This window comes from Lachnospira pectinoschiza, assembly GCF_900103815.1.
GTDB classification, from domain to species: domain Bacteria; phylum Bacillota; class Clostridia; order Lachnospirales; family Lachnospiraceae; genus Lachnospira; species Lachnospira pectinoschiza_B.
Genome location: NZ_FNHZ01000003.1, coordinates 1 through 57671, shown reverse-complemented (window position 1 = coordinate 57671; position 57671 = coordinate 1). Strand labels below are relative to the sequence as shown.

The following is a 57671-nucleotide window of genomic DNA, read 5'->3' as shown; positions in this document are numbered from 1 at the left end:
CCATTGGACAGTTTAGATATTATCTTGAGAATTCAACTTATAGTTTAAGTCTTCAAGCTACAGAAAATGCTAGTGAGGAGGAAAATACAAAGACTCCTGATGAAAAACCAAGCACTGAGCCTGAGACTGAGCCTGAAACTCCAGAGCAGCCAGCAGATGAGGATTTAGTAGTTAATGAAAATGTACTTACTAGTCTAGATTCTAGTCTTGAATGGGTGGCTGGATCTTTTGATGAAAAGGGACAAGTTAAAGATATTAATGATTATATTCGACTTGATAGTTATTATTTAGTAAATCAGGAATCTATAAAAATAACAATGCCAAACAATTTCCTACGTCTGATTATTAATGAATATGATGAGAATAAGAACTTCATAAAGTCGGTGGACTTAGGTAATTGTGACATTTTCACAGCAGATGAATCTGCAAAATATGTAACTTACAGTCTTTACGAATACTCTTGTGAGGAAGTTTTAGAGCTTGAGACTAGCGAGTTAATTAGTCATATTGATACAGCAATTGATTTTACAGTGATTGAGGACCTTGAAGCTATTAGAGAGGATGCTGAGAGCCTAACAAGTGAGGTTCACAAGGGCACTTTAAGTAATGCCTCAAATTACAGATACGGTCACTACTATTCTTGGGGCGGCTATTATGAGCAGGCTTCAGGGGTTTACTGTACTAGAAATAAATATGCTATTCAGGCAGACAAAACTTATTATTTAAATGTTAACGATTCCCGCATGCAGCTTGCCCTAGTGGAATACGATTCTGAGGGTAATACTATTAGATATGTGGATCATTTAACTAATGGTAGTAAGTATGAGCCTTCCCAAAATGCTTGCTATGTAGCCTTTAACCTATCTTCTAGCGTTTGGGGCGTGGATGTTTTAGGACTTCTTGATGCAGGACTTACAATTGATTTAAATACAGAGTATTACTGTACGGGTCTTGAAAGCGTTGATATTGACGATTTTGATTTTGCAGATTTTACAAATTACCAGATGGGAAGTTTTTCAAGCACTGGTTTTAATGTAAGTGCCGATAGCCTTGCAACTAGCTGTTATCTTGATCTTTCAAAGGCAGCAGATACTTATAGAGTTAATTTAGATAACCATTATTTACGAATGACAATTGTGGAATATACAGAGGATGGAACTTATGTAAAGACAACAACATTCCAGTCAGGGGAAATGTTTACACCAGATGATACAACAGCTTACATAGGAGTTTATATTAAGAGAAACACTTCTTCTTATAGTGAAAGTGATTACAGAACATTTTTCAATGACAAACAAACTGTTAGTTTAACAGAATTTACAAGCTATAAACACAACACAACAATGAATGCTATTTCAGCTACAGAATTTATGAACACTATGAATGTGGGCTGGAACCTAGGTAATTCCCTTGATTCTCACTACGGTGACAGAACTGGCACTGGGGTTTTAAATCAGGAGACAACTTGGGGAAATATCGTAATAACTGAGGACTTAATTGAATATGTTAAGGCTCAGGGCTTTAACACAATTAGAATTCCAGTAACTTGGTATTACAATACTTATACTGATGAAAATGGAAATCTTAAGGTAGTTGATGACTGGTTTGAAAGAGTTCAAACTGTTGTAGATTACGCAATTAAAAATGACATGTATGTAATTTTAAATACTCACCACGAGCAACCAATTATTTATGCTGGTACTTCAGAGGACAGCTTTAATCAGGTTTTATCAGACGCCGAGGATCTTTGGACAGAGATTGCAACTTACTTTGCAGACTATGATGAGCATTTGATTTTTGAGAGTTACAACGAGGTTGATAATGTGGCTCTTAGCTGGAATTATAGTGATACAGCAGCTGATCAGATGAACCAGTTAAATCAGCTTTTTGTTGATACAGTTAGAGCAACTGGTGGAAATAATTCAGAAAGACTTTTAATCGTTCCTACCCTACTGGATGGTTACGAAAGTAGCTTTAGAGATGCATTTTCATTACCAACAGATAGCGCTACGGATAAGTTAATCGTGGAGGTTCACGACTACTCTACTGCCTTTGACCAGGATATTGATTCTTTATTTGAACCAATTTCAAACTGGTCTGCAGAAATTGGCGCACCAGTGATTATTGGCGAATTTGGTACTAAGCCTAACTACTCCCCTAGCGAATACAGAGCTGAGGCCGCAAGTAATTACGTAGCTCGTGCAGCGGCTTATGGCATAAAATGTGTATACTGGGATGATGGTAACTTAAATAATTACGGCCTTGTAAACCGTGTGGATTACAGTCAGTCAAATACAGAGGTTTTATCAGCTATTGTAAATGCAGCAGCTTATGAGACTTCAAATAAAACAACTTACAATTCAATGGATAGCTTTGTTTGGATGAGCTTGAATCAGTCAACCGGCGCCCTAAAGGAAGATAAATACTGGGGCACTATTGTTACTGATATTGATGGAAAGGGCGTTGAGATTCCAGAGGGCGCCGAATATTTAACAGTGCTTTTATCAGTAACTGGCGAGTTCTATCAGGCAAGAGTACACTACGTTCACTTCTACGATGAGAACATGAACGTCCTTCAAACAAACAACTCTTCTTCAGGAAATCTAATGGCAACCTACACAATTCCTGAGGGTGCAAAGTATGTCCGTGTGGGAATTAACAATAGCTACATGGCTTGTAAGGAGCAAATGTATGCAAGCTACTTTAATTCAGGACTACTCTCTCTCACACTTGGTTTTGTGGATTTAGATGATAGCGGCAGCTACGTGAAGGTGGAGTAGACGGCGGGCCACCGGTGCGTTGGCTTGCTTCGATATTATAATGAAAAAAAGAGACCTAATATCAGGATTTTATCTTGATGTTAGGTCTCCTTTTGCATTATACTTTTAAGGATTAATTATAGCAGACATTTAAGAAAGGACTAGATTTAGACTAGATTATAGATATGGCAAGTAAGGTTATTAATAAGATTAAAGATAGAATGCTTTTAGGTTCGATTTATGATAACATAATGTTAAAGACAAAATATAAGGGGGAGCATCTTTCCTTTAATTACAATGTTATGATGGGGCAAAAGCACAGAATGCTTTATTATAAAAGACTTAAGAAGGAATATTTGGCAAAGGTTAGCGCTAATAGACCTTGGGAAAATTTGGAAAAAAGAGACAACAATGATCAGGTTTGGATTTGTTGGTTTCAGGGCTTAGAGGCAGCGCCAGAGCTAGTTAAGATTTGTGTTGATTCGGTAAAGAAACATTTGCCAGGTAAAAAAATTACAATTATTACTGAGGAAAATTATGGCGATTACGTTGAGATGCCAAGACACATTTTAGAAAAGAAGAAAGCGGGAATTATAAGCTATACTTACTTTTCTGACCTTGTAAGACTTGAGCTTTTGACAAAATACGGCGGATACTGGATTGATTCTACTGTTTTATTGACGGGTTCAAAGTTTGTGGAATTTACAGATAAGATGGATTTCTTTGCCTACTCTTTTTATTATTTTGGCTTTAATCCGGAGATTATGACAATTAATAACTGGTTTATGAAAAGTAAGACAAACAACAATATTTTAAATCTCACAAAGGAGCTTTTATACGCTTATTGGAAGGATTATGATAGGGATTTAAACTACTTTATTAACATGCTTTTTATGACTATGGCGGTGGATTTCTATAAAGAAGAATTTGAGAAAATGCCAATCGTTAGTCAGGTAAATGCTCACGTTCTTGCAAGCTACATGGGCGAGGAATTTGACGAGCTTAAGTGGGAGCTTTTAAAGAGCATGACAGATGTTCATAAGCTTAGTAATAAGTTTTCCCAGAAGGAAACTAGCGGGGAGAATACATTTTATAAGAGATTGATGGCTAGAGAGTTGGATTAATAGGGAGGAATTATGCCAAAGAACGTTTTTACACAACCAGAGATTTCCCAGGTTAAGGATTTGACTTTGAAGTTGGCGAAGGCAAACAAGCAGCTCTCTAATGAGCATAAGATTAGAAATCAGATGCTTGCAAACATTTCCCATGATTTAAGGGCGCCAATGACTGCAATTAGAAATGCGGTTGATTACCTTAACACCTTTGAGGGTGAGGAAATGCCAAGTTCTGAGGAATTTCATTCTATTATTGCCATGCTTGATAGACGTAGCACAGTTTTGGAAAATTTAATTCAGGACTTGTTCTACCTCACTTCACTAGATAATCCTTCTCACAGATATAGTTTTGAGAGGGTCAACATGAAGAATTTTCTCAAGGAATATTACATTTATCTCTTGGAGGATAGCCGTTTTAAGACTAGAAAGCTAGAGTATTTAATTGGCTATGACCTTGAAGCCTTCTGTAGCATTGATATAGACACTTTTACCCGTACATTGGACAATTTATTCATAAATGCATTTAAGTACTCAAATGAGGGCGACAGTATTAAATTAGATGCATATATAAAAAGGAGAAAGCTTGTTATTTGTATTGAAGATACAGGGATTGGCATTGCTAAGGAAGATGTAGCAAAGATTTTTGATAGATCTTACACAGTTTCAAATGCAAGAACTCCAGAGTCGGTTACAGGTAGCGGACTTGGCCTTGCCATTGTGAAATCCATTATTGAACATCACAAGGGAAAGGTTTACTGCGAAAGTGAATTAGGGGTTGGAAGTAAGTTTTTTATAGAGCTTCCTCTAATTAAGTAGATTTGTGAAATAAAACATATAAGCTTTAGATTTGTAAAAATGGGACATGAAAATTTCTATAAGGATAAAAATAAGACCTCTGCAAAATTGCAGGGGTCTTATTTTTATCCTTATCTTATTTAGCTTCAATAAAGCCTAATTTTTTAAGATTTTCTAAGAAACTAATTGTTGCACCTAAGCACTCGTCTTCTGAGACATCGTACTGTGCTCTTAGATTTAATACTATATCTTCAACCTTTGTATCTTCTTGGATTATATCCCAAATTTCATTAGCTGCTCCTTTTAAAAGGAAGTATTTTCCAGTTTCAAAATCAATCATTGCCTTGTCGCCATCAAGTTCGGCAACCTCAAGCTTTTTTGTCAAATGGATTCTAGTGCTTTTATCCATAAGTTCCTCCTCAAATAAATATGTGAGATCAAAAAAACATAAAATTTTTTCTTATTATATAATACTTTATTTTAAAAAAATGTCAATTTAAAATTGATAAAAAATTTTCATTATAAGTAAATAAAACTAATATTGATATTTCCTGACTCTCTTTGAAAATTTGTAAAATTTTTAGATGTATTTTCCAGACATATATGGTAAAATTTTTACACATTATTATATTTTAATGAGGTTTTGATAATGAGAAAGATTAAACGATTATTTGAGCTATGTTTTAACTTTATTTTTAAGAATCATGAGAAGTTAATGACTATTCAGGCAGTTATAGTTTCTGCTTATTATTTTAAATGTATCTATAAGATTCCGGCTAAAAAGCTAGAGGAAAGATTTGGGACGAGAGGTGTGGAATCCCCTGAAAAAGAGGATCTTGAAAATCTTAAACTTGCAATGCATGTGGGAGATAGAGTTGCTAGAGTTACAACTAAAGCTCCTTGGGAGACTAAGTGCTTGTGCAGAGCTTGGACAGCCCAGTATCTTCTAAAGAAGAGACATGTTCACTCTACAATGTATCTTGGCATTGGCAAGGATGAAACTGGCAAGATGGTGGCTCACGCATGGTTACGATGCGGCCAGGTCTTTGTTACTGGGGGAGATGGTAGCGACTATACTACTGTTGCTAAGTTCTATGTTTAGAAATGAAGTGACGAAACGAATTGAAAAAATGAGACATAAAAAGACAGTCAAGGCAAGGTAATGCTTTGGCTGTCTTCTTATATATCTTAAATTGTATGTTTATTCTCAATCTTAATTTCTCTATCACAGTATTTTAGGACGCTTGGTCTATGGGTGATGAGAAGGCAAGTTGGTCTTGGGTTAAGTTTTTTGATGCCTTCTAAGACTTTGATTTCAGTCTTTTCATCAAGGGATGAAGTGGCTTCATCTAAAACTAGGAAAGGTGCCTTACGAACTAAGGCTCTTGCGATGGCTACTCGCTGTGCCTGTCCTTCTGAGATACCATGACCTCTTTCCCCAATAACTGTATCAATGCCCTTTGGAAGCTCGCTTATAAAGCTATCTGCAGCGGCCATTTTAATGGCCTCAAGGATTTCTTCTTCTGTGGCATTATAATTGCCCATTTGGATATTTTCGCGGATTGTGCCGCTAAAAAGTGTGTTACCCTGTGGGACATAGGAAATGAACTCTCTTGTAGAAGCGTTGGCGGGCTCTGATTCATTTTCCTTATTATAAAAAGAAATCAGGCCGCTTGCTTGGTTCATAAAACTCATAATAAGTCTTACAAGAGTTGTTTTACCAATACCTGATTCACCAACGATGGCAACGAATTCGCCAGGCTTGATGTCTAAATTCACCTCTTCAAGGACTAAGTCTTTTTCAGTGTAACCAAAGTTTACATTATCAAGCTTTACACCAACATTTGTTGAGTCAATCTTGTTTGGTAAACGGTCTTCTGTCTTAATGTCCTCAAGCTCAATGATTCGGCCAGCAGAAGTAAAGATAGAAACAATTTTAGGTAGCTGCTGTGCAAGGTTAATGATTGGAGCCTGAACTCTATTGACAAGAGTAAGGAAAATCGACATTGTACCGTATGTAATTGAGTTATTTGATAACTGAATGGCACCAAAGGCAAAAGCTGCGATATAGCCAAACTGGAAGGCAAAATTAAGGGCTGATGAGCTGGCAATACCAACCTCGGCACGCTTTAATACCCACTTAAATCTGTTATCACGTAAATTTGTAAGTCTATCTACTGCTTCATCTTCGATTGTGAAGGCCTTTACAATAAGTAAGTTAGCAAGGCTTTCCTGAACAAAGGAACGATAAGCAGATTCTGATTCTTGCACTTTCTTCTGGTATTTGTGCATTTTCCTAGCAAAAGCATAGCTAATTAAAGCTGAGAGAGGCGCTAGAATAATGGCAAATATTGCAAGAAGTGGCTCATAATAAAAGAGAGTAAAGAAGGTTGCACAAAGTTCAAAGAAAAGTTCGATGATTGTTGGTATTGTATTGACGATACCGTCTGCAACATTTCCTGCATCACTTGTAAAACGGGTCATTAAATCCCCTGTGTGATACTCTTTTATGTCCATCCAATGAGCATGAATAATCTTCTCATAGACTTGCTTTCTTATGCCAAATGAAAAGCGCTCGTTAAGCATTATTGAAACGAGACTATTAGCCACCGTAAAGGCGATGTTTACAAAGATCATAATAAAGTAAATGCCAATAGCCCAGGCAATAATGTTGCCACCTGTTGCTGAATCTATAATGGTCTTTGATAAAAGTGCCATAAGTATAGAAAAGACTGTGGCCATAATATTAAAAAACATAACCAAGATGATTCTTGGAATGTAAGGTTTCGAGTATGAAAATAACCAGCTGATGTATTCTTTCTTAGATTTTATCTTTGCCAGTTTTGAAAAAAATTTATTCACTAGTTCCTCCAAGTTAAATGATTTTTAGAAAAAAATAGAAGGGCTTAATTAAAGCCCTTCCAATTATAGTTTCCACTAAGTAAAAAGTCTATAAAAATTTCATAGAAAATTACCAAATCCAACCCTTACCGAAGAAACCATAAATATTGAAACCAGAACAGTTATCTCCACTAACTTCTTCTGCCCAACCTGAAATATCTACTGTATATCCAGGAGTAGTGCAGCTAGTTGTTGGTTGTTCATAGCCGTATCCACGGTCACATGCTGTATCCTTAATTTCAAATTCTTCGATTGCAGGTGTCTTCCAATTCTTCATAATTGAATCTCCTTTACTACGAAGTTAATAACGATTATGTAAGTTATTAATTAGTCTTCTGCACCTGATGGGAAGCTAACCCAAAGGTTACCATTTTCATCTGTTCTAATAGCATCGAAAGAAGCCTTAATAACCTTACCCTGTGCTGTTTCTGTAATTTCTAATACTTCTAATTCTGGTGTTGTCCAAGTTCTCATTTTAAAATCCTCCAATTTAAATCTTCTTCATTTTAATTTCATTAAATCATTAATCTAATAATTAGCTAAATCTTATTCTTCAGCTCCTGATGGGAAGCTAGCCCAAAGATTGCCATTTTCATCTGTTCTAACAGAGTCAAATGAAGGCTTAATAACCTTACCCTGTGCTGTTTCTTCAATAGCTAATACTTCTAATTCTGGCTTTGTCCATGTCTTCATAATGAAGTCCCTCCTTTTATTTCTTAATTCTTTTTTATTATATTATGAAATTGAGGTTTGTAAAGCAATCTAACAACTTTGTAAGAATTAAATCTTTGTGAAATAAAAAACGAGTTTCGCACAAATGCCCTATTTATGCGGTCGGAAACTCTGTTAATTTACAAGGTTTCCAAATTCGGATAGACTAACCAAGCATAGAGTTTCCTGTATTTGGTCACTGTTTATCTGCTCTTTCGCTTCTAGTTCTTTTTTAAAGTTTTCTATTTTTTTCTTATCAAAGTACTCTAAAAGGAAAGGGTTTCCTAAGCTAGATAAAACCTTGCTTTTTAGCTCATGCTTCCAAACCTGATTTACTCTGTAAGCATAATCAGAACTTTGTAAGCCACGTCGATTTACAATATCAAGAATTTCATCTGGCACGATGCCCCTCATATAGTCTCTAACCATGCGACGCTCCACACCATTTTTAACAAAGCAAGAAGGATCTGCCCTAAAGCAAAAATCAATTATTCGCTTATCCTTTGCGGGGTCCCTTATAACAAGGCCATAAATAAGGCTAAGACGAGTGTCAAAGAGGCCTAGATGCTGTAGGATTCTAGTGTCGTAAACGTAGCGCTCAAACTGCTTTCTAGAGTCCATGTAGCTACCGCCCTCTCTAGTGAAATTCTCCTTTATAAGCTGCTTTATCTTGTACTTTTCAATTAAGTCTGCCCTTAGAAAATGTTCATCTATAGCAGAGATATCTAGGAAGAATTTATTCATAAATGTCTTTAAAAAGGTCTTAAGGAAGTATTTTTTAGAGACCTTACGGTAGTTGCAAAAAGCCTTGGCTTCTTTTAGTGCTGTGGCAAATTTACATTTTCTTAAATCCTGATAAACCCTTGATAAAATCTTGCCGTTAGAGATTGTGGAATTGCCGTACTGACCCTTTAACATGACCTTACAGTCATTGGCACTTGCAAGCTCGTAAATCTCGCTAATCCAAGTGTAGTTAACTAGGGATTTGTGAGGGAGCTCTGTTAGCTTAATGGTATTTTCTAAATCTGAGAAGGCAGTTTTTCCTTTACAATCTACAAAGTTTGGTTCAAGATTATCGTAGTATTTTTTGATTATCTTTGGGCCAAAGGATTCGTCATCAATGGCGTATTTGTCACTATCTGTGCTGGCTAGATAGTCCTTTAGAGGTACAGAGGTGTAGGAATAAAGCTTCTTATCCTCTTTTTTAAGTTCCTTTAAGGCAAGGCAGGCAACAGAGCTAGAATCAAGGCCGGAACTTAAGGTACAGCCTGTATTTTTCTCAGATCTAAGTACTGATTTCACGCAGCTATTTAGGGTGCTTACAAAGGCCTCTCTCCAGTCTTTATCACTTTTATACTTTAATTTGTTTTCCTTGGCTTCCTTTGCAGGATTGTAGTAGCTGTGGGACTTGATTTTACCATTTTTTATGAAAATGTAATGGCCAGCCTCAACGGTATATATGCCCTCATAGGCAGACAAATCCACCTTGTAGATCATGTCTGGATTTGCAAGGGCGGAAGCTAGGCTAATCCACTCTTCGTTTAGCTTATAGCTTTTTTTAGTAGTTTCCTTTGTGGCCTCCTTAATACTATTAAGTAGGGTTCCAAAGTAGATATAATCCCCATCTAGGGCATAATGTATAGTTCTAGTTGAGGTGTGGTCTGTGTATAGATAGAATTCCTTGCTATCTAGATGGTAAACTGCAAAGCTAAATATACCTAAAACTTTTTTTGGAAAATCTGGACCAAAGCTTAGGTATGCGGCATAGATAAGTTCCTGGTCAGAAATCTTCTCACATGCTTTTTTGAAAGAATCAGACATTGAATCAGCCTCATCTTCTTTGAAAAATTCGGACATATCAGTTACAAGATTTTCCTTTACTAGAGGAATTAATTCTTCCCTATTATCAATCATACAATCTGTGGCAAAGACGATTTGTCTTTTTTCATCATAGTATGGGGAGATGCTGTAGTGATCTTCTTTTGTGAAGTATTGCTCGCCGGAAACAAATACGAATTCTGGATTTGTTTGGACGTTAATTTTATCGATTTTATAGCCCTGCAGACTTTTAGTCATTGCGCTTTTAATGGCCTCTAGGTTTTCTAGGCCACCTGTTGTTTTAATTACGCCGGATATTGCTGCCATAATTTTTCCCTTCCTTTATATCTAATTTTAGCCTAAATCCAGCGCTACTAGATTTAGGCTATTAGGTAAATTTATAATTCTATCTTAAAGAAATCCTTTACAATCTCTAACTGCTCTTTTGTACTATCTATATTTTCTGGGCGAGTCATGTGGAGGATATCTAGTTTAGAGGCGATTTTAAGGCATCTTGAGAAGTCCTTAATATCTGTCTTTAGCTCGCGCATGGCTGGGAATAGGAACCAGTTTGTATAAATAGCTGCTACTTTATCATTACCCTTAATGGCTTCATACTGGACTTTATCAACATCTGCTGAATGGTCAAGGACAATCATGCCAAGGCACTGGGCAGGTTCGGTTGAAAAACCTTCAGTTCTTGAAAGGGCAAATTTATCCTTAGTTTCATCGATGTAACGTAAATCTTCTTCCTTTAGGCCGTTACGCTCAAGGGCATCCCTACAAAGCTTTTGCTGTGGGAAGGCTGGGTAAGCAAGAAGCTTATCCTCTTCTATATTTACAACCACTACGTCGTCTGAGATGAGGCTCGCATTAGTTGTATCAAGGATACGAGTTGTTAGAGTGGATTTTCCACTACCACTAACTCCTGAAATTAAGAGAGCCTTGCCATTAATTCTTACGCAGCTGCAGTGAATTGAGTGCATATCTCTTTGCCAGAATAAAAAGGCAATACAGTAGCCAAGAATAAAAGGGTGAAGATTTTCTTCACTGGCATTTTCTCTTTTATAGGCTGTGATATATTTTCCCTCTCTAATTCCAAAGAAGCCCCAGCTATTAGTAAAGTAGCTAAAGTGTCTATCAATCTTTGAATCTAGCTCTGTGTCTGTAGGCAACTCCTTTAAAATTTCTTCTGGTAACTGCTCATTAGTAATAATAATATCGGCGTCGTCTTTGCTAATTTCATCAATGCTAACACACTGATAAAGCTCAAATTCAGACATTACCTTCTTTCCATAGAGTTTGTAGTAGTACATTTTCCTTTAGCTCCTTTTCTTTATAAAACTCTTAACCTTGTTAGAAATCATCTTAAAGCCGTCAGTATTGTGATAAAAAATTATGTAAATAAGGGACACAACAAGTCCAACGAAAATGATTTCCACAATTAACTTTGGCCATGAATCAATAGTAAATCTATCTAGTAATAGCTTAAGTAAAACACAGCTAGCTAGGGCAATAAGCGCATTTTTAGCAATTGATGTGTAGTAACCTGTAGCACTTTTATCAAAGAAATCCTTAAATAAAACTATTGGTTCATATAAGAAGTAAGATGAAAGTCTTGATATAACTGTTGCAAGTAAAATTCCTGCAAGACCAAGCCAGAGGCCTAAAATTACTGATAAAACAATATTTAGGATGGAACCTGCAAGGGAAACATATTTTGTCTTCATGTAAAGACCTGTGGCATCTCTGTAAACCCAGAAAGGCTGTAGGATACATGAAAGGTATGTATTTAGTGTAATTGCCACTACTGTTAAGAAGTCGAGGGTATAGTTAGCGCCTAACCAAACTGTGATAAAGTCGTTAATTACAAGGAAGAATCCACAAGTAATAACGCCGCTCATAATAAAGGATAGGGACTGAATACTTACAAAGACTTCGTATCTTTTCTGGCTATTTTCCTTGGCAATAACATTACCGATACTAGCTGTTAATGCGGAGAAAATGATTTGCAAAACGAGAAGTAGCTTCTGACTTATCATAAGATAGTTAGAGTAAAGTCCTGCAATTCCAATACCAACAATCATGGAAATAATAATGTTATCCGTTCCTGTAAATAAGGTGTTACTTAATTTGTAAATTACAACTGATCGCAAATTTTTATAAATACTTTCCCTGTCCTCTTTTGAAAGCTTTTCCTTGTTCTTGATGTAAGGATAGTATTTCTCGGCTTTCCTTGTGGCAATTAGATTTCTAATAAACTGAAGCACAACGCCTATTGCAAGATAGACAATGTAGTTTTGCCATAAAACAAGGGCTAGAATCTGTAAAAATGTTTTTCCAAAAGAAATGTAAATATTAATGGAAGTTAACTCATAATTCTTTTGGTCTGCTGTAAGAATAGTTGTTTTATATACAAAAAGATATGAAATAATTACTCCAGCAAGAGAGAATAGATAGTAAACTTCAAGAAGTGGTATATCTGTTTCTGTCTTTACAATTACACGTAGGAAAGGCACTAAAATAAGGCCAATTACTGTAATTGAAATTGCTATAATTCTATAGACGTTACTATAGAAGGTTACAAGTGCGGCTAATTTTTTCTCATCCTTCATAGCAAGAGGCTTGTAAAAAGAATAAGCCATTGCTGTATTAAAGCCTAAATCTGCCATGGATAAAAGGTTTAATACATCCGAAAAAACACTGTTAATACCTAGATATTCTGCACCTAAATATCTAATAAATACGGTTCTTGATACAAAGCTAAGGACCATAGCCACAAATTGAGAAGCAAAACCCCAAGTCATATTTTTAGCAGTTTGTTTTGTTCTACTTTCTTTACTCATAAATCCTCCAAATTACTCATCAGTTCTAGTAAAGTCTAAGCCCATATTCTTATATAGGTCTACGATTGTCTTAGCTTTTGTAGTATCTACGCGAGTTAATTCAATTCTTCTCTTTCGACTTTCCTTATGTGTAAGGCCTTTTGCCCCTCTAACAAGCCAGTAGTAAGGCAAAAGTTCAGGGTGCTTGTTAAGCTTTGGATAGAATTCCTTCATGTAGGAAATTGGTGGGAAGAAGAACCATTTTCCCTTAACCACTTTTTCAATATCCTGGTTTTCTTCCTGCTTAGCAAACTGGCTAAAGAAGCCGTTTTCACCCTTACCATATACACCACAATCAAGCATAAAGTAGAATAAACTTTTTTCTAGACTGTCTAATTCCTTCTTTTCTAACCAGTCATAGGCAAGGCGTCTTGACTGGAATTCGAAGCTTGATAGACCACAAACTTCTAGCTCAGTTTCTAGCTTTTCGTAGTCTAATTTATTCTTAAAATGTTCTAAGTAGACATAGATATCTACTAAATTTCTAATGCCACATCCATTTTCATAAAAATGTTTCGCCATATGAGCAATCATGTAAACATAGAAGTCTTCAATACTAAGTTGGTAACAAGCCTTTGTGCCTTCCTTAAGAGTTGCTCTTTTAACCTGATAATAATCATAGATTTTCTTGTCTACATTTTTATCAAATAAAGCCCAATGAGCCTCAACAATCCAGTGAGGTTCTTTTCTATAAACGTCGTGAATCTTGACAGAATCAATAAGCTCATAGCCCATGAACTTAAATAATTCTCTAGATCTATTCATGGTCTGGTCATAGATCATAAGGTCAATGTCCCCCATTTGGCGAAGTACAGACTTTGGATAGATTTCCTTTAAAATTGAACCCTTCATTAGCATATAGTCGACGCCGTAGTTTTCAAGGTTATTGGAAATGTTTTTTACCTGCTGTCTTTGACCTAGGTCAATGAAGGTATCTGTTGCTAGTCTTGCCTTAATTAACTTCTTGTATTTTTCATCAATGTCTAGCTTAGTTAAGGGCTCTAGTAAAATGTATTCCATCTGATGTAGACTAGCTAGCCTGCACAAATCCTCAATATTTACGCCTTCATAAACACTTTTAATTTCTTCTTTTTCTAGTGATGATAAAATTAAGTCTCTTAAGAAATCAATGTTGATTGTGTTATTCATGATTAAAGCTCCCCCTCTATTTTTAAATTTCGTTTGTGTACTTTAAGATATAGTCTTTTCTAGTTTCAAAGAATTCTCTGATTGTATCTAGTTCACTAGAATATGCAGAGGATAAAGATCCACTAGAGATAAATCTCTTGTAACTATATTCAGTACCTTTTTCAAGCATGTCTGTGACTGCTGTTATGGCTTCGTTAACATTTTCCTCACTAAAAGTATTATTAGCGAAGTCTTCCATTGTCTGGATAAGCTTAGCTCTAAACTCTTCGTTGTCAATTAAAGACATAAACATCTTATCGTCGTGGAAAGCGTCGAAAAGATAAGAGTTAATAGTTGCGGAAGCAAGTCCGTTTGCGCTTGTATTTTCCATAGTTCCATCTAATGGTGTATAGATATAGCGCCACTTTCCATCACTATATTCTGTCTCGCCGTCCTTGGAAACTGTTCTCCAAACATATTTTGTATCTGAATCAAGGTAGGCATTAGATAAATATAGATTTGCTGCCATAAACTGAATGTAGCTATCCATATCAATTCTTGCCTCTGCGTAGTCGTAGTTATCTTCATCAGCCATGTCATGCTTTGCAATCCAGCTAACAAGGTCTGCGTATTCTTCACCGTATTCTGAGTGATTGCTATTAGAAACCTCTCCTGTAGTTGTTGAAACTACTACGTCACTTTCATCTAGAGAATAAGTATCAGCAATATAGCCCTCATCAATAGTTGCTCGTAGGCAGTAAAGTCCCCAGTATTCGCCGTTAATAAAGACGGAAACTGGTGTTAGGCTTAAGCTTGCTACCTTAGTGTCCTCTAAAAGATTGGCAGCTAAGTATTCTCTTATCTTATATGTGTTATCTGTAAGATTTGTTGTAAGTGTTAGGCTATTATTAGTGCCACCAAAGAACTTATTAAGGCTTGAGCCCTCCCAGTTTAAATCTGAATCTGAGCTTAAAAGTAAACTCTTTTGAGATGTGGAAACGGAGTAGTCATTAATTACGCTAAGCTTAAGATTTCCCTCATAAGTCTTATCCTTACTCTTTTCATAATATTCAACTGTTACGTCCTTTTCATCAGCTGTTAAGAAGTTAGAGTAATCAGAAGCCTGAAGACCTCTAGCAAGAGCTGATTCATAGCCAGTACCCTTTACATAAATACCATTAAAATAATCTGCAAAATCCTCTGGATTTATTGTAATTGAAAGGCAAGCGTAGTTTTTAACATCAGAGCTTGATTTCTGGCCGATGTAATAAGTCTGAGTATAGACATTAGATACATTTCCATCAGCATCCACAGCAATAGCTCTAATTACTGTTCCCTTACTTGAGCTTGTAGTAACATAAGAATCGTTATTCTGCTCTGCTACTTCGTTAGTAAGAGTAAGGTCTGTTCCACTAGCATTGCTAATCTTAATTTCATCTGTATAAAGATTTGACTCTGTAGTTGGAGTCTCACCATTAGTTGTATAGTAAATTGTCTTACCCTCAGCTGCTTCAAGGCTTAGAGAGATGTCGTTATCATAGTAACCACCATAGACACTAAAGCTTACATCATCAGTGTTTTTAACAATTGTAGCCTTTGAGTTGTTGCCATTTTTTGTCTGGCTCATAATGGCTGTAGATGTAAAGCTTGTATCTGTGTAGCCAAAGCTTTGATCTGCTGTAAGAGTTGGAACTGTTAAATAGCGGCCTCTAGTTCCAAGATAGTTTTCCATTGTATCATCCCCAAGGCTTACAATGTCATGCTCGCCGCTTCCAAGTGCTAGACCTGTTTCTACTACTAAATATTCCTTAGAATCAAGACTTGTATTATCCTCAAAACTATAAATCTTTTCTCCGTTAAGATATAGAGAAAGATTTGAAAGGTCTGCCTCTGTCTGGTCGTTATTGTAGAGCTCTACATAACCACTAGCACTAACTTCATTTATATATACATTTTCTAAATTCACATTAGAATTAAGGGAAATGTCTGTTGCTGTTTCTAAATTCTCTAGAGTTTTTTCTTCATCCTTTTGGGCCATCTTATCACTGACGATGATAATGGCAAGAATTATGATGATTACAACACTTATTGCAATTATTATCTTATCTCTAGTTTTAAACTTATTCTTTGAAGCCATAATTTCCTCCATTTTTATTTCTAGCTTTTTTGATTAGTCTTATAATTAGCATTACTAAACAAGCAAGTATTGCGCCTATGAGCCCACCAGTTATATTAGTGATAATATCTTCCACTTCAAAATAACCACGACCTGTGATTAACTGCACGGTTTCGATAGTTCCACTAGTTATAACGCTGTATAGGAAGGGCAATAATAATTTTCCAATTAAGCCTTCTTTATAATGAGCCACACTAAGAATAAAGCCCCAAGGCATAAAGAGCGCTATATTTAAAATGTAATAAATAGACGCTGTTATAGCACCGACTTCTCCTAAATTTTTTAATAGTAACTTAGTTAATGGGAGCCTTGTTGGGTGACAGATAAATTCAAAAAATGTTTTAATCACCGTCTGGGTAACTCTAGTATCTAAATTTATTGTGCCCCTTGAGCCCTCTTCTCTATTAAAGAAGGTAATGCTAAGCAATACGCAGGCGTAAGCAAGTATTGCAATTATTATTGTTTCATCTAATGCCTTAACCTTTCTAATTTCTCTTTTTGAAAGAAAAAGACATATAGAATGTGTTATCAATGCAAGCCCAAAGACTGCTAAAATTAATAGTCCATATGAAACGCTTTGTGTTTGTTGATCAAATATTAATTTAAATAGCTCGTTATAGCTAATCTGTGTGTAACCATCCATAGATATCCTCCATTTTTAACAAACAGGATTATTTATAGCTTATAAATTTGGTAATTCTGTGTTATTTCTCTGGGCTAGATAGTAAGAATAGAAAGGAATATTTTTCTTTAATTCCTTATATCTTTTCTTTCTAACTAGTATTTGTACTTTATCATAGATTGCTGGATTTTTCTTTAAAAATCCTTTAATCTTTGCTTTTAATCCCTGACCTTCGTTGTCAGACTTAGTTCTCCACTCTCCTGCATTTAGGTGAATTGCATAGTGTCTACCTGTTAGAGTACCGATTTCAAAATACTCCTTAGGGAAGATTACAAAGTCGCCTAAATCCTGGAACTTGTTGTTTAACTTAAAGTCTTTATAGGTCTTTAAAATGTGGTAAGTGTGATAATAATTACTTGTTGGATAACCGTAGGCAATATATTTTCCATCTACAAAATCTAGCTGCTTGCCATTAGGAGTCTTTCCAAAAACAGTGTTATCATACATATCAAGTAAATCTTTAATATACTTATTGCCTGGCTTTGCACCAATGATGGCGGTTCCTACTGAATCATCAAAGATGAAGTTAATAAAGCAAGGGTAATCAAGCAAGTTATCAAAGCTTTTGTTTACTTTAACATCTGTATCAAGATAAATTCCGCCGTATTCATATACAGCCTTTAATCTATAGTAATCTCCAATGAAGCCTAACTTTCTTTCTTTAAAGGTCTTTCTTACAAAATCATTTTCATCAAAAGAACAATTAGATTCATCCCAACGCATTATCTTATAGCCCTTTAGTTTTTCCCAAGTGTCAAGGCATTCTTTTAGGTCCTTTGGAAGTGGCTTACCGCCAAACCAGCAATAATGTAGAATCTTAGGAATTTTGTTTGTATTATTAGTCATTTGATCCTCCTAAATCTTAGCAGCTGCTTTTAACTAATTAAAAGCAAGTTAATATAAAACTGACTTCTTAATGTATTTTGAATTTGTCTTTAATTTACTATCCTCTTTTGGAATTTCCTTAAGGGGATGTGAATAGCAATCTCTACATATGAAAAGTGCAAATAAAATGTATATGTACTTTAAGTTCATAAGGGAGTCAATCCAAAATAAATTAGCATAGGCACTTACTACACCAACGAAAAGTACGATGCAATAAGGGTCTTTGTAGCGGTAAATTTTTTTCACAAAGTCTTTTAGGAAGCTAAAGATTATTAAAATGTAGCTAAAAAGACCAGGATAAGCGTAACGGATATATTCGCAAATGTAGTAATTATCTACACTGTAAACGTAGGAACCGTTAATCTCGGCACCAAAGGAACGCTTTCTACCAATACCTACAAGTGGGTTTAACCATTTTAATTTAAAAATGTCATAGAGCTGGGCTCTGTAGTTTGAAGACTCTGCCAAGGCTGAATCAGCACCGTAGTTTACAGAAAAGTTTGTTCCAAAGCCTTCATCTATAATACTTGTAATCTGAAGCATAACGTATCTACCAAAGGCCATGTTCTGTGTTAGGAATACCACCACAATCATAATAAGTATGAAAGGCACAAACACTGCCCCGAATCTTCTTTTATGTTCCTTGCTTGAAAAAATAAATAAAGCAAGAAGCTCAAAGAAGAGAATTGAAAGGGTTGAACGTGAGCCGCATAAAAATACATTTACAATAAGAAGAATCAAAAGACCTTTTCTTAAAAGGAAATCAATTCTGTTATTTTTGTAGTCAAAGACTACGAAAGGTGTCATGGTAACAAGCATAAGTCCGTATCCTAGGGAATGGATAGCAGGTCCCATGATTCTGTAACTTCCTGATCTAACAAAGGCACCAGTGTATAGGCCCTTAATGGTTTCAAGCTTTGCAAATAAACTCTCCCCAAGTAGGTATTCTATAACGCCCATAATTAGTAGGAAATATATAAATCTTATAATCCATTTGAAAACGTAATCAGCGCCATATTCTGTCTTTATTAAATAAATCAATGTAAATAAAATCAAAAATTCAATAAAGGGATTAAGAAAGGCACTAATATCTGCACGTAATACCAAAGTATATAAAGTTACGAAAATGTAGAGCCCAATGAAAATGCTATGCTTAAGTTCCATTATCATTCCTGTAAATCTCTTTACTTCCACTTGTGAGGTGAAAATGATAAATAAGACGATAATAAGCATAATACGTTGGGCAGTAAAATCGATGGCTAGGTGGAAGCCAAAGTACTGTGGAAGTACATAAATGGCAAATAAAAAGAGCCAGGCAATTTTACTATAGAAGTTCTTTTCGTACTTATCTTTTATATATTTACTTTTCATATATTCTCCAATCTAGAAAGTAAATTATTAGTTCTTAATTGCCATCATAAGCTCCACAGGAATTGACTTTCTGCTGTGATAACAATTGTTATATTTAAAGATTAGTGGGATGGTGTTAAAAATTTTCTTATCCCTTAAAATTTCAATTCGTAAATCAGTAGCCTTTATATTTTTCTTTAAAAGGTCGATTTTTTTCAAATCTTTGTCACTGGCCTCAACATAAGTTAAAGTCTGTGCATGGCTTTTCTTTAAATCCTCAAGGAAGTTAATTCTCTTTTTTAAGTCACGCATCTTATGCATGGTGACGTTGTTAGAATGAAGTCGTCTATGAAGAGTTATGCCATGATAGAAGTAGAGGCCGCCGCGAACGAGAGCCATTTTCCAAAAGAACTCATCATGAGCCCAGCCCTTATACCAGAAGTCCTTGATATCATCGTAAAAGCTTCTTCTAACAAGCATGCAGCAACCTTCACAGCCAATAAAGATGTTAGTAGAATTAAAGTCTAGCTTTACTAGCTCTTTATTGTTTGTAAAAGTCTTAGTTGCCTCTTTTGATGGTCTAGGGGCATCTTTAGAAGATACAAAGCTATCAAACTCGGAGCAGAGAAGGTCGATATTAGTGTTTGCCTCCATAAGGCTAGTCATTTTTTCCACCTTATCTTCCACCCATAAATCATCCTGATCACAAAAGAAAATGTAGTCGCCAGTTGTAAGGCTTACAGCTTTTAGAAAGTTTGAGGCATAGCCAAGATTTTCTTCATTCTTAACTAGCTTAATTAGATTTTCTAACTTCTTTTCCTTGATGTAATTAGTCACGATTTCAAAAGTCTTATCCTTTGAACCATCATCGCAAATAATGATTTCGTCTACCTTTTTAGTCTGATTAATTACTGATTCTAACTGTTCAATTATAAAGTCGGCTCCGTTATAGGAAGCCATTGCTACTGAAATTTTCATTTTACTAACCTCTCATAAGTCTAGCTAAAACTAAACTTATTAATCCTGCATTATAAGGGCTAATGAAGTTAATGTAGGTCTTTAACTTGCCCTGATAATAAGGATTCTTTTTATATTCTGGAAACCAATTCTCAAGATTATAAAAACTATCTCTAATTAGTTTCTTCTTTAATTTCTTATCTGTAACTCGTCCGATTCTGCTTATGTTGCTGCATAGCAAAATCTTAGAGATAAAGTATTCAAGTTCCTTTTTGTATTCTTCATAGAAACCCTTATCTTTATAAAAATCAATAATGTCCTTTAAAACTAGAATTATGTCCCCAGTCTTTTGCTGTGCCTTTAAGGATTTAGAGTTCATGGTAGAACCCACTCTTAAAAAGTAGTGAACAAAAGGGTCTGAGACGTAGTTACTAGTCTTAATAAAAGGAATGGTTTTTATAAAAAATGCAGTGTCCTCGTAAATTAAGCCTTCTGGGAATTTAATGTTATTCTCCTTAAGGATTGAAGCCTTGTAGAGCTTATTCCAAGGGGAAACCTGAGGATTTATAAACATATCCTTATTGTCCTTATGGGCTCTAACTTCACCTCTAGTTTTAAGCTCCTTATAGTCCCCATTCTTATCTTCTATAAAGTGAAAATAACATTCCACATAATCTGCATCATTCTTTATTGCTGACTCATACATGGTTTTAAACATATCCTCTTCCACGAAATCGTCAGAGTCTGCAAAAGCAATGTAATCTCCTGTGGCAAGAGTTATACCTAAGTTTCTTGCAGTGGCTTGACCGCCGTTTTTCTTAGATACAACTTTTACCTTGTCAGGATAGGCCCTCTTATATTCCTCTAGAATTTCTAGGGAATCATCTGTTGAGCCATCATTTATGAAAATGATTTCTATGTCCGTAAGGCTTTGACCTACAAGATGATCGGCACATCGCCTTAGATATTTTGATGTGTTATAAACTGGAACTATGATACTAACCTGCATGTCTTACCTCACTTTTGAATTTAATTTACTTGCTTGCGCTATATTTTAAACCGTAGCCGTATTCCTTACCGTACTTCTTTGTGTTGTACTTGTATTCTCTAGAGTTTACGGCGATGCCATTATAGATAAATCCGCAAATGTCAGCTCCAAGTGGCTCGATAGTTCTAATTACATTTTCTTCCTTATCAAACTTAGTGTGGTTCTCGCGAACAACTAAGACGAAGCTTGTAACGCTATCAGCAAGGGCAAGAGCATCTGCTACTTCGCCAACAGGTGGGAAGTCAATAAAGATAACATCGTAAGTTTCTTTTAAGCTCTCAAGTAAGTTTTTACATTTTTCACTAGATAATAATTCCATAGGGTTTGGAGGAATCTCACCAGCAAATAAAATGTCTAAGTTGTTATTATAGTTAAATAGTTCATAGTCCTTATTAATACCTGCAAGGTACTGGCTTAAGCCCTGACGAGAAGTAGTCTTTAATACTCTTGAGATACCGCTCTTTCTTAAGTCACCATCAATAAGTAAAACCTTCTTACCAAGGAAAGAATAGCTAATGGCAAGGTTCATAGAGTTAAGGGACTTACCCTCACCGGAATCTGCACTAGTAATGCCATAAATTGGGCATTTCTGATCCTTAGCTGTATATAAAAGCTTAGTTCTAATTGAGTTATAGGCCTCAGTAATTGTGAAAGTGCTATCCTCATTTAAAACCTTAGGGTTGTAAGAAGAATTCTTAATAACCCCCTTAGCCTCTTCAGTTTCGATTTCAGGTACATCACCAAGGATTGGAATTGTAAACATATCCTCGATTTCGTACTTCTTTCTAATGGTTGTGTTTAGTAAGCCCTTTAAGATAAAGAAGATAAAGGCAAGGATTGCACCAAAGAAGAATCCAAGGATGGCTGTAAATGGTACATTTGTCTGCTGATATGGGCTTGTTGGAAGCTCTGCAGAATCAAGCACCTGTACACCACCGGCCTTAACTAAAGTTACAATCATATCTGGTGCTAATTCACCAATTGCGTTGGCGATTTTCTGTGCATTAAGTGGGTTTGAGTCTACAACGTAAACATAGAATACGGCTGTATCTTCAACGGCACTTGTAGAGATAATATTTTTAAAAGTAGATGTTGAGTAATTAAGTCCTGTCTCCTCCTTTAAGGCTTCAAGGAATGTGTTACTCTTTAAAATCTGTGTATAGCTAGAAATGAGGTTCTTTGCCTGATTTACTTCGCTATAAGTGATATTTACAGAAGTATCTGAAGCGTAGTCTGGATCTGAGTATGCGTAAAATGAAATCTTAGCCTGATATACAGAACTACGAGTTGCATAAGCATATCCTCCAAATAAAAGTGCAGCAACTAGGCCACAAAATACCATGTAAGTGAGATTCTTCTTAATAATCCAAAGAATCTTTTCTAAATGAAAGTTAGCTACAATAATCTTAAACATAAATCTTTCCTTTCTTAATAGTTTCCTTTCCTATAGACTTTCTTCTAATCTAGCTAGGTAATCTTCTAATCTTGCAATTACTTTATCTTTACTTGAAACGTATTTGTCAAACTTGTGTGTCTTTGCTTTATTTATGAGTGAGACAAGGTCGTCCCCCTCTTCATAGATGAAGCAGAAATTCTTTTTTGAAAATGCTTTCGCAATCTCTATCTGGTGATCATCCACATGTTCCTTAAACTTCGCTAGTCTAGGGGCTACAATTATAGGCTTGTCCTTATTAAGGGCCTTTAAAATTGTTCCTACCCCGCTGTGACTAATTATCAAGGAAGCCTCCTCCATCTTTTTAGTAAATTCTTCATTTGAAAGAAAGTCTAAATACTGGTAATTTCTTGGCTTATAATCGCTGTTTCCAACTTGAGCAAATATTTCCTCTTTTATAAGGCCTTCTTCTTTTAAGTCATCTACAAGTTTTAATAGTCTGTTAAATTGGAACTTCTGAGTTCCTAGTGAAATAAATATCATAAAAGTCTCCTAAAAGATTCCACCAATATATTCAGCCTCTGGGAAAAATTCTTTGCATTCCTCCCACTGCACACAGAATAAATCAGCTTTCTTTTTCATTAACTTTCCTGTAAGAGAGGCAGAATCAACTCTTGCAAAGGATTCAATATAGATTACCTTTGCTCCAAGTCTCTTTGCCACCACACAAAAAGGATAGGTCATTAGGGCACCGGTTGAAATTACAACGTCGGGTCTTTCCTTTTTTAGGATTTTCCTTGCCTTTAAAAATAGTTTTATAAAGGCAGGGATAAAATCCTTTTGTTTTCTATTTATCTGTGGCACTTTTATGCATTTGTTTCCCCAAAGGGTCTTCTCCTGGCCACCTTCTTCAGTTACTAAAAAAGAGTCATACTTTTTTGCAATTGGATACAGGCAGGATATTTCTTCTAAATGTCCTCCTGAAGAGGCTAAAAAAGCAATCTTCATAATGTCTCCTTTAATATGCATCATTTCTACCAATTACTGACACAAAGGTCTTTAATAAAATCTTTAGGTCTAGTGATGGTGTCCAATTGTCAATGTATTCCACATCTAAGTCAACTACTTCTTCAAAGTCTGTGATTTTACTACGGCCATTTACCTGCCAATTTCCCGTAATACCTGGCCAAATAACAAGTCGCTTCCAGTGTCTTTGAGTGTAGTTGCTTACTTCATCCACTGTGGGAGGCCTGGTACCCACCAAACTCATATCACCCTTTAAAACATTAAATAACTGTGGTAGCTCATCAATACTTGTCTTTCTTATAAAACGTCCAACCTTTGTGATTCGTGGATCATCACTCATTTTAAACATAAGGTTGTTGTTCATTTGATTATTTTTTAACAAATCTTTCTTCTTTGCTTCGGCATCGTTACACATGCTTCGAAGTTTATACATATCAAAGATTCGTCCATTTTTACCAACTCTTCTTTGTTTAAAGAAAACTGGTCCCTTTGAATCAAGCTTTATTGCAATAGCTGTAACTAAAACAATTGGGGAAGTTACAACGATAAGAATCGAACTAACTATAATATCAAATAATCTTTTAAAGAATTTTGTAGACATACTAAGAGGTACTGCGTGATATGTCATAACAGGATACTTTCCGATACTACTTACGTAGCGCTGAACACTGTTAGATTTATATACATTAAGGATAAGTCTTGTAGTAACTCCCATTACATTACATATATCCATAATGTTCTGAATTGTAGCAATATCTTTCTCATGCTTACTCATTATAAAAATTTGGTCAATATTGTTATTCTGAATGATTTCAACTAAATCATCTATGTTTCCAAGATAGTTGGCATCTTTTCCCTGCTCCCTGTCAAAGGAAAGAAAGCCTACGATTTCAGCATTGAAATTACTTCTATGCATACAATGGATGAAATCCTTATAATCTCTCTTGTTTCCAATCATGATAGAACGTTGTGATAGCAAATGAGTCTTTGTAACTAAGTATCTATTAAACATTGCATTAATTAAGAGCAATATAAAATAAATAATGACAAAGAAGAATAGCTGGAATGCATTTTCATAAATTCTTCTATCATGTGTAAGGTAAGGTAGCAATACATTTACAGCTAAACTTAAAAGATAGGATCTTGTAACAAATAATACGAATCTATCTCTGTAAAAGAAGGTTGTAACATTATATGCCCTTGTGTCCTTGTTGGTCATTATATAAATAATGACGATACCTAAACAAACTGCCCATAGATCTGAAAATAGACTTGCTTCATCTAGGTAATAATGGTTAATTATTGCAGCAATATAGTAGGAAAAAATCCCTAGCAATATGTCTGTCAACATGTAAACAAAGTTGGTGTTAGCTCCACCGTTTCGTCGGTACATGCTTTTACCGACTATTTTCCCTAATTTAGCACCCATAGAGTCTCCCGTCCTCACTATTTTAAAATAAATTGATTTTAGAAAAAATCAGATATGATTTTAACACTATATTGCAATTCTTTTCAATAGTTTCCAATGAGGTTTTATATATAAATTTTAGTATTTTATTGACATTATACTGTCACTGCTTTCTGTATCTATAAAAGATATAGTAAGGCTTAACTTTCCCGAATTAAATGCATTGGAATATTCTTCTTTAGTTATGGCCTGATAGCTATCATTTATACCTACTCTTATGTACTTTGCTCCCTCTGGTACTTCAAAGGTGTTGTTCTTGTAACCGTAGTCACTATTGTTTGTTTCTATGACATTCATATTTTCATCGTAAAAATGTACATAGTGTATCTTTGTTGTTGCATATTCTTCAGTGGAATTAAGATTTAAACTGATATAGTTAACATTTTCAGAAATCTCAATTCCTGTAGCTTGATTTCCTGTAACAATGGTGCCCCAGTACTTATCTTCCACTAGTTCACCCGTAGTTTGATTTAGTCGCATCCAGAGGAAATTCTCCATGCTATCAAGACAGTAGCTATTAGTTGCCATGTAAACGCTAGGATTTATTAGGGCTTTTATAATGTCTGTCCTTGAACTTTCTAAATCTTTTCTATTAATAATTGCATAGTCATTAATGGAACCATTGTCCCAGTAAATGCACTTAATACCGTGATTGGCGGCATTGGCTACATAGTTTGAGGCATGAATATCTCTATATTCCACAGGCTTAAAGCTTTTATTAGAGCTTCCAAACTCTCCAATAATTATTGGAAGCTCATACTTTTTAGAGTATTCTTCTAAGTTAGCAAAGAAGCTATCAATCTCATCTGTGTAAACCGTTGAGTAATCATGAACCGTAAGGATTAATCTATCCTCTGCACTATCCTCTGGCACAACAAAGCTTTCAAGGTAATTAGTTTCCGCTCCATCAAGAAGGGTTGGAATCATAAGAAGTCTGTTGGTGTTATTGCCACCAGTCTCTCTTACTGTGTCTACAAAAATCTGATTTAGCTTATTAACCTGTTGTGCAGCCTTGGCACTATAATTCCAGCTTTGCTCTAAATTGTCCACTTCGTTGTAGCTCTCAAAAATCAAGCGTTCATCGTAATCTTTAAAGTAGTTTGCAATTTCACTCCAAAGCATGGCAGCGTTTGCGTATACATTTTCCATCTCCTCATCACTGACACCGGTATAGATAAGCTCCTGCTCGTGGTGAGTATCAAGAATCACATAAAGACCGTCCTCAAGGGCGTAGTCCACAACTGTTTGCACGCGGTCAAGCCACTCTTCATAAACTTTCAAGTTTCCATTAGAATCCACATAGGTGTTGTAATACCAGGTCACGGGAATTCTTATGGTGTTAAAGCCGGATTCCTTCACATAGTCAATTAGGTCCTTTGAAACTGTAGGGTTTCCCCAAGAAGTTTCCTGCTCTAGATTAGCGCTCTCGCCTCTATCTCCGTAGTGGGAATCAAGGGAATTACCAAGATTCCAGCCTACATTCATTGAGGCAACAAAGTCTGTTGCAGATAAATCTGACATGTTAGTGTTGTGCTCATATTTTGTAAAGAGGCTTAAGTCTATGGTCACATTTTCCTTAAAGAGTTTTTCAAAAATTAAGTAGCCCTCCGTGTCGTTTGCGCTAACACTTACAGCAATATAGTTTGTAGACTCGCTAGGAGTAAAAAACTCACCGTTCTCAAAGGAATTGCTTTGTAAATAGTTGCCTTCGCTGTCAAACTCGCTAATCTGCATTGTAAGATAGTGGTTTGAAAGGCTGATGAGGTATTTGCTGTTGCTGGCCTCTAGATTTAGGTAGTATTTAACTCTTAAAGAGCTTGATTCTACCGCGATTCCTTCTTTATAAAAACGACCGGATTCGTAATTGTCAAAGTCTGTGAAGTCAAAGTCTGATAGAGATACATTTTCAAGGGTCTCATATCTAAAGCTATCACTAAAATCAATGACTAGGCCGTCCTTTAGTAAATCAAGACAGTCACTGCCCCAATCGCTGGATCTTAAAATTATGCCAATATAGGCGCATTCTGGGCTCTTTGCCTTGTAACTACTAAGGTTTTTATAGCTTCCTGCGTAATCAAGCCATTTGCCGTTTTCGTCGTATTCGCTGATTTCTATGTTAACCCTGTAGTCGTTAACATTTACGCAATAGGTCTTGTCTGTATCGATTCTGTAAAAATCTCTAGTGCAATAGCTACCGCTATCAGAAGAATAGGAACCGCCCCAAGATAGGTAATAGCCGACTCTATAGTTACTATAATTTGAAAGGGAACCAGAACTTATATATGTGGAAAGTTTGGAATCATCCTCTGAAATGTCATCTAGATTGTTGATTTGTTCTAAATTGATGGAGGAAGTAAGTTGCTCCTCTAGGCTTTCTTTAGTGTTTGTAACTAGCTCTCCACTTTCGTATTCATAAAGGGAGAAGCTAACTTTATCTGTGTCCTCGTTTAAGGAAAATATATCGTGATCCCCTAAATCTGTGGACTTGATAAACAAATTATCTTCTGTATATTCATTAATAATTAGGCGCAGGGCACTGTTAATACTGATTCGATAAGAACTTGAATCAATACGGTAAAGGGCCTTAATGCATAGGTAATTATTATCTTTATTAAAATGTATCTGATCATCAACGATACCAGAACTAAAATCAGATTTAGAAAGGCTTATAGTGCTTTCGCCTCTGCAATCTTTAACCTCTAGTTTGCTATCTTTATTTGTAAATATTAATGTCCTAATAACTATTAATAGTAAAATGACTGCAATTGCTGCAATCCCTATTATTAGAGTTGGTTTTTTAAGTCTCATTTAACTAGCTCCTCTAAAAGATTTCGCTAATTATTTTACTGTATATAGCTATAAAATAAAAGAATTTTTTTAATAAAGAAAATTTATATTTAGCTACAAAAATAAACATTATAATCTAATTGATACATTTTTTAAAAGATGATAAAATTTTTAATTGTAAAGACAAAATAAAATTGGAGGATTTTATGGGAGAGTATGTTTTAAGTTGCTGTTCTACAGCGGACGTTAATAATGAGTGGTATAAAAATCGCGACATAAATAAAATTTACTTTCACTTAAGTGTAGGTGGAGATGAATATGATGACAACATTGGTGTAACTATTACTCAGGAAGATTTGTTTAAGAGAATGTTAAAGGGCGAGGAAGCTCATTCTTCTCAGGTTAATGTTTCAGAATATACAGAGTATTTCGAAAAATTCTTAAAGGAAGGCAAGGACATTTTACATGTTACTTTAACTTCTGGTATCTCAGGTACAATTAACTCGGCTAGAATTGCTGCAGATGAATTATCTGAGAGTTACCCTGATAGAAAGATTTACATTGTGGATTCTTTCGGAGCTTCAGCAGGTTATGGCTTACTTATGGATAAACTTGCTGACCTTAGAGATGAGGGTAAGACTATTGATGAAGTTAAGGATTTTGCCCTCGCTAATAGACTTAAGCTTCAGAGCTGGTTCTTCTCAAACGACCTTACTTTCTTTATTAAGGGTGGAAGAATTTCTAAGGCTTCAGGTACTATTGGAAATATGCTTAACATTTGTCCTTTCATGGAAGTTGCAAAGGATGGTACACTTCAGGTTAGAGAGAAGATCAGAACTAAGAAAAAGGTTATTAAGAGAATGGTTTCTAAGATTGAAGAGACTGCCGAAAATGGCCTTGATTATTCAGGTAAAATCTGGATTAGTACAAGTGATATGCAGTCAGCTCTTGAAACAAAGGCTGCAATCGAGGAGAAGTTTACTAAAGTAAGTGAAATTCAGATTAGTTTAATTGGTGGAACAATCGGCGTTCACACAGGCCCTGGTACAGTTGCTGTATTCTTCTGGGGTTCTGAGAGAATTTAGAATTTAGAAATTATTATAATAAAGAAAGCCTGTAGGGACTTGTAGTTGCAAATCCTTACAGGCTTATTTTTATTGACTTTATATTCTTTGTTTATATCTTGTCCTTAGTTGTTATCTTTCTTGTAGTGTTTATCTTTCCCTTAGTTTCTTGCGTAGAGCTTGTTCTCCCATTTTCCACGGATTAATCTTACAAGGAAAATGATTCCTCGAACTGTAAGTTCTGTTGCCATGGCAATCCAAACGCCCTTTAGGCCAAGAGGCTTTACAAGCATGATGGATAGTGGAACTCTTACGCACCACAAGCTAAATAGGCACATAAGGCTTGGGGCGAGGGTATCGCCGGCACCTCTAAAGACACCGGAAGCTACAATACTTGCAGCAAAGAAAGGTTCTGCGAAGGCTTCAATTCTAAGCACTGTTACGCCAAGGGCCTTAATTGCTGGGTCTGGGGTTAGGATTCCAATCATTATTGGAGCAAGGAAGTACATTAAAATACCAGTTAAGGTCATGATAATTACACCTGTTCCAATGGCAATATAGCCAAGTTTCTTGGTTTGATCCTTTCTACCAGCACCGATGGACTGGCCAATGATTGTTGTAGCTGCGGACTGCACACCATAACCTGGCATGTAGCAAAGGGCCTCTGCTGTAACTGCAAAGGAATTGGCTGCCACTGAGATAGAACCTAGTGGAGCAATAATTCTTGTAACTGCCACGGATGCGCCGCTTGTGATTCCTCTTTCACAGGCAAGTGGAAGGGAAATTTTAAAGGCTTTCTTAATGTCAGCTAGCTGAATCTTTAACTTTTCATCCTTTCTTAGATGGAGAATGTCTGACTTAGCAAACATGTAGTAAATTAAAAATGCAGTAACTACTATGTAAGATACGCCTGTACCTAGAGCTGCACCAGCAACTCCAAGGCCTGCACCATAAATCTTTAGCTTTAGGCCAAGGATGTTATAAGTTGCAGTTGGGAAAATGAATATGAAGTTAAATATCATATCCAAAATAAACATTAATGTGTCACAGATGCTAGGAATCTTCATATTGCCGCTAGCCTGTATCATGGCACAGGTGATGTAGTTAATCATAAACACCGGAATAAATGCGCCATATACTAATAAGTAAAGTGTTGCGTTATGTCTTATCTCTTCTGCTCCACCAAGCCATCCTGGTAAATAGAAGGAAATTGACATAACAAGAGCCATTAGAAGAAGGGCAATAAGCATATCAATAATTACGCCGGTCTTCATAAGATTTCTTGCTCGTTTGTTGTCTTTTGCACCGATAGAGTGAGCCATTTGCACACTAAAACCTTCAACTAGGGAGATCATAATTCCACCAATAACCCATGTACTTGAAGAAACCAAGCCAATTGAGGCAGAATCATTAGCACCGAGTCGCCCTACCATTGATGCATCTATATATTGCATTACAATAGATGAAATCTGGGCTAAAATAGCAGGTCCGGAAAGCTTAAGGATTAGTTGTACGCGCTGGTTAAAGCTTAAAGGTTCACCATCTCGTAGTGCTCTTAAGTAATCTTTTTTCATTTTCCTACTCCTTACGGAACATATATAAAGTGAGAATTCATGCTAGCACAAATTCTCACTGTAGTCTATTAATTATATATTAAATTTTACTTTTGTCTAGTGCTTTTGAAAATGTATTGTTAGTTTGAACGCAGTGTAAGCTTTGTCTACTTTCTATAGACAATCTTATTCTTGCCGTGAGTTTTGGCGCTATATAATAGGTCATCAACTCCCTTTAGGCAGCTATTCATGTCATTAAATTTATGACAGGCTACAAGTCCGATACTTACTGTAGCTATAAGGTTTGGAGCGTCCTTCCACTTAGTGTTTTCAAGACTTGTTCTTATGCTTTCTGCTTTTAAATAAGCTTGCTCAAAATCCTTTGCTCTATAAAGACACATGAATTCTTCTCCACCATATCTTGAGGCAAGCTCTCCTATCTCTTCATTAACAGATGTTCTTAGCTTATTGGAAAAATCTATTAGGACTTTATCGCCAAATAAATGTCCGTATGTGTCATTTATTTTCTTAAAATTATCTAAGTCGTACATGGCAATATAATAATTTCCGTTGTCTTCTATATTTGCATATAAATCAAATAGTACACTATAGAGATGACGTCTATTATAAAGGCCAGACAACTCGTCCATAATGCTTGTTTTCTGTAGCTCTAAAACTAGCTGATTATTCTTTTCATGCTCCTTACGATAAGCGTTAAGAGTCATAAGCGTAAGGCAAAAGATTGCAATACCTGCAGCAATTAGGGCAATTGTGTTGTCAAAATATCTAGCGCTCTTTGAAAGAATTGAAGTATCAAAAAGACTGTGCATTTCAAAATATGGCAACCATAAAACAAATATATGAACAATTAAAGTCACCACAAGACAGACAATGCCTTGAATTCCCTCTAATAGTAATGCAATCAGGAAAAAACTGGTTAGCATGTATAGAGGTGAACCAGAATCAATGCCTCCACAAGTTAAATATATAAATGGTAATAAAACACAGCAAAATAGATAAGTATAAACTAATTTGCCTAATTTAACTTTTTTAAGGTGGAAGCTTAAATATCCAACTACTGCCATTATAATAAAAGAGATAAAAACAATAAGGCTTGAAAATAAACCTGAGCCTTCTATAAGTGTGATAATAGAAGTAGCAAGGGTTAGAAAAGAACTGATAGAAATAACGTTTATATAAATCTTTTCGTTAAGATCAGTGTTCTTATTGTAGAAATCTCGTAAGTCCTTTTTAAATTCCATATTAATATCCTTACGCTAACAAATTTTACTATTCTGATTATAACACATTTGTTTTTTATTATAAAGAAAAAGGACTAGGAAACTATTTAGTTTTCACTAATAATTTCCTAGTCTTTCTAGTATATTATAGAAACTTTAGTCTAATGTATCGATGATATCAAGACTATGTGTCTCGTTCATCTGCTTACACATTTCAATGAACTTCTCAAGTGGAACATTGTTAAGCTTCTTGTTAGTACCTCTGATGTTGATAGATACTGTTCTTTCAGCAACTTCCTTATCACCAATAACGATGATATATGGATCCTTGTAGTTCTTGAATGTCTTAATCTTAGAATTCATGTTGTTATCTGAGTAGTTAGCTTCTACTCTAACGCCAGCCTTATCAAGTAAGTCAGCAACTTCCTTAGCATATTCGTTATGCTCTGGTAAAATAGGAACAACACCTACCTGGTATGGTGATAACCAGAATGGGAATGCACCCTTGAAGTTTTCTGTAATAATACCGAAGAATCTTTCGAATGAACCAAAGATAGCTCTATGTAATACTACAGGCTGCTTCATTGAACCATCAGCTGCAACATACTTAAGTTCGAAGTTCTTTGGAAGCTGGAAGTCAAGCTGGATTGTACCAGTCTGCCATTCTCTACCAAGGCAATCCTTCATCTTTAAGTCAATCTTAGGACCGTAGAATGCGCCATCACCTTCGTTGATTTCGTATCCGCCTTCGCCAAACATTTCATTTAATACGTTCTTTAAGCTTTCTTCAGCCTTGTTCCATACATTGATATCACCCATGAAATCATCTGGTCTTGTAGATAATTCTACTCTGTATGTTAAACCGAATGTATTATAAATGTCGTTAGCAATTGACATGATGTTCTTGATTTCTGAACCAATCTGATCTTCTGTTACAAATAAATGGCAGTCATCCTGACGGAATAACTGAACTCTAAATAAACCATTTAACTGACCAGACTTTTCCTTACGGTGTACAAGGTCTGTTTCGTTGTAACGGATTGGAAGATCCTTGTATGAATGCTGCTTTCTTCTATAAACCATCATAGCGTTAGGACAGTTCATTGGCTTAAGAGCAAACTTAAAGATATCATCTGGATCTGTATCGTCATCTGCTTCTTCATTGTACATAAGGAACATGTTGTTCTTATAATGAGCCCAGTGACCAGATGTCTTCCAAAGTACTGTTGAGTTTACAACAGGAGCTGCGATTTCTTCGTAACCCTTCTTATCATGGATGCCTCTCCAGTAATCAAGTAAGGCATTAAACATCTTCCATCCTCTTGGTAACCAGTAAGGCATACCAGGAGCTGTCTCATCAAACATAAATAAATCAAGAGCTGGACCAATCTTCTTATGGTCTCTTTCAAGAGCTTCCTGAATTAACTTCTTGTGTTCCTTAAGCTGCTGCTTGTCTGGGAATGCGTAAACATAGATTCTCTGAAGCATATCTCTATGTTCGTCACCTCTCCAGTAAGCACCTGAAACTGACTTGATTTCAAAGGATGCTGATAATAATTCCTGTGCGTTAGGTACGTGTGGTCCACGACATAAATCATAGAAATCATCACCTGTGTTATATACTGTAATCTTCTCACCTTCTGGTAAGTCGTTAATTAATTCAACCTTAAATTTCTGATCTGCAAAAAGCTTTAAAGCTTCTTCCTTAGAAACTTCCTTAACTGTGAAATCTTCTTTTCTCTTTAAGATTTCTGTCATCTTGTTCTCGATAGTCTTGTAATCTTCCTTAGTTACTGTTCTAGGTAAGATAAAGTCATAATAAAAACCATCTGCAATCTGAGGTCCGATTGCTATCTGTACATTTTCCTTACCGAAAATTTCCATTACTGCCTTAGCAAGAATGTGAGCAAGTGAATGGCGGTAAACCTCTAAATACTCCTCTTTAACCATTATTGGCCTCCTTAAAAATATAAATGTAGTCTAAAGCTTACGCTTTAAAAAAGCCGGGACGATAAAAAAAGCCCCATACACTAAAATCAAAGCTAATAAGAAATTAAGATGAATAAATATAAAGGGAGCAATCATCTTAATTATTACACTTATTAATGATTTTAATGCATGGGACGTTAAATCTAATTTACGCGGTTCCACCCTGCTTGCCAAAGTGTTATATAAAGGAGCTATGCTTAAATCGGAAAGTCTTAAAAGTTTCCTGCAATGGCATAGCCATAAGTTTAACTTCGGCCTCTCATTTAATGATTATAACGGAATCACCGGGCTGTATTAGAGCCTCTCAGAGCTGGTATTCAATTAAGTTTAAGTTTGGATGCTTCCACCAAGCTAACGCCTGCATCCTTCTCTGGAACCTCTGCTTAATCTACTGGTCTCTTCAACGATTTATGCATGTAGTCTTAAAAGATACATGCAAGATTTATTTTAGACCGAAAAAGAAAAAAAGTAAAGGGGGAACTTGTGGAGTGATTTGTGGAGTGTTCGTTTTGGTATACTGATTCTTTATATAGTCCAGTTATCGTGACATCGGCTGGCAAGATTGTTCATAAGGAAGTACAAAGCTCTGAATATTTGGCATTTTAGGCGATTTTTCAGAGATTTTTTGTAATTTGTAAAAATAAAAATCAGCAAATCTCTGAAAAATCGAGGTTTTCACTAATTTTTCAGAGAAATTTGAGAAGAGAAATTTTTAAAGATTGTTGAATCTCTGAAAATTCGCACTTTTCTTGCTTTTTTCAGAGATTTACGGCAGCTATAGCTATAAGTTTACGATGAATTCTCTGAATATTCCATAGAATCTTTTATTTTTCAGAGATTTTGAATTCCTTATTTTTTGACGAGGAAGAATTTCTCTGAATATTCCACAAAAACTGTCATTTTTCAGAGATTTCGCTTTCCTTATTTTTTTACGAGGAAAGAATTCTCTGAATATTTCCGGAAAATGGCTTTTTTTCAGAGATTTTCGATTCCTTATTGGGAAATCACTAAGAAATTAATACGGGGTGTTGCATATATATGGCATTGATATAGCACAGGGGCGGCAAAATACATACGCGGGACGACGATAAACAGGAGTGCGACGAAAGCCAGGAGGGTAACGAAAGCAAGGGACAACGAAAGTTAAGACGGCAAAAGCCAGAAACCTGCAAAAAGCCCATCCTAGTTTTCTAGGATGGGCTAACAATTTTCTATTAATTTACTGGTATTTTGAAACGTTAGATTTTGATACTGCTTCGAAATCTACGAAGTAGCATGTGCTAGCGTCGTTTTTGCCTTCGATGTTCTTTGTAGAGGAGCCGTTTGCTAGGGCTATTGCTACTTCGATGGCTTTAGTTGACTGGCCTTCTGCGTTCTGATAAACAGTGAAGTTTAGCTTGCCGGCTGCAATGGACTTACATCCATCACTTGTGGCATCTACTCCTGCTACTGGAACATCAGAAGTTGTAAGTCCATGATTATCTAAAGCTTCTATTACACCAAGTGCCATTGTATCGTTATTACAGAAAATAACGTCTACATCCTGATTTGTCTTAAAGAAAATCTCCATCATGTTAGCGGCTTCTGTATCAGACCAGCTTGCATAGTCACAAAATACTATATTTAAGTCTACATTATTATCTTTAAAGTACTGTTTTACAGCCTCTGTTCTACCAAGAGTTCCTGAGTGGTTTCTTTCACCCATCATGATAATTGCATTGATAGAAGAAGGCTTACCAAGTTGCTCATACATGTATTCTGCCTGTAGTTCACCAGCTTGATATTCATCAGAGGCTACGTAAACGTATTCATCAGCTTTTAAAACATCATCGTCTGGCTTGTTGTTCATAAAGATAACAGGTAGGTCTCCGGCTGCAATTTCTAGCTGTAGGGCTGTTGCTGAATCTACAGGTACACAAATGATTGCATCGTAGTTTCCTGATTCGGCAGCAGCTTTAATATCACTTACTTGTTGATCAGCACTAGGACCACAAAGAGTTGTGGTAACTGTTGCTCCCTCGCTTTTTGCTGCGCTTTCAAGAGAACTCTGAAGAGTTGATCTAAAGTAATCATCGGTATCTTTTATTGTAAAGAAAAATGATAAGCCATCTCCTGAGCCAGTTGAGGAGTTACATCCAATTAAAAAGCTAGAAATCGGTAAAATGGTTACAATTAATAATAAAGCAAATACTTGTTTAAAAATCTTTTTGAATCTTAGCATATACTACACCTCCTCCTCATCATCATCAGTTTCAAGTTTAAACTTAGAAACGTAACTTGTAAGTTTACTAGAGGTGCTAGCAAGTTCTTCTGAATTTGCTGCAACATCCTGACTATTTCTTGTGATGTTATCCGCCTGTTCAACCATCTGCTTAGAAGTCTCAAGGATTTCATCAGCTGAGGCAGCCTGTTCTTGTGAAATAGCTGCAACATTTGATGCTACATCATCTACTCTTGTAACGCCTTCAATCATTTCGATTACAAGGTTGTTAGATTCTGCAATATTTTCATAAATCTTATCAAAGGTTTCAACGGCTGTATCAATTAAAACGGTATTAGATTTAATGTCTTCAGCACTTGTGTTAGCCTGTGATACTACATCTGAAATTAAGTTTCTAATTTGGTCAATTAACTTAGCAATATTTTGTGCGTTATCTGCAGAGTTTTGAGCTAATTTACCAATTTCACCAGCAACTACAGCAAAGCCTTTTCCAGCTTCTCCTGCTCTTGCTGCTTCTATACTTGCATTAAGCGATAAGAGGTTTGTTTCTTCTGCAATTTCACCAATAAGACCTACAATACCAGTGATCTGTTCAGAGGCATCGCCAACCTTATTAATTGATAATAATAATACTTCGATAGATTTTTGAATCTGTGTCATGGCATAAGATAATTTCTCCATATCGGTTTTGCCTTGCTGGGAAATCTCAACAGATTCCTGCATAGCCTCATTTGCTTTAGTAGAATTATCTCTAGTGTCGGAAACAACATCTGTTAAAGTCTGCGCATTGACTGCGATTTCATTAACTGCCTTTGCAAGCTCATCTACTGTTGAATTTAAATTCTGCATGGCCTTAGACTGCTTGTTTGAAGCCTCATACATGGATTTTGCAACTACGTCACTAGTGCGTGATTGGTCTTGCAATTTGTCCGATTCATTAGCCACACTTTTTAGCATGTTACGCATAGTGATAATGAAATCATCTACCTTTTCACTCATAAGGCCGATTTCATCATTGCTAGTGCAATCGATACTAATTGTGAAGTCACCGTCTGCCATGGCTGTTACACCATCTGAAATCTTTGAAATTGGCTTAATTAGGTAATTTACAATGAATATGATAACTGCTGATGTAAGTAAAATAGCAATTACGGCAATAATAGCTAATCTTCTAATTAAAACGTAAACGGAAGACATAATAATATCTTCTTCAATGTAAGATACTAAAACCCAGTCAGTTCCGCTAATCGTAGTCATTTCAACAAGGTAATCATTTATGACATCTATGCTATAGTCACGATTAGAAATTTTTGTTGCTACACCGGAAAGTAGTTTATCTGAGCTTGAAGATAGATTTGTAGAAACTATACTACTATCTGGGTGGGCTAAAATTGTATTATCGTTAGTGTCCACAAGGAAGGAGTAAGCATCCTCCATTTTGACACCGGAATTTACAATAATACTAATCTGGTCGAGGGAAAGATCGGCTCCAAGCACCATTAAATCATCTCCATCGAGGTTAACAATACCTGATGCAGAAATGATTGGGTCACCCTTAAAGTCTTCATAGGCCTGACCATAATTTAGATTAACTCTAGTTAAACCGTCTTTGTACCATGTCTCGCTTGTAACGCTTTGACTGACCTTATTAGAGTCACTTGCCTTATATAATTTGCCAGAAGAAGTGCCGATATATACGCCTTCTTTGGCATAACTATTATAGCCATAGAACGAATCGAGGATTTCTTGAAGTTCCTCCTCTGATGGGTTTAGGGCTTCGATGGTCTGTTTAACGGATGAAAAATTTTCTAGATTCTTTTCTAGCCAGCTTGTGATATTATCTGCCTGATTATTAAGAGAAGAATCTAGAGCTTCCTCAGATAAATTACTTATCATCTTTTCAGATAGAATACCTGCCATAACAATAATTAGAATAATAAAAATGATTACTGCAGGCATAATAAACATGAGGAATTTGTCGCGCACTTTTACAACGCGCTTTGGCTTAGTTACTTCGCTCATAAGAATTTTTACCTCCTATGCATCTTATTGAATTGTCACAATACACTTATACACATTATATCATATAGTTTAAAAAGATACAATTAGTATAAAAATGCATAAATCTCTGAACCAAGTCCATAGACTGATCCAGAGATTTATGAGAGAAAGGAAAAATAAAAAATATTGAAAACATCAAATGACGTAGTTGGCTTTTAAATTGTCATAAAACGATTATCTTCATCTACCACCGCTTTATGAATTTCGCCGTAAAAACGAAGGGCGTAATCATTGCAATAATTAGCCGCCGATTTTTCTAGGCTAAAGAGGCTTCTTTTATCTAGAGTCGGCGATACATTTTCATATTTAATTAATATATAGATTTCGAAAATGTAACTAGTTATGCCCAATGTCGCTATACTGATTATAAGACCTAGCATCAACGCAGATTCTTGAAATGTAAGGGCGTAGTACAGAAGGGCGTAAAACCAAGGCAGAATTGTGCTTATTAGTGAAAATATTGTGCCAAGCCTTGCGACTTTAACTACCTCTACGTATTTTAGGTGCTGTATTAGGTTTTCATTGTCCATGGTTTGAAAGGCTTGGTGAACCTTTTCATCCATGCGGTCGGCCAGTTCTAAGAGTTTATCTTGTTTTTGCTTTGGCAAGTCATCGAAAGCTACAAGAAAGGCCCCCTCTAGATTTGGGTCTGTGTTCTCGTCTAATTTGTTAAATTCAATAAGGTCTATGTCTTCGTTAGCTTTGCCAAATCCCATAAGGTTTAAGTCCTCATCTTCTTTATTGTGCCGGTTAAAAAATTTCATAGTAAAATCCTCCTTAAAAAAATTTTGTAATTCGTGGGTGACTAAAACCCTCTATACAAGGATAGAAGAAAGTTTTTTAAACTGGATCCTATATATAACTTTTTGGGGAATTTGGGAAACTGTTGTATGGAGTTTTTAGTTTTTTTAGATTTTGAAAATGTGAAAAGTTATGTTGTTTTGATGATATTTGTTAGGATTGTGCTGCTGATAGTTGTTATTAAATGAGAAAACTATGAAAGTTTATAAAGAAAGTATAAAATTATAAAGAAAATATAAAATGAAAAGGTATGAAAAAAGGATATGAAAAAAAATATGATATTTGATTCTGACACTGTTCCATTACTTGTGTTGCCTGACATCTGCTACAATATTCGTGCTTTTTGCCATCTTGCGTGCAACTAGCAGTTGAGTCAATTTTCCAATGCCAATCATGACCTAAAGCTGGAGTGCTTCGTCTAGTTTTTTGGTGACAATAAATACATTCGCCTTCTTCAACACCATTTGTTGTACAGCCTGCACCAGAGATTGTGTGCCAACTATAAGTACATGCTTCTTCACCTGAAACCCAAAACTCTAAATAAGCTCTGTATTGCCAACCAACTGCATTTAAATTTGTTTCAACATTGTCACAGTTAGCAGCTGTTCCGGAGTTTGTATGTCTTATATAGTATGACCCCGCTTGTGCGTTTTCATAAATTGGCTCAGTGTCGTGTACATTTTCTGGTCCATCATAACCAAAAATTAGAGTACCATCTGCCGCTTCTATCCATTCATGTGCTCTATCATAAGGTTTAACGACAAGATGTTTTCCAGCGAATCGTTCAGGATTTATTGGGTCCCAATGAATACCCAAATCATCAATACGAATTGTACATTCTATGAAGTAATAGTAATTATAATCTGGATTGCATAGGTCACTTTGATTTTGGTTACTTACATGAGCAGGTAAGTAAACAGCGTTTGCATTTACATGATTACTTTTAAACACTATAAACATAATACTAAACAGTAACAAGCCTTTTAGTATCTTAATTGTAGTTTTCATTTGTATCTTCCTTTCTGTATATTAGCTCAATTTACATGTGCTTAATATAAATATGCAACAACTTTTATTAAAACAAAAAAGTGAGTCTACAAAAAAATGTAAACTCACTTAAAACCAATTATGTTAATTAAAAAATATTTGAGATTGCTTTGCCGATGCCGCCAAAGAAATGTACAATACTATTTCCGAGTGTTACAAAAACATCACCAACCCCTTGAGCAACACGCACGATAGGATTTTTGCTCTTTTTCTTTTCTTCCTTCTTTGGAGCAGTATCTTCTGAGCTTTCTTCTGTATTTTCTTCAGATACTTCTTCAGTAGACTCGATTTCTTCTTCTGTTTCAGTTTCTACACTTTCAGTTTCTAAAGTTGCATCTTCTTTTTCAAAATTATCTGTAACGAGTGATGCATCTAAATTGTCAGTTGAAGTTTGGCTGTCTGCTAAATCATTAATTGGCACTTCGTAATTACTAGAATTATCTTCTTCTGCTTGTGCAGGAGCAGGAGTAGGAGTAGATTGTGCAGCAGCTTGTCTAGCTTCTTCATCAACTAATCTTTCTTCTGTTTTGTTATTTACAATATATCCTATACTAGAGTCATAACGATATAATTGAGTATCCATCTGATTTGGGTTAAATCTCAAATATTCAGCTTCACGTCTATCCGCTTCAGCTGGATTATTATAAACTTGTTGCATGTAAGATTCAATCTCTTCATCAGTTAAACGTCTAGTTCTCATTTCACTTTTAATATATCTCCATTCACCTCGTAAAATATAATCAATATCATGATTTTTTTGCCAATCAGCTTCAGATGGAATATATGGAGCATCCTTATAAATTAACTCCGCCTTTGCTAGACTTGGTGTCATTAATACTGCTCCGAGTGTTGATGCGATTATTTCTCCTTCGCGCCTAAATTAAAAAATACTTGTGACAGCTCTTCCGATGCCACCAAAGAAATGTGCAACACTATTTCCTATTGTTACAAAGAAATCGCCTACGCTATCAACTACGTATATAACAGGATTTTTGCTTTTTTTCTTTTTAGGGGAAGTTTCTTCAGATGTTTCTTCTGTTGCTTCTTCAGAAAGATCTGTGCTTTCTTCAATACTTTCGGAAGTCTCTTCTGGAGTTTCAGTTTCTGGTTCAGATGTTTCACTTTCAGTTACTTTAGTATTATTAGTTTCTGTTGTAGAACTTGCGTTGCTTGATGAATTGCTATTGGTAGAGTTGGAAGTATCTTCTACTTCTTGAGTAGGAGCTGGAGTAGATTGTGCAGCAGCTTGTCTAGCTTCTTCATCAACTAATCTTTCTTCTGTTTTGTTATTTACAATATATCCTATTCTACGGTCATAACGATATAATTGAACATCAAGGTTTCCATGCTGAAATCTTTCATATTCAGCTTGTCGTCTATCTGCTTCAGCTGGATTATCATAAACTTGCTGCATGTAAGATTCAATCTCTTCATCAGTTAAATATCTAGTACCTAGATAAGCTTTCTGGATATATCTCCATTCTCCTCGTAGAATATAATCAATATCGACATTTTTTTTCCATTCAGCTTCAGGTTGAATATATGGAGCATCCTTATAAATTAACTCCGCCTTTGCTAGACTTGGTGTCATTAATACTGCTCCGAGTGTTGATGCGATTATTAGATTAGTTGCTATTATTTTCTTCATGTTCATAAATTTATTTCTCCTTTGCGCCTCATTAACATTTTTCAAATCAACAAATATCAATTTTGGGCAAAAAAATAACGCCATGAAATCATGACGCAAATGAACGGTGCTTTTAAATTAGATGTATGGAATGCTCGAAAGTGCGGATTGTCGATTATTTCCATAATTATTATGCAACTGGCTGGCAGTTTAAAGCCCCTGTAGTTTTGTGTCACATGGTTTCCCATATTTTACCCATATATGATTGTTCGATTTAAAACAAAGCACAGCTATTATATAAAAAGCAATTTAACTAGTCAAGAAATAATTTTCTTGGAATTGTAATTTAAGAGAATTTTTGAAAATGTACTATAATATATTATTAAAGTTTTATTAAAATTTGAAATAAATTCTTGAAGTAAATTTCAAAATCACATAAACTCTACTTTGTAGAGTTTATGTGATTTTGATTTTAAAGTGACAGTAGAGATATATTTTCATAAAAAGAAGTACGTGTGAGAGTTTGCCACGCGACTTACTTTCTAACTTGCGCAGGAAATACCCAGGATGGTAAAGAAAACGTGACTTGTTAACATTTACTGTTGACTATACAAATACTATAGTTGTATAATAAATTCCGCACTAAAATAAATATATAATGGGTAAAATAAAGGAAACTTTATGACACAAAACTATAGGGGCTTTAACATGCCAGCCAGTTGCAAAAGTTGTTTAAATGCAGAGTCCTCGCTCTTTCATGCCATTTAAAGCAACGCGCATTTAGTACGTCATGGTTTCATGGCGTTATTTTTTTGCCCTAGAATTAAGGAGAAATTATGAGAAAGAGTAAATTAATCACAACACTTTTAATTTCCACACTCGCCCTATCAAGCGTTTTAACAGCGTGTGGATCTAAGAAGAATACAACAGATAATGAAACAGAGGTTGTAACGGAAACACTTACAAGTGCAGACGGTTCAAGCGTTGAGGGTATTGAACTTGAAGGACTTACCTTTAATTCAGAAGCCGTTGATATGACAGATGAAATGAATCAGGCTATTGAAAATTCAGGTCTTGCAGGTACTTATACAAGTGCAACAAGTTTCGATTTTAATATAACAGATGCTAATAATGAGAAGGTTCAGCCAAATGGAACAGTTTCTATCACTAAGACTTTAGACAAGTTAGAAGCACCAGAAGGCTATACAACAGAATATAAGGTTTACTACTACAACCCAGATACAAACTCACTTGAAGCTTGTAATACAACTTACGAAGATAGCACAGTAACATTTGAGACTACACATTTTAGTTTATATATGTATTTTTGCGTGTGCTATGACGTAGACAAGGATGTTGTAACAAATGTACTTACAACAGACGAGGGTTTGAAGTTTTACACAGCATCAGAGTATGCAAGTTACATGGTAGAACAAGAGGAAAAGAAAGCAGCCGAGGAAGAAGCAGCTAAGGCACAAGCCGAAGCAGAAGCTAAAGCACAAGCAGAAGCAAAGGCTTCAAGTTCAAATGTAGCTACTAACAATTCTTCATCTAATGATGTTGCAAATGACACATCTAATTCAGGAGATGCAAGCTCTAATGACACAAGTGGTTCAGATAGTTCTTCAACAACTAATTCATCAAGTTCAGATAGTCAGTATATTAAGGCTATTTCATTACTAAGTGGTGATGATTTAACAGATGATTGGCAATTAACATGGGGTAATTTAGAATCTACAAATAACAAGCAAATTTTTTTCGCTAGACATAAAAACGGTTCTCCTACTGCAAAGGGAAGATTAATTGTATTTAATTCTGATTTATCAATTGCGAGGATGACTTCAAGTTGTGGATATGAACCAGGTCAAGAAGGTTTTGATAAGGTAGTAGAAACTGTTTGGAACACAGCTCTTGCTCATGGTATAGATTAATCTTTTTCTTATATTATTTATATATAGTCACTTCTTTTGAAGTGGCTATTTTTTATTGTCAATCTTCTATATTTGTTTTAGAGGTAATGATACTCAAAAAATAAATCTTAGGAGGTATAGGTATGATTAAATCATGGCAATCAAAGAAAGACAAAGGTCGGAAGTTATTAGTATTAGTGACCTTTGTGATAATGTTAGTATTTTTAACAAGCTCATCTAACGTGGTTTATGCCTTAAATGTTAGAGACGCTACATTCTATATTGATATTGGTCAAGAAGGTGCAAGTGGTGATTATACAATCACATGGTATGACTCTCTTGATAATGGTGCTAATCAATACGGTGGTAGTTCAGCCTTTAAGGCTTGGCAGTATGTTAACTATAATGCAGGTAGAACATCAAGTTCAGTATTTAACTTTGGCACACAAGGAACTAATGTTAGTCATACATCAGTTAGTGGCAACTTTCAAAGCAATACTCCATACTTATATATAAATGTAACTAATGCCCCTAAAGGCAAAAAAATTAAAGGTGTATATGATAGTTCAGGTGGATATATGTCAACCTATCAGCCTAGTAAAACATCTATCTTTGTAGATTGTGGAATTTATCAAGGTGATTGGCTTAATGACAAGAATTCAGGTCGTACTCCAACAATGAGAGGTAACAATGATATTTACACTATCACAATCGTTTGGGAAGATGATCCAGACCAATTTGCGAACATCAACGTAAACCCTATGATATGGAATGGTTCTTCATGGCAAGAATTTACAGATGGCTCGTATGGAAATTTCAAATTTTCAGGAACAGATAATTGGCAAAACGATGTTTGCATGGATGCACTTAAAGGAAGTACAACATACAGTATTACTGACACACGCTCAAATCGTTCTAATGTCTATGTAGAAAAGATTACTAAGATTGAAAATGGTGTCGAAACCCAGATAGGAACGACATCCACGGGAACGCAAACCCTTAATTCAAGCGTGGAAATAAGGATATATTATAAATTCACCTATGATGTTGTATTTAACTCAAATCCTACAAGCGTAACTACTAGAAACATCTATGGCGATACTATTACAACAAATCCAACAGGCAGCGTAAGCACCATTAAAAATGTTAGGGCAGGTAATAGTATAACAATGCCAAGTGGCTCTAGCTTGCAAAGAACAGGCTATGAATTTGTTGGTTGGTCTACTAACCCTTCTTATAGCTCATTGTCCTTTAGTTCAAGTCTTGGTGGTCTAAATAGAGTAGGCACTAATGTAGTTGCTAAATCATCAGGTGAAGCTATAAATAATGGAACAACGATAACATTTTACGCAATCTGGAAACCTATAAGCTATACGGTGCATTACGATATGAACCTTGCAAATGAGGAACAAATTCCAGATAAGCGTGTACGTTTTGACCAAACAATTAAAGCCCCTGATAGCGTAACTAGAGATGATTATGAGTTTAGAAGTTGGCAAGTATATGACGGTTCAAATTATGGCGGCTTTACTAATAATACAAATACAGATCCAAGCGTTGGCATTGGAACAAAGTCATATATAAACGCTAATGAGAGCTTTAAGAATTTGCGAAGCTCTGACGGAACAGTTACTTTAGTTGCGGTTTGGAAACATTTTACAGACGAAAATGGTAACGATGTCGAAAAACCAAATGCTAATACAAGTAATTCGTCTACACCTTTTGCACCACTTTGGCAAAACAAGGCAATAGACAGCCCAACGGGTTATTTCTATTATTCAGACACACCTATTGTTACAAGCCTTGGTAATGCAAATGTGAGTGGTACGCAGATGGGATATTATCTAAATACAAATTATGCTACTGATTGGCAATATAAACGTCAGGCACTATTCAAGAATGGCGACAAAGTGCTAACTTCAAGTTGGTATTACATTGAGAGTTTTGGATATGATTATGTATCAAATACAGATACAGAAAATGTTCAGACTACTACAACAGCTAGTTTCACATCTAATAAGTCAGAAGATGGCAAAAATATATATGGAACTGGCTACAACACAATTAATCTAACAGATGATAACCAAAAGCTAGTTGTAGCATGGGTAATAATGAGAGATACTTGGTATGATTCACATATAAGTTATGATGAAACAACTACTTATCACGATACAGATGGTTACACATCACTAATAGGTGATAATGATATACCAACACTTGAAGGTATAGATAAGCTAGAAAATATCGTAGGTCTTGATAAGTCTAATTTCACAGACTATATCGTTAGCCTAATAGGTCACGATAATATTTCAGGACTTAACTTAGATAAGTCTAGCATTGTGATAACAAATTATGACAATTCACAAGTAGTTACAATAGGCAAGGCAGAAAACCAAGAGCTTGACGAGTATAATAGATACACTCATATAGATTGGAATAGCTTTGATGTTATGACAGTTAATCTTGAAGATTTTGCAGATAACTTATTCAATGGTGACTATGGTGTTACTTATCACTTAGAAGATAATGTGTCAAACATTTTGGAAAATACAACTAATAGTTCTGTTTTTGATTTAAAGGTTGAAGCTAAGACAAAGCAAGGCGAAGATACATCAGAAGCAGAATTAATCAGAGGTGAGTATTTCACTCTAAAGGTTAGTACATTTGGCTATGCAAATGCAATTCGTATAGAATTCCCAGATAACTGGTATATATCAGAGGATTATCCTTTGTATATATACACAGAAAGCCTTGATAAACCTTATGACGCACAAAAACTTGTAGAGATTACAAGTGATGTCTTATACGTTGATAGGGAATCTAATCTAGGTCAGCTAATCACAGATAGCGATGATGGTACATGGGTTCAAGAATTTATCATTCTTACACCACTCTATGCCACACCAGGTGAAGATACAATCAAGGTAACAGCCTATAAGGGTGACGTTCATGTGGATAGCTTTATTAATAATAATCAGGTCTATGTAAATGGACTTGTAAAAGATGGCGAAGCAGATAAAACAAAGGTTAAGACACTTAATAGAAATGTTAAGATAACAGTTGCTTCTGGAAAAGAAGGCTCAATCCTTAATAGATTACATGAACATATTGTAGATATTTACTAAGATAAGAAGTCGATTAGAGAAATCTAGTCGGCTTTTTTAGTTGCGGAGATAAAAGCTATATATAACTCGATACAAGGGTTGTTTGTCTTTAAAAATCATAATATATTACCTACTTTTCAGTTTACATTAATGTATCATTGATATAATCCAAATTTTAACCGATTGGAATTCCAATCGGTTAGAAAAATCTATATATAACTTAATATAAGATTTCTTCTATATTTATATTGTATAACATATTAAAGGAGCAATATTGATTACAAGATTAAATAAGCTTTTTGTGTTATAATATCCTTATCAAGAAGGGTTTCTCTTTTAGAGATAAATAGAGAAGTCCGATTATGAGTTCTTCTCTAACTTGAAATATTTTAGAGAAAGGACTCGATAGGAGGTATCGAGTATGGAAGAAGAAATGGGAATGACAAACAAGCAATTTCAAGGATTTATTAGATTAATTCTTAGAATTGTGAATAATGCACTTGAAAAGAATCCTGACAACAAAGATATTAAGGAACTTCAAGACATTTTAAACGACATGCTTGAAGACAAGTAAATTTGCATTAATCTAAATCAATTTAGGAAGTCGGCTAGAAAAAATCTAGTCGGCTTTTTTTAATGCGAATTTCTTACACTATTCGATATAATGTAAAAAACTTTGGAAAATATCGAATAGAAATAGCTATATATAACTTAATGTGAAAATTCTTCTATTTTTACTACGGCTACAAGTACATCTTCATTATTAATTTTATCCTGAATTTCTTATGCGACTGGTATTCTCATAATTGTTTTTCCTTGCACTAGTAAAAATTAGATTATTGTACTAGTGTGGCTAGATTTTCCCAATAATCATTCTAAAATTCTTTTTATATAATCAACACAAACTTCTAATAAATCATCTGGTAATCTTTCTACAAAATGTGAAGCCTTAGCATGTAAGTCTATAGTTCGTATCTGAAAACATAAAATAACACCTTGAGTTTTCGTCCTATCATCTAATTCAACTTCTAATGGATATGATTTCTTTTTTGTAGTAATAGGAACAACAACATTCATATCACTTGGCAATAACAAATCATTTAAGATTAAGGCTGGTCTAAAATTTCCTTGCTCATGCCCTTTTGTAGGATTGAAATTTACCATGATTATGTCACCACGTTTATACATTTAGAAAATTTCACCTCCAATATCTTCTCCCCAATCAATTGCCTCAGCCTTACCTATATCATCAATTGTTATTTCTTCCATGGGTTTATTGTAAAATTTTTCAAACATTTCTTTAGTAGAGATTTTTTTACTTAGAATTAATTGATTATCTTTTATTTCATAATTAAGCGTATCTCCACTTTTTATTGATAATGTATTTACAACATTTATAGGAACTCTTATTCCTAAAGAGTTACCCCATTTAGAAACTGAAATTTGCATATTCATCACTCCTTTATAATATACATTGTATATCATTATAGTATATCATTATATGCATATTGTTAATGAATTAAGAAATCCAGAATCCTTTTAATTTTGGTCAAATCGTTGTGAAATTGAATCCGCATGGGTTTTTCTTTCTTCATCTGACGCTTTATATAAAGCTATTTTATGAGTTAATGGGCTAACACTCGTGACTTTAGTCGTGAGTAGTTCACTAGATATTTCCAAAACATCAGTATCTGTATAAATATCCTGCACCCCTTGGATTATAATGAAAGAAAAGTATACAACAAATAAAATTCAACATCAGTTAAAAAAGCACTACCCTTTTTCTAATTGAAAACTATACTCATAAAGATTAAAAAAAAGGAAAACTATATATAACTCAATATAAGATTTCTTCTATATTTATAATGTGCAGTTAGATTGACAATAAATTTAGAATATGTTATCTATTGTATATAGACAGGCTCGCTTGCCGAGGGATTCATGCTGGCTGAACCGAGCACTTCCCTGTATAAAAAAAGAATCGTGAACGATTGCCAGTGCTAAAGCTCTTAGGTATTTCCTTTGAGCTTTAGTTTTTTATTATGAGGTTTTATGAATATAAAAGATATTATTAATGCTGCAAAGTATTTTGAAAAGTTTTAAGATCCTTAAATTCATTAGGATTCAAGTGTAATGTCATCATAAATCTGTTCCTCCAATTTAATAATATACTCAAATACTTTTTTAGAATAATAACGCTTTGCTAAAACAGTTAATTTCAAAATATCTAAATTTTGAGCAAATATTTCATTAATAAAAGGCAGCATTGGATTCTCACATTCGATACTGTTAAATAAATATGTTTCAATGCCATCAAGCAATTGTAAATAAGCACAGTTTTCATGTGTGATTTCAATCTTTGGCTTTTTTATAACGGTATTATTTAGCACATAAAGCTTGTGTCGAAATTTATTAGCTGTAATGTATTTTGCTGCTGGTATCTGTGTCGTAATACCGATCTTATTTAAATATGATACATCTGATAAATATCCACCAGCAGTATAATAGAATTCCTGTACAATATCATTTTCTGCTGGTAAAATTTTACCCCATTTTGTATTTCGACAGCGTGTATATATCCCTCTTCCGATGCGATATATTTCACCCTTATCACACATTCTTTTTAATTCTGTATTCATGATTGCACGATCTAAACAATTATTATTTGATTTTTGTATATCTTCTGCTGTTAAAACTATATGTTTATTAAATTCGTTTATAATTATAGTTTCATACATAATATTTCCTCCTGTGTTATTAGCGGTTTTGAAAATACATCTATTTTCAACTTAATAATAACATCTTTTGTCAAAAAAGCAATTTAGATAAGACATATCAAAGAGTTTACCACTACAATTTGCTTTTTAGCTTTTTGAGTTCATTGAAAGTAATTTACGCTGTCAAGTTACTAAAATGCTCTTAACTTAATGACATTACTAGTCGTTAGTAGCTCTTTTCTTATTCCTTGAATTTTCTTCCATATTTATTATGTATTTTAATTTAATGGAGTTATGATTTAGCTAATAGAATATTAACATGAAGAATTTTAAAGACTTAACTTTAACAGATGATTTTATGTTCTCGAAAGTAATGAGAAAAAAGGACATCTGCAAAGAATTTCTAGAACTTATCCTTGATAAGAAAATAGAAAAAATAGAATATATTGAAGCTGAAAAAACGCTTAATATAGACTATGATAAACGTGGTGTCCGTCTTGATGTCTTTCTTCAAGATGAAACTACAGTTTATAATATTGAAATGCAAACATCTAACTTTGCAAATATCCCTAAACGCTCTCGATTTTATCAGGGTGTGATGGATGTGTCAAGTTTAGAGAAAGCACGAGATTTTAATGATCTAAAAGAAAGCTATGTCATTTTCGTTTGCACGAAAGATTTGTTTGGATATAATGAGCCTATATACGAATTTATCACATATAGCAAAAAACATGATATAATATATGGAGATGAAGCTAATAAAATAATTGTGAATACAAGTGCAGAAATATCTAATGAAACAAAGTTGGGTAAGTTTATTAATTATTTAAAAAACAATGTAGTTTCAGATGATTTTACTTCATCTATTAATGATACTATTAACGAAATAAAGTTGGATAGTGAAACGAGAGGTGAGTATATGGTCTTAGAAGCAAAAATGATGGATGCAAAACAAGAAGGTATTATTATGGCATATGTAAACCAAATTAGAACCATTAGAGAAAAAGAAAGCATTTCAATAGACGAAGCGTTAATAAAATTATATATCCCAGAAAAATATTGGGATGCTGTAAAGAAAGAGCTTTTAAATGAATAATAAAGTTTAAAACCCTTTTTTTAAAATAATCCATTATAGAAATACAAAAATACAAAATGAAAGGTATTAGCTAAATTAAAAGAAGGTCGATTAGAGAAATCTAGTCGGCTTTTTTTTGTTGTGGAGATGGAGAGATATACATATTTTTACACTACTAATTTTCTTGACTGGTACAAACATTTTAATAATTATATGGGGATTTGTGTATATTTTAGAGTTTTCAATATGGGGATTTGTGTATATTTTAAAGTTTTCAATATGGGGATTTGTGTATTTTTGAGCTTTATTAATATGGGGATTTGCGTTATAATAAAATCATAAGGAGGTTCAAACCATGAAGAATACTATCTTTAAAAGGAAAATTTATAAAGAACTTTTAGATTGGAAAGAGAAATATAGTAATAAATATGCCCTTCTTATAAAGGGAGCAAGACGAATAGGTAAATCGACCATAGCAGAGGAATTTGCTGCCAATGAATTTAAGTCATATGTTAAAATAGATTTTGCAAATACAAGTAAAGAAATAATGGAATTATTTGATGATATGTATGATCTTGATTTCTTTTTTTTGCAACTACAACAGTTAACAAAAACAAGGCTTTATAATAAGGAATCAGTAATTATATTTGATGAAATTCAATTATTTCCAAAAGCCAGACAGGCAATTAAGTATTTAGTGGCTGATGGTAGATACAATTATATTGAAACAGGTTCACTAATATCTATTAAGAAAAATACAAAAGATATTTTAATTCCAAGTGAAGAACATAAAATATCAATGTATCCTATGGATTTTGAGGAATTTTTATGGGCTATTAATGATGATATAACTGCAGAAACTATAAAAACTCTTATTAGAAACAAAAGACCAGCTGGAAATATAATGCATAAGAATTTGATGCGAATTTTTAGATTGTATATGCTCATTGGTGGCATGCCACAAGCTGTGGAGACTTATATTGAAACTAACAATCTACAATCGGTAGATGAAATTAAAAGAGAAATAATAGATTTATATGAAGAAGATTTTATAAAAATAGATAATACTGGTTTAGTTAGTGGAATATATGACAATATACCAGCTAATTTAAGTAACAATTCATCTAGATACGTTCTCTCATCAGTGAAAGAAGGCATAAGATTTGAGCGTTTTAATGAATTACTCGCAGATATTTTAAGTTCTTATACCGTAAACATCGCATATCGTGCAAATGATCCTAATGTCGGAATGTCTTTAGACAAAGATTTGAAAAGGTTTAAATTGTTTGCTTCTGATGTTGGATTATTTATAACATTAGCGTTCAAAGATAAGAAATATACGGAAAATATTATATATAGCAAACTACTTTCAAATAAGCTAGAAGCTAATTTAGGATATATTTATGAAAATGTTGTTGCTCAAATACTAAGAACGAAAGGTAATAATTTATTTTATTATACTATGGAAAATACAACATCAAATCATATTTATGAAATTGATTTTCTTATCTCTATTGGTAATAAAATATGTCCTATTGAAGTAAAATCAGGTAATTATAGAGCACATAAATCATTAGATATGTTTTGTGATAAATTTAGTAGAAGAATAAAGGATAAATATGTAGTTCATACAAAAGATTATAAACGTGAAAATGGAATAAACTATATTCCAATTTATATGTTACCATTTTTATAATTATTAGGAGATTAATTTATAAGATTAACTAGTAGAAGGTTATTCAAAAAGGTCATAAAATGATATAATGTCCCTACCAAGAAGGATTCTCTTTGGGAGAACAGAAGGAGTCCTTCGAGGAACTTTCTCTGACTTGGAATAACAGAGAAAGGAGAATGCAGTATGTCAGGAGGATTAGATATGGATGCCACAATGTCTGTTGTTGAAACAACTGAGCTTTTAGAAAAATTGGATAAAGGTATTGATGATATGGAAAATAGTCGCATTACGCCCCATGAAGACACCATGAAGCTCTTAATGCAGCGGTATGACGACTATGTATCACAAAATCCTTGAAGCTGACGAACTTATTGAGATTGACGCATTAATGTAAGGAGGTTTTATGTTTACGCCAGAGGTTGTACAAGTAATACCACATGAAAATTACGTAGTAGAAGTCCTATTTCAAGATGGCAAAATTGTAAATTATGATGCAAGTCATCTGTTAGAAAAAGGGGGTTTCACAAAACTCAAAGATAAGGATTTTTACATGAGCCGCTGTACTGTAATGAATCATACATTGGCTTGGGATACATCTGGAGAATATAATCCAACTAATTGTTTAGACATAGCTCCAGATATGTTGTATTCTATTCAGTAAATCACAAAATGCTCTCGGCTATATAGTCGAGGGCATTATTTATATATATAAAATTTACTTCTACTACCCTAGTTAATTTGAAAATCAGAAAAATTTATATATATCATAAAAATCCTTGAAAATCTTCTATATTTTTCTTGAAGTAAATAATATGTTAAAGGAGGAATATCGATTACAAGATTAAATAAGCTTTTTTATGTTATAATATCCTTATCAAGAAGGGTTTCTCTTTTAGAGATAAATAGAGAAGTCCGATTATGAGTTCTTCTCTAACTTGAAATATTTTAGAGAAAGGACTCGATAGGAGGTATCGAGTATGGAAGAAGAAATGGAAATGACAAACAAGCAGTTTCAAGGATTTATTAGATTAATTCTTTAAATTGTAAATAATGCACTTGAAAAGAGTCCTGACAACAAAGATATTAAGGATCTTCAAGACATTTTAAACGATATGGTTGAAGATAAGTAAATTTGTATTAGTCTAAATCAATTTAGGAAGTCGGCTAGAGAAATCTAGTCGGCTTTTTTAATGCGAATTTCTTCGATTATTCGATATAATGTAAAAAACTTTGGAAAATATCGATTAGAAATAGCTATATATAACTTAATGTGAAAATTCTTCTATTTTTACCAATGGAATTTGACGAAGATTAGAACCTATTGATATAATTGGCGTTCAAGAAAAATTAAAAGAAATACTATAATTTCTACAAAATAAAATCCACTCAAACCAAAATGGTAAGGGTGGATTTTTTTTATTTCTCTTAAAAATTGATTTCTATATTTTTTATATAGCCGCAAGGACAACTGATGATAGTCCGTTCACCGTGCGAAGTCATCGTAATCTCTGGTGTGCCGTTGCATTTTGGGCACTTCACATTCACATATCCGTTTTTCTGTTGTTCCAATCTGGCTTGCTTCGCTAACATAATTGATTGGTGTGATATTGTGGGTAATGTTCTTTTCTCCATTTGAGTAGCCATATACTACCTCCTTCATAAAATCATCCATTTCTATTAAGCGACCATATTATTTTTCGTAAGATTTTCAGTTCGTGTGTCATTCTAATCTCTCACCTTCTATTTATATTATGCTGTATACGGATATATAGTCGAGGGCATTATTTTTATATATAAAATTTATTGCTACTACCCTAATTAATTTAAAAGTCAGAAAACTTATATATATCCTGAAATTCACAGAAAATTCTCTATAATTATATAGAGAAATTAATTTAGACGTAAAATCTGTTTAAAGATTGATGATATTGTCAAACTTATAGGTTATTTATGAAATTTAATCGGATAATGCGTTTAAATATTTGATGGTATCTATAAAGGATGTTATTATTATATTGTAATAAAAGGAGGAAAATATGAAAATTTTAAAAATATCAGCAGATGGATTAATGCTCTTTAATGATAAAGTTAGTATAGATTTTTTCGCTGAACAAAGAGTTATAAAAGATAATAGTGATATGCTTTCAAATATATTTAAAAACGTATATACAAACAATGTCATTTCAGTTGTAGGTATCAACGCTTCTGGTAAGACTTCTGTATTAAAATTAATTTCTTTTGCTTTAGAATTGATTAACGGACAGTCTTTAAATTATATTGTCAATCGAGATGTTTTTACAGATTCTAAAAAAGTAAATATAGAAGTGATATTCTATGATGACAACAATAATCTATATAAGCTTCAATCTGAAATTATAAGCGTCAGAAATAACGAGATAGATAATAGATTTATTTTCGGGGCAGAAAAAATATGGAAAAAATCAATATCAAAAATTCATTCAAAAAAAGATATAGTGTCTTATGAAAATACAAATTTATTTAAAGAGCGTGACAATACTGCTGAATTTTTATCAGATGATGTAAGTATAGCAATAGCTATAAGCAAGAATAATAAAATATTTGTTAGAGATTTACTTAATTATACAAATATGAATATGAATATGTTAAGATTAATTGAGAACTATCCTCACGAGTTGATTAAGTTTTTAGATCCTAGCATTGAATCAATTATATTTGACAAGAACAGCTCTGAAATAAAGCTAAAATTTTATGGTAAAGATGCAATTTCGTTATCAAATCCTTTACAATGCGAAAAATATCTTTCTTCTGGAACTGTAAAAGGATTAAATGTTTTTCTTAATGCGATGATGGTTTTTAATAAAGGTGGTTATCTATTAGTGGATGAATTAGAAAATCACTTAAATCGAGAAATAGTTGTAACATTATATAGATTTTTTACAAATCCAATTGTAAATAAGATGGGTGCTACTATAATATTTTCCACTCATTATTCTGAATTATTAGATGAATTCGAACGATCTGACAATATTTATATAGTGCGAAACAAAAATGGAATTTCTGCTGAAAAATTGTGTAATTTATTAAAGAGAAATGATATAAAAAAGAGTGATGCATTTAAAAGCGGTTATCTTGAAGGTACGGCACCTCTTTATGAATCTTATATAGATTTAAAAGAAGTTATAATTAATTCCAGAACAGAGTTGGGGGTTCATTAATGGCTGAAAATTTAATTGCTTGCATTTGTGAAGGCTCAGAAACAAATTGAAAAAATCAATGAGAAATTGAAATTCTAATTATCTTAAAAGAGGTCGTAAGACCTGAATTGAAGCTCATAACTTTAGTTATGAGTAGTTTACAGTATACAATGTATGTAGAGATTGATTTACAATGTAGCATAATTATACTACACTATACTTACATATAGGAGGAGTTATCTATGCCGATAATTTTACCAATTAGAGATTTAAGAGATACAAGTAAAGTATCAGAATTAGCACACAAGAATAGAGAACCAATTCATTTTACAAAGAACGGGTATAGCGATCTTGTAGTAATGAGTTCGGAATATTATGACTGGTTTGCTAGGGAAAATCGCATTGATCAGGCTATTTTTGAGGCAGAACAAGAATTTGCGGAAACAGGAGAAGCTATTGATGCCAAAGCGGCTTTTTCGAAATTGGAGAAAAAGTATTTTGGATAAGTATCAAGTTAAATTAATGAAAAGAGCATATAGAGATATTGAAGATATATATGCTTATATTGCACATGAAAAGCTAGCTCCTGAAAATACAGGAGGTCAAATCAGTCGAATTAAAAAAGTAATTCTTGGATTAGCAGAACTTCTGCAGTCGCATCAGGATAGGCTAGTTGGAAGATACACAGGAAAAGGATACAAGCAGCTTGTTATAGATAACTACATTGCTATTTTCAGAATTAATGAAAACAGAAAGGTTGTATATGTAGTAACCGTTCAGTATCAAGGGAGGGATTTATAGCCAAAGTACTGTCAAAATTAAAAGATGAAGCGCAAAAAAAATAGCAACCTAAATAGTCTGCTTTTTAGGAAAAATTTTATATAACAAGCGATAAAAACAGATTAAAAAAACGATTGGTCTCAATGACGATTTAATCAATTTAATCACAAAATGCTCTCGTCTATATAGTCGAGGGCATTAAATAAGACAGTTTTTAAACTGGGAGAGCCTCGCCATTTGACGAGGCTTTGTACGTTGAAGTCAAAATCAGTCGCTGGATTTATTTAAAAAGTTTGCATGTTTTATTAATATCAATAGCTTTCTACGTCATGGTTTCATGGCGTTATTTTTTTATCTAGTAAATTTATTTTGGTTAAATGAAAACCCACCACTAAGTTTACAAGAAAAGTAAAAGTCTAAATGGCAAAAAGTTATATATAGCCTAAAATTCCTTGAAAAATCTTCTATATTTATTTTAGAGGTTATACTCATAAAAAATAAATCTTAGGAGGTTAAGGTATGATAAAAGCGTGGCAATCGCAAAAGGGCAAAGGTCGGAAATTATTAGTTTTAGTTACATTTATAATAATGTTATCGTTTTTAATAAGTCCATCAAACGTGGCTTATGCCTTAAATATTAGAAATGTAACATTTTATATTCGCATCAATCACTAATTTCATATTTTGATTTTAAAGATTCCTCTCTATAGTCTGTTTCATCATCGTCTATAATTCCTAACAAGGATTCTGACAAAAAAGAAGTAACCGTATTCGAGGGTATAAATCTTCCAACTTCTTTCCCATTTTTTGTAACTATTATTTCACCTCCGTTCAATGCAATATTTAAAAAATGTTCGAATTTATTTTTAAATTCTGTTGATGTTGCAATTGCTTTTACCATAAACACTCCTTTCGAATACATAACAAATTAGCTAATTACATTATACAATATATTAGCCAATTCGTAATTTATTTTTATCAAAAGCATTAAAAAAGACTACCCGAAGGTAGCCTTTAAATTAAATATTTTGCTTAAACTAGCTTAAAAGAGTAATGCCTTTAGATGCTAAGACATCCTTAATTTCTGCATAATCAACAGCAGCAAGAATGATGTTGTCATAGTCATCTTTGTATGGTAAGAAATTTCCTTCATCATTTTTCATCATAACTACAACACCATTTTGAGCAATAAATTTAAACTCATTAGCTGGTCTATATTATAGAACTTCTCTTATTGCAAATTTCCTCAAAGTAGCCTAAGTATTTAGTCACAATCGAAATTCTTACTTCGCCCTTTTCGCTAAATAATTTAACATGCCGTGAGCAAGAAATTCCCCACCTCTAAACGAAGTGTAGGTGGTGGGATGAATTGCGAATAACACGGCATTTTTTGTTACATATAATTGTTATGAGAACATTTGTTTGACTACTTTGTAATTTGATTGTATAATATAAGTATAAATCTATCGTATTACTCAGACGGTGTTACTGTAGATATTATTAAACAATACATTCAAGCACAAGGAAAGAAAGATGGCAAATAAGGCAATTAAGTACAGAGTATATCCTACAACTGAACAAGAAGTTATGTTTGCTAAGACCTTCGGCTGTTGTCGTAAGGTCTGGAATCTTATGCTTTCTGATAAGATTGACGGCTACAAAGCTACGGGCAAATTCCCCACTGTGACACCTGCCAAATATAAAAACGATTACCATTATCTTAGGGAAGTAGACAGTCTAGCTCTT

The 57671-nt window shown here is 34.2% G+C and carries 51 protein-coding genes and 2 riboswitches (1 of these 53 running past the window's edge); of the genes, 16 read left to right on the top strand and 35 right to left on the bottom strand.

What is annotated here, in order from left to right:
- The 3 genes from BLQ66_RS06090 to BLQ66_RS06080 all read left to right on the top strand — a co-directional run.
- A protein-coding gene (locus BLQ66_RS06090; RefSeq protein ID WP_074521408.1) for a glycoside hydrolase family 5 protein crosses the window boundary here: on the top strand, nucleotides 1-2780 show its 3' portion. 811 nt of this gene lie to the left of the window's left edge; only the last 2780 of its 3591 coding nucleotides appear in the window; the start codon falls outside the window, past its left edge; its stop codon occupies nucleotides 2778-2780.
- Nucleotides 2781-2944: 164 nt separating this feature from the next.
- Nucleotides 2945-3883 carry a capsular polysaccharide synthesis protein gene (locus BLQ66_RS06085; RefSeq protein ID WP_074521407.1) on the top strand — a complete coding sequence of 313 codons (939 nt, stop codon included), beginning with the start codon at nucleotides 2945-2947 and terminating at the stop codon, nucleotides 3881-3883.
- 12 nt (nucleotides 3884-3895) lie between these two features.
- Complete coding sequence (locus BLQ66_RS06080) at nucleotides 3896-4690, top strand: sensor histidine kinase (protein WP_074521406.1); 795 nt, start codon at nucleotides 3896-3898, stop codon at nucleotides 4688-4690.
- Nucleotides 4691-4805: 115 nt separating this feature from the next.
- Here BLQ66_RS06080 and BLQ66_RS06075 read toward each other — a convergent pair whose 3' ends face one another.
- Nucleotides 4806-5078, bottom strand: a complete 273-nt coding sequence (locus tag BLQ66_RS06075) for a PqqD family peptide modification chaperone (protein WP_027431495.1) — start codon at nucleotides 5076-5078, stop codon at nucleotides 4806-4808.
- Between the two features lie 240 nt (nucleotides 5079-5318).
- Here BLQ66_RS06075 and BLQ66_RS06070 point away from each other — a divergent pair, with 240 nt between their 5' ends.
- On the top strand, nucleotides 5319-5771 hold the full coding sequence (locus tag BLQ66_RS06070; RefSeq protein ID WP_034245987.1) for a lasso peptide biosynthesis B2 protein: 453 nt from the start codon (nucleotides 5319-5321) through the stop codon (nucleotides 5769-5771).
- Nucleotides 5772-5857: 86 nt separating this feature from the next.
- Here the strand turns inward: BLQ66_RS06070 and BLQ66_RS06065 are convergent, their stop codons facing one another.
- The 19 genes from BLQ66_RS06065 to BLQ66_RS05985 all read right to left on the bottom strand — a co-directional run bounded on the left by BLQ66_RS06065 (nucleotide 5858) and on the right by BLQ66_RS05985 (nucleotide 27905).
- On the bottom strand, nucleotides 5858-7531 hold the full coding sequence (locus tag BLQ66_RS06065; RefSeq protein ID WP_083330287.1) for an ABC transporter ATP-binding protein: 1674 nt from the start codon (nucleotides 7529-7531) through the stop codon (nucleotides 5858-5860).
- 109 nt (nucleotides 7532-7640) lie between these two features.
- Nucleotides 7641-7847, bottom strand: a complete 207-nt coding sequence (locus BLQ66_RS06060; protein ID WP_074521404.1) for a hypothetical protein — start codon at nucleotides 7845-7847, stop codon at nucleotides 7641-7643.
- A gap of 50 nt (nucleotides 7848-7897) precedes the next feature.
- Nucleotides 7898-8044 (bottom strand): paeninodin family lasso peptide, encoded by a 147-nt coding sequence (locus BLQ66_RS11895; protein WP_143452984.1) that lies wholly within the window; start codon nucleotides 8042-8044, stop codon nucleotides 7898-7900.
- A 72-nt stretch (nucleotides 8045-8116) separates the two neighbouring features.
- Nucleotides 8117-8263: a paeninodin family lasso peptide gene (locus BLQ66_RS11890; protein WP_143452983.1), complete on the bottom strand. Its 147-nt coding sequence runs from the start codon at nucleotides 8261-8263 to the stop codon at nucleotides 8117-8119.
- 153 nt (nucleotides 8264-8416) lie between these two features.
- Nucleotides 8417-10426, bottom strand: a complete 2010-nt coding sequence (locus BLQ66_RS06055) for an asparagine synthase-related protein (RefSeq protein WP_074521403.1) — start codon at nucleotides 10424-10426, stop codon at nucleotides 8417-8419.
- A gap of 71 nt (nucleotides 10427-10497) precedes the next feature.
- The gene (locus BLQ66_RS06050) at nucleotides 10498-11415 is read right to left on the bottom strand and encodes a phosphoenolpyruvate carboxykinase (ATP) (RefSeq protein ID WP_074521402.1); all 918 of its coding nucleotides are present in this window, start codon (nucleotides 11413-11415) and stop codon (nucleotides 10498-10500) included.
- A 6-nt stretch (nucleotides 11416-11421) separates the two neighbouring features.
- The gene (locus BLQ66_RS06045; protein WP_074521401.1) at nucleotides 11422-12945 is read right to left on the bottom strand and encodes an oligosaccharide flippase family protein; all 1524 of its coding nucleotides are present in this window, start codon (nucleotides 12943-12945) and stop codon (nucleotides 11422-11424) included.
- A 12-nt stretch (nucleotides 12946-12957) separates the two neighbouring features.
- Nucleotides 12958-14133, bottom strand: a complete 1176-nt coding sequence (locus BLQ66_RS06040; RefSeq protein ID WP_074521400.1) for a nucleotidyltransferase domain-containing protein — start codon at nucleotides 14131-14133, stop codon at nucleotides 12958-12960.
- 22 nt (nucleotides 14134-14155) lie between these two features.
- The gene (locus BLQ66_RS06035) at nucleotides 14156-16249 is read right to left on the bottom strand and encodes a CotH kinase family protein (RefSeq protein WP_074521399.1); all 2094 of its coding nucleotides are present in this window, start codon (nucleotides 16247-16249) and stop codon (nucleotides 14156-14158) included.
- Nucleotides 16233-16931, bottom strand: coding sequence for a VanZ family protein (locus BLQ66_RS06030; protein ID WP_074521398.1), 699 nt, complete (start codon nucleotides 16929-16931; stop codon nucleotides 16233-16235). The genes BLQ66_RS06035 and BLQ66_RS06030 overlap by 17 nt, the downstream gene beginning before the upstream one ends.
- A gap of 39 nt (nucleotides 16932-16970) precedes the next feature.
- The gene (locus tag BLQ66_RS06025) at nucleotides 16971-17816 is read right to left on the bottom strand and encodes a glycosyltransferase family 32 protein (RefSeq protein ID WP_051195428.1); all 846 of its coding nucleotides are present in this window, start codon (nucleotides 17814-17816) and stop codon (nucleotides 16971-16973) included.
- Between the two features lie 48 nt (nucleotides 17817-17864).
- Complete coding sequence (locus tag BLQ66_RS06020; protein ID WP_074521397.1) at nucleotides 17865-19226, bottom strand: O-antigen ligase family protein; 1362 nt, start codon at nucleotides 19224-19226, stop codon at nucleotides 17865-17867.
- 27 nt (nucleotides 19227-19253) lie between these two features.
- Nucleotides 19254-20183, bottom strand: coding sequence for a glycosyltransferase (locus BLQ66_RS06015; RefSeq protein WP_074521396.1), 930 nt, complete (start codon nucleotides 20181-20183; stop codon nucleotides 19254-19256).
- 4 nt (nucleotides 20184-20187) lie between these two features.
- The gene (locus tag BLQ66_RS06010; RefSeq protein WP_074521395.1) at nucleotides 20188-21171 is read right to left on the bottom strand and encodes a glycosyltransferase family 2 protein; all 984 of its coding nucleotides are present in this window, start codon (nucleotides 21169-21171) and stop codon (nucleotides 20188-20190) included.
- Between the two features lie 25 nt (nucleotides 21172-21196).
- Nucleotides 21197-22624, bottom strand: a complete 1428-nt coding sequence (locus tag BLQ66_RS06005; protein ID WP_074521394.1) for a tyrosine-protein kinase domain-containing protein — start codon at nucleotides 22622-22624, stop codon at nucleotides 21197-21199.
- Between the two features lie 30 nt (nucleotides 22625-22654).
- A complete protein-coding gene (gene pssE / locus BLQ66_RS06000) occupies nucleotides 22655-23146 on the bottom strand; it encodes a PssE/Cps14G family polysaccharide biosynthesis glycosyltransferase (protein ID WP_074521393.1) in 492 nt (163 codons plus the stop codon).
- A gap of 9 nt (nucleotides 23147-23155) precedes the next feature.
- The gene (gene pssD / locus BLQ66_RS05995; RefSeq protein WP_074521392.1) at nucleotides 23156-23611 is read right to left on the bottom strand and encodes a PssD/Cps14F family polysaccharide biosynthesis glycosyltransferase; all 456 of its coding nucleotides are present in this window, start codon (nucleotides 23609-23611) and stop codon (nucleotides 23156-23158) included.
- Nucleotides 23612-23621: 10 nt separating this feature from the next.
- A complete protein-coding gene (locus BLQ66_RS05990; RefSeq protein ID WP_074521391.1) occupies nucleotides 23622-25058 on the bottom strand; it encodes a sugar transferase in 1437 nt (478 codons plus the stop codon).
- Nucleotides 25059-25175: 117 nt separating this feature from the next.
- Nucleotides 25176-27905, bottom strand: coding sequence for a glycoside hydrolase family 5 protein (locus tag BLQ66_RS05985; protein ID WP_074521390.1), 2730 nt, complete (start codon nucleotides 27903-27905; stop codon nucleotides 25176-25178).
- 185 nt (nucleotides 27906-28090) lie between these two features.
- Between BLQ66_RS05985 and BLQ66_RS05980 the strand changes: the two genes are divergently transcribed.
- On the top strand, nucleotides 28091-28969 hold the full coding sequence (locus tag BLQ66_RS05980) for a DegV family protein (RefSeq protein ID WP_074521389.1): 879 nt from the start codon (nucleotides 28091-28093) through the stop codon (nucleotides 28967-28969).
- 140 nt (nucleotides 28970-29109) lie between these two features.
- On the opposite strand, the gene BLQ66_RS05975 is transcribed toward BLQ66_RS05980, so the two are convergent.
- The 9 genes from BLQ66_RS05975 to BLQ66_RS05935 all read right to left on the bottom strand — a co-directional run bounded on the left by BLQ66_RS05975 (nucleotide 29110) and on the right by BLQ66_RS05935 (nucleotide 41515).
- Entirely contained in the window at nucleotides 29110-30522 is a 1413-nt protein-coding gene (locus BLQ66_RS05975; RefSeq protein ID WP_074521388.1) for an MATE family efflux transporter, read from the bottom strand.
- 146 nt (nucleotides 30523-30668) lie between these two features.
- Nucleotides 30669-31763 (bottom strand): GGDEF domain-containing protein, encoded by a 1095-nt coding sequence (locus BLQ66_RS05970; RefSeq protein WP_074521387.1) that lies wholly within the window; start codon nucleotides 31761-31763, stop codon nucleotides 30669-30671.
- 135 nt (nucleotides 31764-31898) lie between these two features.
- Nucleotides 31899-33692, bottom strand: coding sequence for a threonine--tRNA ligase (gene thrS / locus BLQ66_RS05965; RefSeq protein ID WP_074521386.1), 1794 nt, complete (start codon nucleotides 33690-33692; stop codon nucleotides 31899-31901).
- 1258 nt (nucleotides 33693-34950) lie between these two features.
- Nucleotides 34951-35952: a sugar ABC transporter substrate-binding protein gene (locus BLQ66_RS05960; RefSeq protein WP_074521385.1), complete on the bottom strand. Its 1002-nt coding sequence runs from the start codon at nucleotides 35950-35952 to the stop codon at nucleotides 34951-34953.
- Between the two features lie 3 nt (nucleotides 35953-35955).
- Nucleotides 35956-37974: a methyl-accepting chemotaxis protein gene (locus BLQ66_RS05955; protein WP_074521384.1), complete on the bottom strand. Its 2019-nt coding sequence runs from the start codon at nucleotides 37972-37974 to the stop codon at nucleotides 35956-35958.
- A gap of 194 nt (nucleotides 37975-38168) precedes the next feature.
- Nucleotides 38169-38777, bottom strand: coding sequence for a hypothetical protein (locus BLQ66_RS05950; protein ID WP_074521383.1), 609 nt, complete (start codon nucleotides 38775-38777; stop codon nucleotides 38169-38171).
- A gap of 259 nt (nucleotides 38778-39036) precedes the next feature.
- Nucleotides 39037-39822, bottom strand: a complete 786-nt coding sequence (locus BLQ66_RS05945; protein ID WP_074521382.1) for a hypothetical protein — start codon at nucleotides 39820-39822, stop codon at nucleotides 39037-39039.
- Nucleotides 39823-39949: 127 nt separating this feature from the next.
- Nucleotides 39950-40693 (bottom strand): hypothetical protein, encoded by a 744-nt coding sequence (locus tag BLQ66_RS05940; RefSeq protein ID WP_074521381.1) that lies wholly within the window; start codon nucleotides 40691-40693, stop codon nucleotides 39950-39952.
- A 48-nt stretch (nucleotides 40694-40741) separates the two neighbouring features.
- The gene (locus BLQ66_RS05935; RefSeq protein WP_074521380.1) at nucleotides 40742-41515 is read right to left on the bottom strand and encodes a hypothetical protein; all 774 of its coding nucleotides are present in this window, start codon (nucleotides 41513-41515) and stop codon (nucleotides 40742-40744) included.
- 163 nt (nucleotides 41516-41678) lie between these two features.
- A riboswitch (cyclic di-GMP riboswitch) is annotated at nucleotides 41679-41754 on the bottom strand.
- A 385-nt stretch (nucleotides 41755-42139) separates the two neighbouring features.
- Nucleotides 42140-42215: riboswitch (cyclic di-GMP riboswitch) on the top strand.
- 109 nt (nucleotides 42216-42324) lie between these two features.
- On the opposite strand from BLQ66_RS05935, the gene BLQ66_RS05930 reads away from it, so the two are divergent.
- From BLQ66_RS05930 to BLQ66_RS12025, 3 genes are all read left to right on the top strand, one after another.
- A complete protein-coding gene (locus BLQ66_RS05930) occupies nucleotides 42325-43419 on the top strand; it encodes a hypothetical protein (RefSeq protein WP_074521379.1) in 1095 nt (364 codons plus the stop codon).
- 122 nt (nucleotides 43420-43541) lie between these two features.
- Nucleotides 43542-46523 carry an InlB B-repeat-containing protein gene (locus tag BLQ66_RS05925; protein WP_074521378.1) on the top strand — a complete coding sequence of 994 codons (2982 nt, stop codon included), beginning with the start codon at nucleotides 43542-43544 and terminating at the stop codon, nucleotides 46521-46523.
- 400 nt (nucleotides 46524-46923) lie between these two features.
- Nucleotides 46924-47076, top strand: coding sequence for a hypothetical protein (locus BLQ66_RS12025; protein ID WP_180364701.1), 153 nt, complete (start codon nucleotides 46924-46926; stop codon nucleotides 47074-47076).
- A gap of 296 nt (nucleotides 47077-47372) precedes the next feature.
- On the opposite strand, the gene BLQ66_RS05920 is transcribed toward BLQ66_RS12025, so the two are convergent.
- The 3 genes from BLQ66_RS05920 to BLQ66_RS05910 all read right to left on the bottom strand — a co-directional run bounded on the left by BLQ66_RS05920 (nucleotide 47373) and on the right by BLQ66_RS05910 (nucleotide 49240).
- A complete protein-coding gene (locus tag BLQ66_RS05920; RefSeq protein ID WP_074521377.1) occupies nucleotides 47373-47690 on the bottom strand; it encodes a type II toxin-antitoxin system PemK/MazF family toxin in 318 nt (105 codons plus the stop codon).
- Nucleotides 47691-47951, bottom strand: coding sequence for an AbrB/MazE/SpoVT family DNA-binding domain-containing protein (locus BLQ66_RS05915; RefSeq protein ID WP_074521376.1), 261 nt, complete (start codon nucleotides 47949-47951; stop codon nucleotides 47691-47693).
- A 668-nt stretch (nucleotides 47952-48619) separates the two neighbouring features.
- Nucleotides 48620-49240 (bottom strand): type IV toxin-antitoxin system AbiEi family antitoxin domain-containing protein, encoded by a 621-nt coding sequence (locus BLQ66_RS05910; RefSeq protein WP_074521375.1) that lies wholly within the window; start codon nucleotides 49238-49240, stop codon nucleotides 48620-48622.
- A gap of 298 nt (nucleotides 49241-49538) precedes the next feature.
- Here BLQ66_RS05910 and BLQ66_RS05905 point away from each other — a divergent pair, with 298 nt between their 5' ends.
- The 4 genes from BLQ66_RS05905 to BLQ66_RS05895 all read left to right on the top strand — a co-directional run bounded on the left by BLQ66_RS05905 (nucleotide 49539) and on the right by BLQ66_RS05895 (nucleotide 52630).
- Complete coding sequence (locus tag BLQ66_RS05905) at nucleotides 49539-50315, top strand: Rpn family recombination-promoting nuclease/putative transposase (RefSeq protein WP_074521374.1); 777 nt, start codon at nucleotides 49539-49541, stop codon at nucleotides 50313-50315.
- Between the two features lie 334 nt (nucleotides 50316-50649).
- On the top strand, nucleotides 50650-51990 hold the full coding sequence (locus tag BLQ66_RS05900; protein WP_074521373.1) for an ATP-binding protein: 1341 nt from the start codon (nucleotides 50650-50652) through the stop codon (nucleotides 51988-51990).
- Between the two features lie 162 nt (nucleotides 51991-52152).
- Nucleotides 52153-52326 (top strand): hypothetical protein, encoded by a 174-nt coding sequence (locus BLQ66_RS12020; RefSeq protein WP_180364700.1) that lies wholly within the window; start codon nucleotides 52153-52155, stop codon nucleotides 52324-52326.
- A 46-nt stretch (nucleotides 52327-52372) separates the two neighbouring features.
- Nucleotides 52373-52630, top strand: coding sequence for a DUF2442 domain-containing protein (locus BLQ66_RS05895; RefSeq protein ID WP_074521372.1), 258 nt, complete (start codon nucleotides 52373-52375; stop codon nucleotides 52628-52630).
- Nucleotides 52631-53394: 764 nt separating this feature from the next.
- On the opposite strand, the gene BLQ66_RS05890 is transcribed toward BLQ66_RS05895, so the two are convergent.
- The gene (locus BLQ66_RS05890; protein WP_074521371.1) at nucleotides 53395-53613 is read right to left on the bottom strand and encodes a hypothetical protein; all 219 of its coding nucleotides are present in this window, start codon (nucleotides 53611-53613) and stop codon (nucleotides 53395-53397) included.
- A 392-nt stretch (nucleotides 53614-54005) separates the two neighbouring features.
- Here BLQ66_RS05890 and BLQ66_RS05885 point away from each other — a divergent pair, with 392 nt between their 5' ends.
- The 3 genes from BLQ66_RS05885 (at nucleotide 54006) to BLQ66_RS05875 (ending at nucleotide 55946) form a co-directional block, all read left to right on the top strand.
- Nucleotides 54006-55166, top strand: coding sequence for an AAA family ATPase (locus BLQ66_RS05885; protein ID WP_074521370.1), 1161 nt, complete (start codon nucleotides 54006-54008; stop codon nucleotides 55164-55166).
- A gap of 221 nt (nucleotides 55167-55387) precedes the next feature.
- Entirely contained in the window at nucleotides 55388-55651 is a 264-nt protein-coding gene (locus tag BLQ66_RS05880; protein ID WP_074521369.1) for a type II toxin-antitoxin system Phd/YefM family antitoxin, read from the top strand.
- Nucleotides 55644-55946 carry a type II toxin-antitoxin system RelE/ParE family toxin gene (locus BLQ66_RS05875; RefSeq protein ID WP_074521368.1) on the top strand — a complete coding sequence of 101 codons (303 nt, stop codon included), beginning with the start codon at nucleotides 55644-55646 and terminating at the stop codon, nucleotides 55944-55946. Before BLQ66_RS05880 ends, BLQ66_RS05875 begins: the two co-directional genes overlap by 8 nt.
- Before the next feature lie 643 nt (nucleotides 55947-56589).
- On the opposite strand, the gene BLQ66_RS05870 is transcribed toward BLQ66_RS05875, so the two are convergent.
- Both BLQ66_RS05870 and BLQ66_RS12195 read right to left on the bottom strand, forming a co-directional pair.
- Nucleotides 56590-56826 (bottom strand): type II toxin-antitoxin system Phd/YefM family antitoxin, encoded by a 237-nt coding sequence (locus tag BLQ66_RS05870; protein ID WP_074521367.1) that lies wholly within the window; start codon nucleotides 56824-56826, stop codon nucleotides 56590-56592.
- Nucleotides 56827-56962: 136 nt separating this feature from the next.
- Nucleotides 56963-57091: a hypothetical protein gene (locus BLQ66_RS12195; RefSeq protein WP_272867056.1), complete on the bottom strand. Its 129-nt coding sequence runs from the start codon at nucleotides 57089-57091 to the stop codon at nucleotides 56963-56965.
- A gap of 367 nt (nucleotides 57092-57458) precedes the next feature.
- Here BLQ66_RS12195 and BLQ66_RS05865 point away from each other — a divergent pair.
- On the top strand, nucleotides 57459-57671 hold a 213-nt coding region (locus BLQ66_RS05865), incomplete at its 3' end, for a helix-turn-helix domain-containing protein (RefSeq protein WP_180364699.1).

What these genes read in the sequence shown, in the direction of transcription:
- BLQ66_RS06085 (WP_074521407.1), top strand. Translation starts at nt 2,945, where the DNA reads ATGGCAAGTAAGGTTATTAATAAGATTAAAGATAGAATGCTTTTAGGT.
- BLQ66_RS06080 (WP_074521406.1), top strand. Translation starts at nt 3,896, where the DNA reads ATGCCAAAGAACGTTTTTACACAACCAGAGATTTCCCAGGTTAAGGAT.
- BLQ66_RS06075 (WP_027431495.1), bottom strand. Translation starts at nt 5,078, where the DNA reads ATGGATAAAAGCACTAGAATCCATTTGACAAAAAAGCTTGAGGTTGCC.
- BLQ66_RS06070 (WP_034245987.1), top strand. Translation starts at nt 5,319, where the DNA reads ATGAGAAAGATTAAACGATTATTTGAGCTATGTTTTAACTTTATTTTT.
- BLQ66_RS06060 (WP_074521404.1), bottom strand. Translation starts at nt 7,847, where the DNA reads ATGAAGAATTGGAAGACACCTGCAATCGAAGAATTTGAAATTAAGGAT.
- BLQ66_RS11895 (WP_143452984.1), bottom strand. Translation starts at nt 8,044, where the DNA reads ATGAGAACTTGGACAACACCAGAATTAGAAGTATTAGAAATTACAGAA.
- BLQ66_RS11890 (WP_143452983.1), bottom strand. Translation starts at nt 8,263, where the DNA reads ATGAAGACATGGACAAAGCCAGAATTAGAAGTATTAGCTATTGAAGAA.
- BLQ66_RS06055 (WP_074521403.1), bottom strand. Translation starts at nt 10,426, where the DNA reads ATGGCAGCAATATCCGGCGTAATTAAAACAACAGGTGGCCTAGAAAAC.
- BLQ66_RS06050 (WP_074521402.1), bottom strand. Translation starts at nt 11,415, where the DNA reads ATGTACTACTACAAACTCTATGGAAAGAAGGTAATGTCTGAATTTGAG.
- BLQ66_RS06045 (WP_074521401.1), bottom strand. Translation starts at nt 12,945, where the DNA reads ATGAGTAAAGAAAGTAGAACAAAACAAACTGCTAAAAATATGACTTGG.
- BLQ66_RS06040 (WP_074521400.1), bottom strand. Translation starts at nt 14,133, where the DNA reads ATGAATAACACAATCAACATTGATTTCTTAAGAGACTTAATTTTATCA.
- BLQ66_RS06035 (WP_074521399.1), bottom strand. Translation starts at nt 16,249, where the DNA reads ATGGCTTCAAAGAATAAGTTTAAAACTAGAGATAAGATAATAATTGCA.
- BLQ66_RS06030 (WP_074521398.1), bottom strand. Translation starts at nt 16,931, where the DNA reads ATGGATGGTTACACACAGATTAGCTATAACGAGCTATTTAAATTAATA.
- BLQ66_RS06025 (WP_051195428.1), bottom strand. Translation starts at nt 17,816, where the DNA reads ATGACTAATAATACAAACAAAATTCCTAAGATTCTACATTATTGCTGG.
- BLQ66_RS06020 (WP_074521397.1), bottom strand. Translation starts at nt 19,226, where the DNA reads ATGAAAAGTAAATATATAAAAGATAAGTACGAAAAGAACTTCTATAGT.
- BLQ66_RS06015 (WP_074521396.1), bottom strand. Translation starts at nt 20,183, where the DNA reads ATGAAAATTTCAGTAGCAATGGCTTCCTATAACGGAGCCGACTTTATA.
- BLQ66_RS06010 (WP_074521395.1), bottom strand. Translation starts at nt 21,171, where the DNA reads ATGCAGGTTAGTATCATAGTTCCAGTTTATAACACATCAAAATATCTA.
- BLQ66_RS06005 (WP_074521394.1), bottom strand. Translation starts at nt 22,624, where the DNA reads ATGTTTAAGATTATTGTAGCTAACTTTCATTTAGAAAAGATTCTTTGG.
- pssE (WP_074521393.1), bottom strand. Translation starts at nt 23,146, where the DNA reads ATGATATTTATTTCACTAGGAACTCAGAAGTTCCAATTTAACAGACTA.
- pssD (WP_074521392.1), bottom strand. Translation starts at nt 23,611, where the DNA reads ATGAAGATTGCTTTTTTAGCCTCTTCAGGAGGACATTTAGAAGAAATA.
- BLQ66_RS05990 (WP_074521391.1), bottom strand. Translation starts at nt 25,058, where the DNA reads ATGGGTGCTAAATTAGGGAAAATAGTCGGTAAAAGCATGTACCGACGA.
- BLQ66_RS05985 (WP_074521390.1), bottom strand. Translation starts at nt 27,905, where the DNA reads ATGAGACTTAAAAAACCAACTCTAATAATAGGGATTGCAGCAATTGCA.
- BLQ66_RS05980 (WP_074521389.1), top strand. Translation starts at nt 28,091, where the DNA reads ATGGGAGAGTATGTTTTAAGTTGCTGTTCTACAGCGGACGTTAATAAT.
- BLQ66_RS05975 (WP_074521388.1), bottom strand. Translation starts at nt 30,522, where the DNA reads ATGAAAAAAGATTACTTAAGAGCACTACGAGATGGTGAACCTTTAAGC.
- BLQ66_RS05970 (WP_074521387.1), bottom strand. Translation starts at nt 31,763, where the DNA reads ATGGAATTTAAAAAGGACTTACGAGATTTCTACAATAAGAACACTGAT.
- thrS (WP_074521386.1), bottom strand. Translation starts at nt 33,692, where the DNA reads ATGGTTAAAGAGGAGTATTTAGAGGTTTACCGCCATTCACTTGCTCAC.
- BLQ66_RS05960 (WP_074521385.1), bottom strand. Translation starts at nt 35,952, where the DNA reads ATGCTAAGATTCAAAAAGATTTTTAAACAAGTATTTGCTTTATTATTA.
- BLQ66_RS05955 (WP_074521384.1), bottom strand. Translation starts at nt 37,974, where the DNA reads ATGAGCGAAGTAACTAAGCCAAAGCGCGTTGTAAAAGTGCGCGACAAA.
- BLQ66_RS05950 (WP_074521383.1), bottom strand. Translation starts at nt 38,777, where the DNA reads ATGAAATTTTTTAACCGGCACAATAAAGAAGATGAGGACTTAAACCTT.
- BLQ66_RS05945 (WP_074521382.1), bottom strand. Translation starts at nt 39,822, where the DNA reads ATGAAAACTACAATTAAGATACTAAAAGGCTTGTTACTGTTTAGTATT.
- BLQ66_RS05940 (WP_074521381.1), bottom strand. Translation starts at nt 40,693, where the DNA reads ATGACACCAAGTCTAGCAAAGGCGGAGTTAATTTATAAGGATGCTCCA.
- BLQ66_RS05935 (WP_074521380.1), bottom strand. Translation starts at nt 41,515, where the DNA reads ATGAACATGAAGAAAATAATAGCAACTAATCTAATAATCGCATCAACA.
- BLQ66_RS05930 (WP_074521379.1), top strand. Translation starts at nt 42,325, where the DNA reads ATGAGAAAGAGTAAATTAATCACAACACTTTTAATTTCCACACTCGCC.
- BLQ66_RS05925 (WP_074521378.1), top strand. Translation starts at nt 43,542, where the DNA reads ATGATTAAATCATGGCAATCAAAGAAAGACAAAGGTCGGAAGTTATTA.
- BLQ66_RS12025 (WP_180364701.1), top strand. Translation starts at nt 46,924, where the DNA reads ATGGAAGAAGAAATGGGAATGACAAACAAGCAATTTCAAGGATTTATT.
- BLQ66_RS05920 (WP_074521377.1), bottom strand. Translation starts at nt 47,690, where the DNA reads ATGTATAAACGTGGTGACATAATCATGGTAAATTTCAATCCTACAAAA.
- BLQ66_RS05915 (WP_074521376.1), bottom strand. Translation starts at nt 47,951, where the DNA reads ATGCAAATTTCAGTTTCTAAATGGGGTAACTCTTTAGGAATAAGAGTT.
- BLQ66_RS05910 (WP_074521375.1), bottom strand. Translation starts at nt 49,240, where the DNA reads ATGTATGAAACTATAATTATAAACGAATTTAATAAACATATAGTTTTA.
- BLQ66_RS05905 (WP_074521374.1), top strand. Translation starts at nt 49,539, where the DNA reads ATGAAGAATTTTAAAGACTTAACTTTAACAGATGATTTTATGTTCTCG.
- BLQ66_RS05900 (WP_074521373.1), top strand. Translation starts at nt 50,650, where the DNA reads ATGAAGAATACTATCTTTAAAAGGAAAATTTATAAAGAACTTTTAGAT.
- BLQ66_RS12020 (WP_180364700.1), top strand. Translation starts at nt 52,153, where the DNA reads ATGTCAGGAGGATTAGATATGGATGCCACAATGTCTGTTGTTGAAACA.
- BLQ66_RS05895 (WP_074521372.1), top strand. Translation starts at nt 52,373, where the DNA reads ATGTTTACGCCAGAGGTTGTACAAGTAATACCACATGAAAATTACGTA.
- BLQ66_RS05890 (WP_074521371.1), bottom strand. Translation starts at nt 53,613, where the DNA reads ATGGCTACTCAAATGGAGAAAAGAACATTACCCACAATATCACACCAA.
- BLQ66_RS05885 (WP_074521370.1), top strand. Translation starts at nt 54,006, where the DNA reads ATGAAAATTTTAAAAATATCAGCAGATGGATTAATGCTCTTTAATGAT.
- BLQ66_RS05880 (WP_074521369.1), top strand. Translation starts at nt 55,388, where the DNA reads ATGCCGATAATTTTACCAATTAGAGATTTAAGAGATACAAGTAAAGTA.
- BLQ66_RS05870 (WP_074521367.1), bottom strand. Translation starts at nt 56,826, where the DNA reads ATGGTAAAAGCAATTGCAACATCAACAGAATTTAAAAATAAATTCGAA.
- BLQ66_RS12195 (WP_272867056.1), bottom strand. Translation starts at nt 57,091, where the DNA reads ATGATGAAAAATGATGAAGGAAATTTCTTACCATACAAAGATGACTAT.